We start from the raw sequence: 57,503 nt of genomic DNA, 5'->3' as shown, positions 1-57,503 counted from the left end.
CTTCGACCCGCTCGGCCTGGCGTACGGAATAGTCCGGCTGATAATCGATAAATACTTGCTCGCCGGCGTGGCGCACACTGAACTCACCGCCGTCGCCGATCACCGGGGCGTATTCAACCAACTCGTCCAGCGCCTCGCCAAGCGTGTCGGAGGTCACCAGCAGCATCCCGGCACTGTCCAGATGACCGATCTGCATTTCCAGCCCCAGACGCAAGCCGGCCAGAGGGTCGGCGCTGGCGGCGCAAAAGGCTTCCCACAGCGCGTCCTGCCGCGTCAGCGGTACGCGCTGATCCGGGCGCAGTTCTGCCAGCAATTCCGCCGGTAGCGCCAGGCCCTGACGTTCGGCCGCTTGCACTATCGCCTGACTGTATAGCGGCGTGACGCTGTGTTCGGAAATGTCGCCCATGGCCTGAATTGCCGGTCCTTTGTCCTGTTTGGTGCGATACGCCGTGCAGCGCATCCCTTAGACTGGCAAGCATAACAACAAAGACTTCCGAGGTAGCATCCATGTATGCCGTGATTGGCGCGGGTCCGATGGGCCTGGCCGCAGCCCGTAACCTTCAGAAACTCGGCATCTCCTTTACCGGATTCGACCTGCACAGCGATGTCGGCGGTTTGTGGGACATTGATAACCCGCACAGCACCATGTACGAGACCGCGCATCTCATCTCATCCAAGCGCATGACGGAGTTCAAGGAATTCCCGATGGCGGATGACGTCGCGCCCTATCCGCACCACAGCGCGCTGAAGGCTTATTTCCGGGATTTCGCCAGCCGTTTTGATCTGCGCCGCCACTATGAATTCAGTACCCGGGTGCTCAGCGTCGAACCCGCCGGCGCGCAATGGGAAGTGACCACCGAGCGTGACGGCCAGCAACAATCGCGCCTGTTCGATGGCGTACTGATCGCCAACGGCACTCTGCATAAGCCGAACATGCCGGCGCTGCCCGGCGATTTCAGCGGTGAGCTGATGCATTCCTGTGATTACCGCACGCCCGATGTGTTCAAGGGCAAGCGGGTGCTGATTGTCGGCTGCGGCAATTCCGGCGCCGACATCGCGGTGGATGCGGTTCACCACGCGCAGTCGGTGGATATCAGTTTGCGCCGCGGCTATTACTTCGTACCCAAGTTCATCAAGGGCCGCCCGGTCGACACCCTGGGCGGTAAGGTCAAGCTGCCGCGTGCACTCAAGCAACGCGTCGATGGCGCGATGATCCGCATGGTCATAGGCAAGCCCTCGGACTACGGCCTGCCCGATCCGGACTATCGACTGTATGAATCCCACCCGGTGATCAACTCGCTGATCCTGCATCACCTTGGCCACGGTGATATCCACGCGCGACGCGATATCAGCAAGGTCAGCGGCAAACAGGTCAGCTTCGCCGGCGGCGTGAGCAAGGAATACGGCCTGATCCTTATGTCCACCGGCTACCTGCTGGATTATCCCTTCATCGAGCGCCGGCATTTGAACTGGCCCGCCAGCCAGGACGCACCGCAGCTGTACATGAACGTGTTCCACCCCGAGCACGACAACCTGTTCATGATGGGCATGATCGAGGCCGCGGGACTGGGCTGGGAGGGTCGCAACCAGCAGGCGCGACTGGTGGCGCTGTATATCCGCCAGCGCCAGCAGAACGCGGAGCCTGCCAAGGCGTTCAACAAGATCAAGCGCGAGCGCGCCGGCGTGACGCTCGATGGCGGCTACGATTACATCAAGCTGCCGCGCATGGCCTATTACGTGAACAAGGATGAATACCTGAAGACGCTGGCCGAGCACATTACCGCTTTGCAGAGCGGGCTCAGCGTCGACGATGCCAAGCCGGTGCCCGCAGCGTGAGCGGCGCGCTGCCGATCCAGTTCGACCCGGCCAGTCTGATCCTGCTCAACATCATCATGGCGTGCATGATGTTCGGCGTATCGCTGAGCCTGCGCCTGGAAGACTTCAAGCGCATCGCTATGGCGCCCGTCGCGCCTCTGGCCGGGCTGTTCGCCCAGTTCCGGCTGCTGCCGCTGGCGACCTGTCTGTTCACCTGGGCACTGCAGATTGATGCCGAGTTGGCGCTGGGGATGATTCTGGTGGCCTCCTGTCCAGGCGGCAGCTTCTCCAACATCATGACCTGGCTGGCCCGCGGCAATGTTGCGGTGTCGGTCAGCATGACGGCGGTGTCCAGCCTGGCCGCCACAGTGCTGACACCGTTGAACTTCGCCTTTTATGGCTCGCTCAACCCGCACACCCGCGAATACCTGACGCAGATCACGCTGGAGCCGGGCGGCATTCTGTTGCTGGTGCTGCTGGTCCTGGCGCTCCCGCTGGTACTCGGGATGACGGTCGGACGTAGACTGCCAGGCCTGGTCGCCCGCAGCGAAAAACCCCTGCGCATCATCTCGCTGCTGGTATTTCTGGGCTTCGTCGCAATCGCCTTCACGAACAATTTCGGCCTGTTCCTCGAGCGCTTCCACAGTTTCTTCTGGCTGGTGGTCGCGCATAACCTGCTGGCCTTGTCGCTGGGCTACGGCATGGGGCTGCTGCTCAAGCTGCCTGTTGCCGACCGCCGGGCAGTCACCATGGAGGTCGGCATCCAGAACTCGGGGCTGGGCCTAGTCATTCTGTTCACCTTTTTCCCCGAGGCCGGCGGCATGATGTTGATTACTGCCTTCTGGGGAGTCTGGCATCTGGTGTCGGGCATCACTCTCTCTCAGATTTGGGCGCGGACCGCACATGACTAAACGCATATTGATTACCGGCGCGGCCGGCTATATCGGTCACCAACTGGGCAATCGTCTGGCGGAGCACTTTGCGGTGACCGGCACCGATTTGCGCGCGCGTGACGACCTGGATTTTCCGCTGGAGATCGTCGATGTGCGGGACCCGTCCCTGACCGATCTGCTACACCGCGAGAAGATTACCCACGTGGTGCATCTGGCGTCGGTGCTCCAGGCCTCCCCAGACCGCGCCCGTGACTATGACATCGATGTCAACGGCACCCGCAACGTGCTCGAGTGCTGCATCAAAGCCGGCGTGCAACACCTGACCGTCACCAGCTCCGGCGCCGCCTATGGTTACCATGCGGACAACCCCGCCTGGATAGACGAGCAGGACGCCCTGCGCGGCAACCCCGAGTTTGCCTACTCCGATCACAAGCGGCAGATTGAGGAGATGCTGGCCGATTACCGCGAGCGCCAGCCGCAACTGCGCCAGCTGATCTTCCGCCCCGGCACGGTGCTCGGCACCGAGACGCGCAACCAGATCACCAACCTGTTCATGGCGCCGCGCATTCTTGCGCTCAAGGGCAGCGATTCGCCCTTCGTGTTCATCTGGGATCAGGACGTGATAGGCGCCATGGCCATGGGCATCAGGCAAGACAAGACCGGCATATTCAATATGGCCGGTGATGGCGCGCTGACCATGCAGGACATTGCACACCGCCTGAACAAGCCGTTATTGACCCTGCCGGTGTGGCTGGTCAAAGCCGGGCTACAAATCGCAAAATGGCGCGGCAAGCCAACCGGGCCAGAGCAGGTCAATTTTCTGCGTTATCGCCCAGTACTCAGCAACCGTCGTCTGAAAGAGGAATTTGGTTATCCGTTGGCAAAGACATCGGCCGAAACCTTCGAGTATTTCGTCGAATGCAACCGGCTGCGCAAACCCTGACAAAGAGAGCCAGCCCATGTACGTAACCCTTATTACCGGCGCCGCCTCCGGCCTCGGCTGGGCCATGGCGCGTCACTGGTTTGCCGCGGGGCACAGCCTGGTGCTGGCCGACATTGATGCCGAAGGCCTGGCCGCCCGAGCTGAAGAACTGGGCGACGCGGAGCGGGTGCTGACTGTCACGGCGGATATTACCCAGGCCGCCGACATCTGCTATCTGATCGATGAGGTGCGTTATTGCTTCGGCCGGCTCGACTTGCTGGTCAATAATGCAGGCATCACCCACCGCTCCCCCGCCCATCAGACCCATCCGGATGTCTTCCGCAAGGTCATGGCGGTTGACTGGCAAGGCCCGGTGGAGCTGACCATGGCCGCGTTGCCTCTGCTACGCGAATCAGGGGGTTCGATCGTCTGTATCGGTTCGATGGCCGGCTGGATGCCCGTCCCCGGCCGCGCTGCCTATTGCGCTGCCAAGGGTGCGCTGACCCAGTTCTTCGAGGTACTGCGCCTGGAGCTGGAAGCCGACGGCATTCACATACTCATGGCCTACCCCAGCTTTCTCGATACACCGATCGAACACCACGCTCTGGGCCGCGACGGCAGCGTTGCCAAACATCCGCGTTCGATGGTCGGCGGCATGCGCAGCGCCGAATCGATGGCCAAACTGATTGATGACGGACTGCAACGGCGCAAGCGCTGGATACTGCCTGAACCGGTCTCACGTTTCGGCAGCCTGCTCTGGCGCATCGCGCCGTCACTGTACCTGCGCCAGGTACGTAAGCGCTTCGCTGGTGAGTTACGCTAACGCCATATCGCGATACCCTGTACTGGGAAGGTCGAGTTCCATCTCGACCAGCGGAGTCTCGGAAACCGCCTTTCATCGAGATGGAACTCGACGGTCCCAGGCCGCGCTCCCTAGGGACGGCCGAGCTCCACCTCGGCCAGCGCGGCCTGGCTTACCCCATTTTCAAATAAGGCATTAGAAATGCTGCTTGATCCCTGGCTATGGCTCGGTTTGTTCATATTGTTGGCCTACACCATTGAAGCCGTAACCGGCTTTGGCAGCCTGGTCATCGCACTATCGCTGGGCGCGCTGATACTGCCGATACCGGAAATGATGCCGGTGGTGGTACCGCTCAACGTGCTGATGACCGGCTATCTGGTCTGGCGCAACCACAGGCATATCTATTGGCCGGTACTGCTCAAGCTGATCCTGCCGCTGATGTTATTGGGCACGACGGCGGGTTACATATTGCGTCCCTGGCTCGGCGATGACCTGTTGAAACTGCTGTTCGGCATGCTGGTGCTGTGGTTCGCCAGCCGCGAACTCCTGCGCATGTACCGCGGCATCAAAATCACGCCGCACCCGCTGATGCTCAGTCGCGCCCTGACCTTCGGAGCTGGCATCACCCACGGCCTGTTTGCCTCCGGCGGCCCGCTGCTGGTCTACGCTATCGGCGGCATCCAGCTCGACAAAAGCCGCATGCGCGCCACTTTGCTGGTCGTTTGGCTCACCTTGAACAGTTGCCTGACTGCGCTATTTCTGTTCGACGGCACCCTGATCCCCAGCCTGCCCCGCCTGGTGCTCTATCTGCCACTGTTGGTGGTTGGTGTGCTGCTCGGCGAATACCTGCATCACCGCCTGGATGAACAGCGGTTCCGTCAGGTGGTGTATGGGTTACTGGTGCTTACGGGGGTATTGCTGATTTTCAAGGCGCTCGAGGGGTATTCCGGATCCATGCTGTCCTGAATCCGGTTAATTTTTTGTGGCTGTTCGCGCTATGAAACCGTCTCGTTGAATCCGACAAAGGTCGCCACTTCGTCGACAGCGCGACGCTTCGACACCACCGCATTGGCCGGAAAATCCTCATCCGGATAGCCCATCGCAACGCAGATCATGATCACCTGATCATCAGGAATGCGCGCATGCTCGCGCACTACCGGTGAGTGCATGATGCCCTGACTGTTCACCACACAGCCCAAACCGCGGGACCAGGCGGCGTTCACCAGGCCATTGACCAGCGCGCCACAATCGAACTGGGCGATGTCGCCGTCACGCAGTACGCGGTCGTAAGTCACCACCACAGAAACCGGCGCATCGAACTGACGGAAGCCGCGAAGTATCCAGTCCTGGCGCTTATCCTTGTCGTCACGGGCGATGCCCATGGCCTTGAACAGTTGTACCGCAATCTCTACCTGCCGGTCCCGGTGCTCACCTTCGTAGGCATCGATCCCGCGGCTTTCCTTGGATGGCGGTACACCGCCCAGCATACGTTCGGTGTTCTCGGCGCGAATCCGGTCCAGCGGCTCCCCGGTCAGCACATGCAGATGCCAGGGCTGCGTATTCATCGAGGACGGCGCCCGAATAGCCAGGGCAATAACTTCCTCAATCAGGTTACGCGGAACTGCTTGCTGCTTGAACGCGCGAATGCTGCGCCGTCCGAATACGACCTCTTCGTAATTCACCCGTCATCTCCTCATAGGCTATGGCAGCCAGCAATGCGCGCATACGAGCGCCCGCCTGCAATGTGGATCTGACACTAACATATTCGCAGCGGCGCCCAGGGTGACTATGCGTCGGCAGAGCGATACATCAGGATCGCTTATAAGCGGTGATTGATGGCGTGATAGGGAAAGAGAGTTATAGCGAATGACTCAACCGCCCACCCACCAGCGACAGCGTGCCCACGCGCTGCGAGTGCAGGTAAACATGCAGTTCATGCCTCATTTCGAATCTCCTCGCTCATCGGCATACCTGTCAGCGTCAGCTCGCCACCCACGGCCTGAATCACGGTCAACGTCAGGCCCAGATGTGCAGTTGGCTTGCCTGCTTCAAGGTCACCAATAAAGCGCACCCCCACGCCTGCAGCCAACGCCAATTGCGATTGCGTCAGCCCTAGTTGTTTACGGGCCTGCTTGATAGCTGCTCCCAGCTCAACGGGGGTTTTGATCACAGACATGGGCGCTCCAAAAGATTACCGATCGGTAAGATTAAGCGCTTTTAGAGGACGATTCGACCGAATATTACCGAACGGGAAGATTTGATCACAAACGACGACTTTCAAGTCGTTTATTCCCGTACGGGAGTTCGGCTAATCAAGAACTAAAAAATTAATACCCAGAATCCGCAGTTATGGTCTCGCGCGCAGCGGAAATCAGCCGCTATGCGGCCAATCGCTAAAGCCTCCCAAACCAGTACTGCGGACGTCGCCGGTGATGGGCTACAGCCAGAACCTGAAAACTATCCGGCGTTTCGCGATAGATAATGGACAAAGGGAATGTGCGAAGGGGAGCTCCGCGAATATCTGGCTGTAGCTAAACTTGCCAGGCTTTGGTGCCTCGCCAACTAGCGTGGCAATGGTGTCAAATTCCTCTAGAAACGCGGCACCAAGCCCTGGCACTTTCGATTCGTAATAACCTACTGATTCCAACAACTCGGCTTCCGCTGCCGGGTGGAAGAAATAGCTCATTTGATCAGTGCTCGAGCTTTCCTCATCACATCTTGGCTGGAAACAGCTTCGACTGAACCATTATCAAGCTCTTCAGCTCTGTTTTTGGCCTCAAGCAACCAGTCGGACCTAAGCTCATCTTCTGAAGGAGATTCCAGACTCAACACCAGTCGCTGGATCAGCTGGGCTCGCTCCGCCTTGGGGAGGTGGAGCGCCTCTTCTTCAATTTTCTGGAGATCCATAGAAGAAACCTCTCTTTCGCGTGTCAGCCAATCTTGCCATGGAGGACCCCGGGTGGCCATGACTTCGTTTTTCGTTACGCACCCGCCAGCTCCCCTCGAAAGATGAAGAAAACCGCACCCAGAATACACAGACCAGCCCAGAGATAATCCAGCCTGAGCGGCTCCTTCATGTAGTACACCGCGAAGGGCACGAACACCGAGAGCGTGATGACTTCCTGCATGATTTTGAGCTGCCCGAGGGACAGCACGCCGTAACCGATGCGGTTGGCCGGCACCTGCAGCATGTACTCGAAGAAGGCGATGCCCCAGCTGATCAGCGCGGCGATGATCCAGGGTTTGGAGCTCAATTCCTTGAGGTGGGCGTACCAGGCAAACGTCATGAACACGTTGCTCAGGGTAAGCAGCAGTACCGTTAAACCGATTTCGCGCATGTTGTAGTTCACCAGTGATCAGCGGCTTGAGCGCTGGGGATGACCGTAACGCCAATTGTACTACCGAGCGTCAGGCCTGGCTGGTCATTGACGCACGAGTCGCTGAACAGCTTCTGCCACTGGCGTATCGCCCTCGGTCAGCTCGATAATCTCCCTGCTCAGCGCCGATTGTTCGACCACTTCGAGCAAGGTCGCCGCGACATCCTCACGTGACACCTCTCCATAGGCAATGGCCGGGCCTGCATGGACCTTGCCGGTTCCGGGCGCATCCAGCAGCGTGCCGGGGCGTACTATGACCCAGTCCAGATCGGAGCCCGCCAGATACACATCAGCGCGTTTTTTCACTGCCATGTAGTTCTCAAAGGTATCGGAAACCACCCTGTTGCGCCCGGCCTCGGGGAAGGCCGATACCAGCAGGAAGCGCTTCACCTTCGCTTTTTGCGCCGCAGCAACAGCCAGCTCCAGCCCCTGACCATCGATAGCCTTGGTCATCTGTGGGCCACCCTTGCCGCCAGCACCGGCGGTGAACACGACCGTATCGCAGCCGCTCATCAACGCCGCCAAGTCGTCGGCGTTCAGCTCAAGCAGATCGCCGAGTACCGGGACTGCACCCAGGTCACGTAATCCATCCGTCTGCCGTTGGTCACGGTGCAGCGCATGAGGCTGATGGCCTCGCTGCGCCAGCTGTCGGGCCAGATGGCGGCCAATCTTGCCGGCACCGCCGATGATGAATATCTGTTTCATGGCACCCTCACATTCGAAAAAAACCAGCGGCCATGCTGTCACACCCGCTTCAGGGTGCGCCACCGCTGCGCTAGAGCGGTGCAAGCCTGCGCCAGAGTAGCTGATCGAAGCATAACGCTGAAAGCCATTTACGGTGGACAAGACAGGTCCGTTCGTTACAATGCGCCCGCTTACCCGGTCGCAGCCTACCCGGACAAAACAAGGACACCTATGAATGCTTTATTGATCTGCTCCGGCGGATTCGACTCCGTGACGCTGGCCTACCGGTTGGCGGCGGAGCAGTCCCTCGGCGCCCTGCTGACCTTCGACTACGGTCAGCGCCACCGCAAAGAAATCGATGCAGCCCGCCAGTGCGCTGAGCGGCTCGCAGTGCCCCACCTGGTGATGGACATCGGTCATATCGGCCGCCAACTATCTGGCTCGGCCCTGACCGATGACATCGCCGTGCCCCACGGTCACTACAGCGAAGAGAACATGAAGGTGACGGTGGTGCCCAACCGTAACGCCATCATGCTCACCATCGCCTTCGGCATCGCCGCTGCCCGCGATCTCGACACCGTGGCACTGGCCGTGCACGGCGGCGATCACTTCATCTATCCCGACTGCCGACCCGACTTCATCCGCTTGTTCGGCGAGATGCAGGCCAAAGCGCTAGAGGGCGTAGCCGAGGTGACGTTGCTGGCCCCCTACGTCAACCTGGACAAGACCGAGATCGCCCGTGACGCCGCGCGCTTTGCGGTGCCGGTGGCCGAGACCTGGTCCTGCTATGAGGGTGGCGACATTCACTGCGGCCGCTGCGGCACCTGCGTGGAGCGCATCGAGGCCATGGCTGTGGCCGGAGTGACCGATCCCACGGCCTATAAAGACCAGCAGTACTGGCGCAAAGCAGTAGCGAAGGTCAAGCCATGTACACCATAAGGAAAGAGTTTCACTTTTCCGCCTCCCACCAGCTCAAGCAGATGCCCGCGGGGCACCCATGTGCCCGCTTGCATGGCCACAACTACGTGGCAGTGATCGAATTGCGCAGTGAGACCCTCGACCAGTACGGCTTCGTCTGTGATTACCTGGAACTCAAGCCGCTCAAGGAGTACATCGACGCCGAATTGGATCACCGCCACCTCAACGAGGTGCTGGGGGACGACTGCACCACCGCGGAACGCCTTGCCCGGCACCTGTACGACTGGGCCCGGGCTCGCTGGCCTGAGGTGAGCGCGGCGATGGTGTCGGAGACGCCCAAGACCTCGGCGGAGTACCGACCGTGATCGCCATCAGTGAAATCTTTGGCCCCACCATCCAGGGCGAAGGAGCGTTGATCGGCATGCCCACCGTCTTCGTGCGCACCGGCGGCTGCGACTTTCGCTGTAGCTGGTGCGACACCCTTTATGCGGTGGAACCACGCTTTCGGGCAGACTGGCAAAGCATGACGTCCGAAGCGATCCTTGCCGAAGTGAACCGGCTGAGTGGCGGCGACCCGTTATTGGTCACGCTCTCCGGCGGTAACCCGGCGCTGCAGCCGCTCGCTGAACTATTACGGCTCGGTCACCAGCAGGGCCACCGCTTTGCCATGGAAACCCAGGGCAGCAAGGCGCAGGCCTGGTTCGATATGCTCGATCAGCTCACGCTCAGCCCTAAACCGCCCTCCTCGGGTATGCCCTTCCGCCAGGAGCGCTTCGAGGCCTGCCTGGCCGCTGCCGGCGCCGACACCCAGGTCAGTCTCAAGCTGGTGATAGCCGACGAGGCGGACTACCAATGGGCAAAAGCCCTGGCGGACCTATACCCACAATTGCCCCTGTATTTACAGCCCTGCAACCCCGCTCCGGCTACGCCCGAACAACCGGACCGCGAGGCCGACATAGAGGCATTGAACGCACAGTTGCGCTGGTTGGTGGAGCGGATAATTGCTGATCGCTGGTACCGGCCGCGGGTACTGCCGCAACTGCATGTGTTGATCTGGAATAACGAACGGGGGGTGTGATGCCAAACGACATTTGTATAGTTCGGGATTAATCCTCCGTTGGCGTGCGCTGGCGCAAGATCTGCCCCCGCGCTTTCACAAAAGAAAGGCCACACCTCCAGCAATGCCGGCAAACAGCACAGACAAACCGATCAGAACCTTCCAGGGGAACGATTTCGGGGGCGGCTCTACTTCCAGCTGCGTGTTCAGATAGTTCTGCAGCAATCGGGTGTTGCGCGTGTTGGCCTTGAAGACGGCATCGAAGGCATCCCCCACCACCGGTATCAGACCGCCGACAAAGTCGATGCCGATATTACGCAGCATGCGCCGCTTCACCTCGCCACTCGCACCAGCGCGCTGCGCCTCCAGCAATACATAGCCCGCCATCGCCAACCCGAGCAGGTCACCGATACCCGGGATCAGACCAACGATGGCCTCGACTCCGATCTTGAACCGGGTGAAAGGCAGACCGATGCTGCTGTCAGTGAAACGGCTGAACTTGTCCAGCCGCTGAAGTATCGCTCGTTGTTCGGCTTCAGTAGGTTGTCGTGGCATTGCATCTCCGGACTATAAACGCTCAAGCACGCGGTTTTATCGTGCAACCTGAAGAGTACGCGCGAACGTTAGAAGTTCACAAAACCATTCAGCCCAGCGTGGAAGGCCGCTGACGATGGTCTCAACCCTGCCAGAAAGTCTCACTGACGCGACTTATCAACCACCAGCATGATACGTAAACAACAGCTCTGATCCAGACGAAACTGACCTCGCGCGTTGGTATTCTCCCTGTTCACGGCGGAGCGCAGCATTGGGCAGCGCCCATCGCTCAGGAGCATAAGGTTATGAGTTCAGCGTTTTCGGGCAAGGTCGTATTGATTACGGGAGCCGCCGCCGGCATCGGCAAGGCCACCGCCGAAGCCTTTGCCGCGCAGGGTGCGCGCTTGATACTGGCAGATATCGATGCCATAGGCGGTGAGGCGGTCGTAGCAGACATTCGTGAGCGCGGCGGTGAAGCCGTATTCAGCCGCTGCAACGTAGCCGACGCCGAGCAAGTCAAAGCGCTGCTGGCAATGATCGAAAACGATTTCGGCCGTCTGGACTGCGCCTTCAATAACGCCGGCGTCGAGTTTGAACAGCACAAGCTGGCCGACGGCGACGAGGCGGTGTTCGACCGCATCATGGACGTCAACGTCAAAGGCGTCTGGCAGTGCATGCGCTTTGAAATCCCGCTGATGCTCAAGCACGGTGGCGGCGCCATCGTTAACACCGCCTCCATTGCCGCGCTCGGCGCAGCACCCAAAATGAGCATTTACTCCGCCAGCAAGCACGCCGTATTGGGCCTCACGCGCTCAGCAGCCGTCGAATACGCCAAGAGGGGCGTGCGCATCAACGCCGTCTGCCCAGCAGTAATCGATACCGAAATGTTCCGCCGCGCCGCCGAGATCGAGCCACGCAAAGCCGAGATCGCCGCCGCGATGCATCCCATCGGCCGCATCGGCAAAGCCGAAGAAATCGCCGCCGCCGTGCTGTATCTGTGCTCGGAAGGTGCAGGTTTTACCACCGGTATTGCGCTGCCGGTGGATGGGGGGAGCACCTGTATTTGAGTTGGACCTGACCACTTACCCTCTCAACGTCAAGAACAACCGCAGATCCAGTTCCAACTGGTGATAGTCCGGCTCCATATGCTGGCACAGCTGGTAGAAGGCCTTGTTGTGTTCTTTCTCGCGCAGGTGTGCCAGTTCATGCACGACGACCATGCGCAACAAGGGTTCGGGCAGGGTTTTGAAGATAGCGGAGACTTTAATCGCGTTTTTGCGCTTGAGCTTGCCGCCCTGTACGCGGCTGACAAACTGGTGCTGGCCGAGGGCGTTATCGATGACGTGCATGCGCGTATCGAAATACACCTTGCTCACCGGCACACTGCTGCGCATGTGCTGTTGTTTGAGGCGCTGGGTGTAGTCGTACAGCGCGGCGTCGCTCTGGATCAGGTGCTGGGCCGCTGGCGGGTAACGTTGCTCAAGCCAGGTGCCGAGCTTATTGGCATCAATCAGCTGCTGCACCTGGTTTCGCAGGTCCGGACCGTAACCGCTCAGGTATCTGAGTGCTGCCAATGCTGAGCTCCGCTTTGATGACTGAGTGTGCAGTTTACTGGGTTGCTGAGAGTAGCGCTCAAACCAGCGTTTCTGATCTGACAACATGCACGCCCGGCCGCGAAGCAATAGCCGCCTCGAGCAAGGCCCGGGCGATATTATCCGCCGGGTTAACGCGCACGCGGCGTGGCAAAACGGGACCAAGGCCTTTCAACACCCATTCCGCCGCGCGCTCCCCTGGCCGAAGCGCCTGGCGTGGGCCGCTGATCAAACCAGGCCTCACGAAGGTGAGCGAAGAGAATCCACAACCGGCGAGTTCCTGCTCCAGCTCCCCTTTGACCCGGTTATAAAACAATCGTGATGCCGCATCTGCCCCCACCGCGGAGTTGAGGACATAGGTTGGCGTGCCGTGCTCGCGCGCGAGTTTAGCTACCGCCAGGGGATAGTCGTGATCTACGTGCCTGAATGCTTCCCGGGATCCGGCCTGCTTCATGGTAGTGCCGAGGGCACATATCACTGCATCGGCCTGCCACCAGCCGGCGTCTGCGGGCAACGGCTCGAAATCAACCACGGGCGCGGAGAGCTTCGGATGCTCACTCAGCGGGCGACGGGAAGGTGCCACCACCGCGCCGATACGCTCATCGGCCAGCGCGCGTCGCAACACATGGCTGCCGACCAGCCCGCTTGCCCCCACCAACAATAACTTCATTCTGGGCTCTCCGTGCCGGGGCTTTCCCCCTTGAGCGAACCTACGGGCCCAATGTGTTTCTGAAACAGATGAATCACGCAGGCATGCTCACGCGTGTTTCACCGCGCAGTTTGATGACGTCTGCGCGCGGCGGCGCGCCGAACATGCGGCTGTATTCGCGGCTGAAGTGGGACGGACTTTCGTAGCCGACCCGATAGCTCGCAGTGGCGGCTTCCAGACCTTCGCTAAGCATCAATCGCCGCGCTTCGTGCAGGCGCAGCTTCTTCTGAAACTGTACCGGCGACATGCGCGTGACCTGCTTGAAGCTGTGATACAAGGCCGATTCGCTCATGTTCACATTATCCGCAAGCTCCCGCACCCGCAGGGGCTCGGCGAAGCGGCTCTTGAGCACCGCGATCACCCGCGAAATGCGGTGTGACTGGCTATCAGCCGAGACAAACTCGCGCATGCGCGCGCCCATCTCACCGACCAGCGCGCGGTAGATGATCTCGCGCTGGATCAAGGGCGCCAGCACCCGCGCATCGGCTGGCGAATCAAGGAGCTGCACCAGTCGGGTCATGGCATCGAGAATCCCCATATCAACCTGGGCGACGCACAGGCCGCAGGCGGAATACGGGCAGTCAGTCGGCTCTCCGCCCGCCTCGGCCTCGCCTAGCTGCAACACCAGATCGGCCACTTCCGCCGGATCAATGCTGATCTTTACCGCCAGGTAGGGATGTTCTGGAGAGGCGTCTACTACTCGCCCCTTGACCGGCAGATCGACGCTGGAAACCATGTAGCTGAGCGCGCCATAGACAATTTCCCGGTCGCCCAGCTCGACTATCTTGCGGCCCTGGGCAATAACACACAACGAGGGTTCATACACGGTGGACACGCAACCGGAAGGCGCATCGGTGCGAAACAGATCCAGGCCTGGAATGGTGGTTTTGTGGATGCCGTCGGTTGTGATTCTGGCTGAGACCAGATCGGCTAATTGCCGGGACATGGGTTCGGCGGGTGGCTGTATCGGGTCGAGCGCAGGGGTTGAATGGGCAACGTTGAGCATGGCGGACCTCCAGAGACTGCAGGCAGTATATACAGGATCGGACAAGGCATAAGACCGACGCCGATGCTTTGCAGGAATAGGCAACGATCCTGCAGGATCGCTCAAGCCTTTGCGATTAAAGCGCTCCGAAGGCGGTCTGGCACAGTTTAGACAAATCGGTCGAGCGGGAACCGCGCAGGGTGCGATGCCGCCAAAAATAGAATCAGGCAATCATGCGGCAGTAACCCGCTACCCGTCGCATCAGCACTGGCCTTATCGTTCGTCACTACCAAGGCGCCCTGCGCCAGACTCAGACCAGTGATCCCTGACGGGAAGCGAGAACAGACTATGCACGCAATCACCTTCAATAAGGCCAGAGTGGCGTTGCTCGGCGCTCTGTTATTGGTCGCCCTGGCCGGCTGCGATGCCCAGGGCCAAGCCCAGGATAATGCAACGCCCCCACCGCCTGAAGTCGAGGTAGCCGAGGTCAAGGCCGAGCAAGTCACTGTGTGGGGCGCTTTCAGTGGCCGGGTCGAGGCGCCACAGACTGTGGAGCTGCGGCCGCGGGTCAGCGGGTATATCGATCAGGTCAACTTTGAGGAAGGCGAGCTGGTCACTGAAGGCGACGTGCTTTTCGTCATAGATCCGCGCCCCTATGAAGCGCGTGAGCAACTGGCACAGGCAGAGCTGGCTCGCATGCGCAGTCAGCTGACGCTGGCGAGTAGCGAGGCGGCTCGTTCCGCACAGCTATGGGAGCGCCGGGCGATCTCTCGCGAGGAATTCGAACAGCGCAATGCGGCAAAGACCATGGCCCAGGCAACGGTCAATGCAGCCGCTGCGGCACTGGAAAGCGCGCAGCTGGATCTGGAATATACCCAGGTCAAGGCGCCGGTCAGTGGCCGTATCGGCCGCGCTGAGGTAACCCGCGGCAATTTAGCCAGCGCTGACAGCACCTTGCTTTCCACGCTGGTATCGGTCGATCCGCTCTATGTGTATTTCGAAAGTGATCAGCATACCGTCCAGGACAACCCCTTCGGCGAGTCGGTACCGGTGCGTGTCGGGCTGGCGGGAGGACAGGATTTTCCCTATACGGGACAGCTGGACTTCATCGACAACCACTACAACAGCCGTACCGGCACGCTGCAGTACCGCGCCCGGGTCGCCAATCCGAACGGAGCCCTGCGCCCCGGTCAGTTTGCCCGGGTGGAAATGCCAGTAGCCGCGGCCGATGCCGCGCTGCTGGTCGACCAGAAGGCGGTACTGACCGATCAGGATCGCCGTTACGTTTACCTGCTCGATGCGGACAACCGTACCGAGCGCCGGATCGTCGAGACCGGACGCCGGGTAGACGGCCTGCTAGTGATTACCGCTGGCCTGTCCGCCGGTGACCGCGTTGTGGTCAACGGCCTGCAGAAAATAGCCGCTCCCGGTACTCAAGTGGTGCCGCAGCTGGTGGATATGCGTCGTACCCCGGCACCGATAGTTGTCGCGACAGCGCCGTGAGGCTTTAGCGCTCCGTTTAGCTTTCTTTCTTTTATCTGACTGATACGGGCGCGTCTTCCAGACGCGTTCCGGGAGGCTGCTGCCGTGAATTTTTCGCGTTTCTTCGTAGACAGACCGATCTTCGCTTCGGTGTTGTCCATCATCATCTTCGTGGTCGGGCTGATCAGCATTCCGCTGTTGCCAGTCAGCGAGTACCCGGAGGTAGTGCCGCCCAGCGTGCTGGTCAGCGCAAGCTATCCAGGTGCCAACCCCAAGACCATTTCGGAGACCGTAGCCACGCCGCTGGAAGAAGCTATCAATGGCGTCGAGGACATGATCTACATGAAATCGGTCGCTGGCAGTGACGGCAGCCTGGCGTTGACCGTGACCTTCGCGCTGGGCACCGACCCGGATCAGGCCCAGGTGCAAGTGCAGAACCGGGTATCCCAGGCGCTGCCGCGGCTGCCAGAGGATGTACGTCAGCTCGGTGTGACAACGCAGAAGCAGTCGCCCAACCTGATGATGGCGGTGCACCTGACATCACCGGATGACAGCCTGGACGCCACCTATATACGCAACTACGCGGTCCTGCATATCCGTGACGAGCTGGCACGTATCCCCGGTGTAGGCCAGGCCGGTCTGTTTGGCTCTGGTGACTACGCGATGCGCCTGTGGATCGACCCGCAGCGCGCCGCCGCCCTGGGAATCACCGCGGGCGATATCAGCGCGGCGGTACGTGAACAGAACATTCAGGTATCGGCCGGTCAGATCGGCGCCCCGCCCATGCCAAATGGCTCGGACATGCTGATTTCGATCAACGCCCAGGGCCGTCTGGAATCAGTCGAAGAATTCGAGAATACCGTTCTGAAAATTGGTGCGCAGGGTGAGGTGACGTTGCTCAAGGACGTAGCCCGGGTCGAACTGGCTGCCTCGCAGGATGCCTTGCGCGCGCTGCTCAATAACCGTCAGGCAGTAGCGCTACCGATCTTTCAGGCGCCCGGCTCCAACTCTCTGGACGTGTCGGCTGCGGTGCGAGCAAAAATGGCCGAGCTGGAAGGCGATTTTCCAGAAGGCCTGAGCTGGGAGGTGGCTTACGATCCGACCGTGTTCGTCAGTACCTCCATCAAAGCCGTGATTATGACCCTGCTCGAAGCCGTCGCGCTGGTGGTGCTGGTAGTGATCCTGTTCCTGCAGACCTGGCGCGCGTCCTTGATCCCCCTGCTCGCGGTGCCTGTGTCTATCGTCGGTACCTTTGGGGTCTTGCTGCTGATGGGCTTTTCGATCAATACCCTGACCCTGTTCGCCATGGTGCTGGCGATTGGCATTGTGGTGGACGACGCCATTGTGGTGGTGGAGAACGTCGAACGAAATATCGAAGAAGGCCTGGCGCCCCTGGCGGCTGCGCATCAGGCGATGCGCGAAGTAAGCGGGCCGATCGTGGCCATCAGTCTGGTGCTGTGCGCGGTGTTCGTGCCGATGGCCTTTCTGGACGGCATCACCGGGCAGTTCTATCGCCAGTTCGCCATGACCATCGCCATCGCCACAGTCATTTCAGCGATCAACTCATTGACCCTGTCGCCCGCCCTAGCGGCAGCCTTGTTGAAACCGCACGGGGCACCGCCGGATCTACCCGCGCGCATTATCGATCGCCTGTTTGGCTGGGCCTTCCGTCCCTTCAACCGCTTTTTCCTGCGCAACGCGCAGCGCTACGAATCGCTGGTCGGCCGCAGCCTGAGTCGTCGCGGGTTGGTGTTCGGGGTGTATCTGTTGTTGCTGGGCGGCACCGCCTTCATGTTCACCCAGGTCCCCGGCGGTTTCATCCCAACGCAAGACAAGACCTACCTGATCGGCAGCATTCGTTTGCCCGAAGGCGCCTCGCTGGACCGTACCGAAGCCGTTGCGCGTCGGGTCAGTGAGCTGGCGCTGGACACCGAGGGCGTGTCCGACGCGCTGGCCTTTGTCGGCTTCAATGCGCTGCAGGGCACCAACACACCGAACGTGGGTACGGTGTTCATGGTATTCGACGACTTTGCTGACCGCGACCGCACCGCCCAGGAAATCTCCGACGAGATCAACGCCAAGCTGGGCGGCATCAACGAAGGCTTCGCCGTTACCTTCATGCCGCCACCCGTGTTTGGTCTGGGAGCAGGTTCGGGGTATTCGCTGTATATCCAGGATCGTCGGGGCGCCGGCTACGGCGAGTTGCAGGATGCCACTAACGGTCTGGCCCTGGCGCTGAGTGAAACGCCCGGCATGTTCTACCCGTTCAGCTCCTACCAGGCCAATGTGCCGCAGCTGGATGCAGACGTGGATCGTAGGCAGGCCAAGGCGCAGGGCGTACAGCTGGATGATCTGTTCGGCAGCCTGCAGTTGTATTTCGGTTCGCAGTACATCAATGACTTCAACCTATTCGGCCGCACCTACCGGGTCATGGCGCAGGCGGATGCACAGTTCCGTGATGACCCCAGCGACATCGACCATCTTTATACGCGCAACGCCAACAACGAGATGGTGCCGCTCAATACCATGGTCACGCTGCGCGAGAGTTTCGGGCCGGACCCGGTGATCCGCTACAACGGTTATCCCGCAGCGGACCTGATTGGCCAGTCCGACCCTAGCCTGCTGTCTTCGGCGCAAAGCCTGGCCGCGGTTGTGGGCGTTGCCGATGAGGTATTGCCAGCCGGCATGACGCTGGAATGGACTGACCTGAGCTTCCAGCAGATAACCCAGGGCAATGCCGCGATGGTGGTGTTCCCGCTCGCCTTGTTGCTGGTATTTCTGGTGCTCGCGGCACTGTATGAAAGTTGGGTGATGCCGCTGGCGGTGATCCTGATCGTGCCAATGTGTCTGCTCGCTGCGCTGTTCGGCGTGTGGATGGTGGGTGGCGACAACAATATCTTCGTGCAGGTCGGCCTGGTGGTGTTGATGGGCTTGGCGTGCAAGAACGCCATCCTCATCGTCGAGTTCGCCCGTGAACTGGAGCTTCAGGGCCGTGACACCGTCAGCGCTGCGCTGGAAGCCAGCCGCATGCGGCTGCGCCCGATCATCATGACCTCGGTGGCCTTTATCGCCGGTGTCGTGCCGCTGGTGTTGGCCACCGGCGCGGGTGCCGAGGTACGCAATGCCATGGGCATCACAGTGTTTACCGGGATGGTCGGCGTAACCCTGTTCGGCCTGCTGCTGACACCAGTGTTCTACGTCGCCCTGAGAACCCTGGCCAAGCGTTTCGAAGACAAGGCAGAGCAGTCTGAAGACGATTCGAGAGTAGAACTGGGAGCACAGGCACATGAGTAAGCTGGCAAGTATCTTTTCAATGGCAGCGCTGCTGAGTGCCTGCGCAGTAGGCCCGAATTACCAACCACCGGAGCCTGTGCCGCTGCAGCAGTTCGCCCATGATCAAACGCCCGCGCAGGGTTCAGGTTCGCCTGTCGCCAATAACGAGGAGCGGTTCTGGCAAGGCTTTGAAGATCCCCTGCTGGCGAGTCTGATCGAGCAGACCATGGCCGAGAACCAGAGTTTACAGGCGGCGCTGGCACGTTATCAGGCGGCTGAAGCGCTGCTGCGCGGCTCGCGTCGCGATGAGTTACCCAGCGTGACAGCGGGCGCCGGTGTTACCGGCCAACGCCTGGCGGAAGTCGAACGTACGCGCCCTGATCAGGAACGCGTGGAGTTATACCAGGCCAGTGTGGCGCTCAGCTGGGAGTTGGATCTGTTTGGGCGCTTACGCCGCGCCACCGAGGCCAGCGAAGCAGAACTGCAGGCCGCGGGTGCGGACCGGCAGACCCTTCAGGTCGCGCTGGCCGGCCAACTGGCCAGCAGCTATTTCCAGCTGCGCGGCCTGCAGCAGCAACTGCGGGTGGCCGAGCAGAACGTCAGCTTGCAACAGGCGTCGCTGGATATTGTTGGTGCGCGATTAGACGCCGGCCGCGGCACGCTGTTCGATCAGGTGCGGGCACGCGCCCAGCTGGATGCGACCCGGGCCATGATCCCACAATTGAAAGCCGACATAGGTGCAGCCATGCACCGCATCGGTGTGCTGACCGGTCAGCCGCCCACCGCGTTGGTCCCGCTGCTTCAGGTACCCGCGGATCTACCGGACAGCCGTCCAGCTATTGCGGCGGGCAGTCCTGGTGATGTGCTGCGTCGGCGTCCTGATATTCAAGCCGCTGAACGGCGCCTGGCAGCAGCCAGCGCCAGAATTGGCGTCGCCAGTGCCGATCTGTTCCCGCGCTTTACCTTGGGTGGTTTGCTGGGTTCACTCTCAGGAAATGGCTCGGATCTGTTTACCGCCGGCGCACGGACTGGGCGCGTAACCCTGGGCATCGACTGGACCTTCCTCGACCGAGCACTAGTGCAGGCACGCATTGATGCGGCGGATGCCCAGTCCGCCGAGTTGCTGGCGGACTATCGTCAGACGGTTCTACTGGCGCTGGAAGAAACAGAAACCTGGCTGCTGCGCTATCAGCAATCACACGAACGTGCGGCATTGCTGCAAAGCGCGACCGACGCCGCCACCCAGGCGGTAGAACAGGCGCGTGACCGTTATGACCAGGGCTTTATCGGCTACTTCGAACTGCTGGCTGCCGAGCAGGAACTCACCGCCATGCGTGACAACCTGGTACAGAGCCAGACAGCGATGGTGAATGTGTATCGGGCATTGGCTGGGGCGCCGGCTACGGGCTAGCAACGCGCGCCGCGCTATCCGGGCTATTTGAACAGCAGCCTGTTGCGCCAGCCACCCCAGCGGTAATAAGCCAGGGAGAACAGCGAACTGATCATGAAGCTGATCCCTATCCCCAATGCCACGCCGTTATCGCCGAACAGGGCTGTCGCGCCATAGGCCAGCGGTATCCGCAGGATCCACAGGGAGATGATGTTCAGCGCCAGCACCGCAAACATCGCGCCCGCCCCACGCACCACGCTGTTGAAGACGAAGTTCAGTCCGATAAAGGGGTAGAAGAAGGCTATGGTGCGCAGATAACGGGTGCCAAACTCCACGCTGGCCTCGTCCTGAATGAACAGCATGACCAGCGGTTGCGCCCAGATATAGAGCATCGTGGCCAACAGCAGCATGATGCTGGTGGTGTAAATGACGCCCGCTCGGGTGATCTGACTGATCCGCCGCCAATGGCCGGCACCGATATTCTGCCCGGCCATGGCGGTAATGGCTGTCCCCAGGGCCACCGCCGGCAGCAGGATGAGGTGATCCAGCCGCTGGGCAGCGCCAAAACCCGCCACCGCATGCGCCCCCAAACTGTTTACCAGCGACAATATGACCGTGGTGCCGGAATGGATCACTACCATCTGCAACCCGGAGGGTACGCCTAACCGCAGAATGGTCTGCACCTCTACCCAACGCGGCAGCTGCAAACGGAAACCATGGCCAGGAAATTTCCGCGACAGATGCACCAGGCTGTAGAGGAAGGCTCCGCCCTGGGCCCCTACAAATGCCAACGCCGCCCCGGTGATGCCCCACTCGAATACCCCAATGAACAGGGGTGACAGCACAGTGATCAGCGCTGTGGCCAGAAGCACAAAGTACAACGGGGTGCGGCTATCACCAAAGGCACGCAGAACGGTACTGATGAAGTTGTAGCCCACCAGCAATAAAGTGGCGCCGTAGGTGATCTGCAGGTACACCCGCGCCTGGTCGAAAATCGCCGGGGGCGTATTGAGCAGCCTCAGCAGTGCGTCGGCGAAGACGTAGCCAGCCATCCCAATAAACGCCGATAGCAACAACAGAATGATGACGAAAGTGCTCAGATAAGCACGGATCGCCCCCACGTCGCCCCGGCCACGGAGCTGAGCAAAGATGGTCAGGGTGGCCTGATTGACGCCCATGACAAACGCGAGCACGACCATCATCAGGATGGTACCGACCGTGACCGCACCAAAAGCCGCGCTGCCCAGCAGGTTACCCACCCACAGGCCATTGATCAGCTGGATGGATACCTGCAGCAGGCTGGTGACGACAATCGGCAGGGAGAAGCGTCTAAGGTGTCGGGCGATTGAGCCTTCAGTAAAGTTTTTCAGCGCGGTCAACCGTGGTGATTGGTATGGCTTTTCCCCATCAGGAACAGTGAAGCCGCCAAGGCCAATACCGAAAGGGCCAGATAGATGATATCCAGCGGCGTCAGGAAGCGAATATCCATAACTGCTCTGAAGAACTCGATGATCACAGCCAGGATAACCACACGGACAATCTTGTTCTTCAGCTCGTCAAACGACTGAACATTAAAAGGATGGTTCTTGCCACTCTCCTCTGACGCCTCAATGGGCGACACGAACAGCCGGTATATGCCTAGCCCGAAAATGAGCAGCACCACCGCGATCAAGTAGATATCGATTGCAATGATGATGTCAGTCACCAGGAACTCGTGGATGTCTGTCGTACCTGTGCCGAGGTAATAATTAACGGTAGCCATTACCAGCTGAAGAATATCCATGGTTCCCACAACGAATAACGTCAGAGAGCCCAGAAGACTGGAGAGCACGGCAATAAGCACCAGAAAACGGGAGTGCCACAGAAACTGCTCGAACTTTTTTTCTAGGGAATTCATTAATGATAAAACCTGTAAATGATAATTGTGCCGCTGCCCGTCAGCTCTTCTTGCGCGTATAGGCAGGCTGATCATATCGAGCGTAGTTGATCACCGAATCCTGCCACTGAGAGACACTTTCCGTGCGCCGGGCATCAATGGTCTTACCGAACGCGGCAAAATGCGCGCGCTCCATCAACTCAGCCATCTCCTTACCGGTAGCGAATCCTAAAAAATACGCGCCCTGCATGAAGCCTTCCAGGCGGTGACGGTCCTCCGCCGGCACTTTGTAGCCTTCACTCAGTGCCGAGAAGTATTTGCGTAACCGCCTTTCCACTTCGGACAAATAGCCGTCTTTGTTCATGGTCCAATCCCTCGTCTGTTGCTCCCTGTCAGTCCCTTATCTCTGCGTTAAGGACTTGGCGCTTAATCGAACACGTCGTACAGAATATCGGCGATCACGCCGGTCACCACAGACACCAATATCAATTCAGTGCCCGCCGTCTGCCATTCATAACCCGAATGCTGCGGTAGGCGGTCAAGAAAGGCGCCGGACTGCACTTTCTTGGCAATACCTGGCGGCAGCGGCTTACCCCGTCCCAGGTTCTTGCGAATACCGGGCGGCAATTCAGCGTACCCGTTAAAACCGGCCCTGTGCGCGTATTCCCGGGCGCGCGTTGCGGTAATGCCCGCATGCACCAGCGAACCAAGAATGTCGCGGTCTTGATCCTCGCTATCCCGACTGCCCTGCCCTCTGCCCGCGTTACCCTTACCGGACTGACCCTGATGCTCGGCAGAATGTTCATGATGCGGACCCTTGCCCTCCGGCGGAGCGGCCTGCGCGGCGATGGCGAACACGCTGCCAGCGATCAACAGCGTCATCACGCTTTTACGTCGTTGCATATTCCATTACTCACTTGGGTTAAATTCATCCGAAACCGATTCTTGCACCTTTCGTCTCTCGGCTATCGGTATTAATCGTTTTGTCGTTATCATCCGTGTTGAACAGGCAATAACCGCCGGCATCGGCCTTTTGTCGGGGACGTCTGTTGAGGAGGCCCGCATGAAACGTACCGATGCATTCAATTCCGGCTTGAGCGAGAACGATATCACCGACGAGTCGGTATTTCTCAATCGTCGCCAGCTACTACGCCAGCTGGGCTTTATCGGTGCTGGTGGCCTGCTGGCTAGCACGTCCGCGCATGCCAGCGCCGGCCTGCTCGACTTGCTGGGCATTACCGATACGCCCTCAGAATCAGGCTTTAGCACCGAGCCGCTCTCGTTTGCCGCCGCGGACCGCAGTCCCGGGCAAGTGCTAACCACCGAAGACAAGGTCACCGGCTACAACAATTTTTACGAATTTGGCACCGACAAGGCCGACCCGCGCCGCCACGCCCAGGATCTGCAGGTCAAACCCTGGAGCTTGACCGTGGGCGGCGAAGTCAACCAACCGCTAACGCTGGATTACGACGACCTGTTCCGCTTTGAGCTGGAAGAGCGCATTTACCGTCTGCGCTGCGTCGAGGCCTGGTCGATGGTCATTCCGTGGGTGGGCTTTCCGCTGGCGGCGTTATTGAAGCAGGCCGACCCCAACTCTGATGCCCGCTATGTGGCGTTTGAAACGCTGCACGATCCGGAAAATATGCCCGGCCAGCGCAACCGCTTTGCCGGCGGCGGTCTCGACTACCCCTACGTGGAGGGGCTGCGTATTGATGAAGCCATGAATCCGCTGACGCTGGTGGCGGTGGGTCTGTACGGCAAGACCCTGCCACCCCAGAACGGCGCGCCGGTACGGCTGCTCGTCCCCTGGAAATACGGATTCAAGAGCATCAAGTCGGTGGTCAACATCCGACTGGTGAAGGAGCAACCGCCCACCAGCTGGAATCTGGCAGCACCCAGCGAGTACGGCTTTTACGCCAATGTAAATCCGCAGGTGGACCACCCGCGCTGGAGCCAGGCCAGTGAGCGACGCATTACCCGCGGCGGACTGGGCAGCGACGAGCGCATCCCCACGCAACTGTTTAACGGTTACGCCGACCAGGTGGCACACCTGTATAAGGACATGGACCTCAAGCGTGCGTTTTAAAGCCCTGCAGCTGCTGGTTCACGGGCTGAGCCTGGCGTGGCTGGGGTGGGTGTATTACCTGGGTTTCTCGGACCAGCTGGGCGGCGATCCGGTGGAGGCCATCATCCATTACACCGGCAAGGGCGCACTGCATCTGTTGATGTTGACCTTACTGGTCGCGCCCCTCAGCCGCTGGCTGAAACAGCCACGGCTGATGCGGCTGCGACGTCCGTTGGGGCTCTACGCCGCGCTCTGGGCGGTCGCACATGTCAGCAACTATCTGACATTTGATCTGCAGTTTGATTGGGGCCTGATAGCCTCGGAACTGGTGAAGCGACCCTACATTGTCGTCGGGCTGACAGCCCTGGTGATACTGCTGGTACTAGCCGTCACGTCGCTACCAAAACTGGTGAGAAAACTGGGCCGCCGCTGGCGCACCCTGCACAGTGGGATTTATCTGGCGCTGGTGCTGGTGTGTGTGCATTTCTGGTGGTCGGTCAAAGGGTTCGAGCTGGAGCCGCTGATCTATGGCCTGGTAGCGCTCGCGCTGCTGTCTCTCAAGCGGCGGCCATTTTGGCGGCTGGCGGTGCGCGTACAGAAGGCCAGGCCCCCTATGGTAAAATAGCCGCTAAATCCAATCCGGAAAGTCCCAATGCTTATATACCTTCTAATCGCCTGCGACCGCCTTGAAGAAAAGCGAGAGAAAAAACTGAGGCAGAACCTGCCGGAGCTGCAAGCGGCTTTGCAGGCGTACGTCGATGCCAACGCAGCCAACGATGTCACGCTGATCAATGAGTGCGAGAGCGACGATTGCGAAGACTGGAAGTTGGGAATCAGCCAGCAGGTGACGAAGAACATTCACCTCAATTTCCCCGTAGACCTATTCAACCGGCTGGCCGAACAATACGGCATTGATTGCGAGGTAGGTTTTATAGAAGACGGTGCCCGCGAGCCGGTCAGTTATTTCGGTAAGCACGAGGGCAAGGGTGAGGCGTTTTTGATAGCAGAGTATTTGGGGTTATAGCAGCGCACCCGGCGTGGTGATGTTCCCCGAACCAATGCCAACCGACCATAGTGGCTTTAACTGCATCAATCGGGTCGGGGAAACCGAGGCGCACGCTTTGCCTTGAAGGCCGCTATACCTTCCGCTGCCTCCGCCCCGCCCAGAGCAATCGCCATCAGCTGCTTTTCGCGTTCAAGCTGGCGCTCGAAGACCTCCCTGACGGGTCCATCGAGCAGCTGCAAGATGGCAGTCTGCGACGCGCGGGCACCTTCTGCGAGCTGGGCTCCTAGCTCCAGCGCGGTTTCCAGCGCCTTACCTGGTGCCACGATATGGTTGACTACGCCTGCCTGAGCGAATCGCTCAACCGACAGCCGGCCACCGAACAACGCAATTTCAGCGGCCAGTTGATGGGGCAGACCTGTGGCGAGAAATACAGAACCACCGCCGTCCGGCACCAGACCGGCCTTCACATACGCCAGAGATATGTAACTGCCCTGCGCCGCGACAATCAAGTCCGCCGCAAAGGCCAGCGAAGCCCCGGCGCCCGCCGCCCCGCCTTCGATCGCGGCAATCACCGGCTTTGGACAGAACTTCAGCTTGAGCACCAGATCATGCAGACGCTGAATCAGCGCCTCGCGCTCCGCCAAAGACAACGACGCGCGGGTCTCCAACGAACGCAGATCACCGCCTGAACAAAAGAAATCGCCTGCGCCGCGTAGCACTATGTTTGCGATGTCCGGATTGTCCAGCGCCGCATCAATATGGCTTTCCATCTGTATATACATGGCCGTCTCCAGAGCATTGCGCTTATCCGGCCGGTTCAGGGTAAGCACGAGCGTAGGGCCATGGCGTTCAGCGAGTACGCTGTCGTTCGTTTGAGATGCGTTCATGAAGGGAGTCCGTGTCGTATGCGATGCGCATACAATACCGGAGGAGACTGAATCACGGGATGCGCTGATATCCGGGGTGCCGTTCTGTTTATGGTGATTAAAAAGGTAGTGCTCGATGTTCATCTGACCCCAATTTCTCCGCGACACCACCTTATCGCCGCTGATCCAGATCAAGCAGCTTCTCGCCAGAACGCCGTAGAATCAAACTACCATCATGCAAACACCAGTGTACGCTGCATGGGTATCCGGGAGCGCAGCCCATCTGCCTTGCTGCAATCTGCCAATCACCTTCCCCCTGTGGAGTCGCCATGCTGGTAACTGACAAGGCACAGCTCGCAAGCTATCTGAAGCGACACGGTTCGGAGCTGCCCGAGCAACGGCTCGGCGAGATCCTGCTGCAACATAAGTTGATCACCTCCAAGCAGCTGGATGCGGTCCTCACCCTGCAGCACGAGACACCCGAATCCGGTCGGCTCGGCACCATTCTGCTCTCGATGGGCATCATCCAGCCGGCACAGCTTCAACAAGCGATTGCCGAACAGTTGAACGTGGCTGAGGTAGACCTGGATACCTTCGACTTCGACCTCGACCAATTACGCAGCCTTCCCGAGCAGGTCGCCCGGGAGTGCAAGGTGATGCCGCTAATGGAGCACAACGACTTCCTCATCGTCGCCTGCGCCGACCCCACCCAGCACGAACTGCTGCACCTTCTCAGTTTCATTGCCGGCAAGCCGGTGGAGGCTGTGTACGCCGATGCCCGCTCGATCGAACGTGCCATCAACGAGCACTATGGTTCGGTTACAGTCGAAACCCTGCCAGAGGACGAAAAAGACGACCCTGCACTGTCCCTGGAACAGATCAAGGCACTGGCTGAGCATAAACCCACAGTGCGCTTTGTCGATAATCTGGTGGAAGACGCCATCAACCGTCGCGCCTCGGATATCCACCTGCGGCCCGGTGAGAAGGATGTAGTGGTACAGCTGCGTATCGACGGCCTGCTGCAGGATGTGCGGCACATCAAGCGCTCCACGCTGCCGGCCATCGTCAGTCGGATCAAGATCATTGGCGGCATGAACATAGCCGAACGGCGACTGCCACAGGATGGCCGCTACATGGTCAAAATCGCCGGACGCACCGTCGACCTGCGCCTGTCGATCATGCCTACGGTGCACGGCGAAAGCGTGGTGATGCGTATTCTGGATACCGGGCAGAGCCTCAGAAGCCTTGAGCAGCTGGGTTTCAGCGACACCGATGCCGCACGCTTTCTGGAAATGGTCAACCTCAACCAGGACTCGCGCTGGTCACCGGTCCCACCGGGTGCGGCAAGAGCACCACCCTGTACGCTGCGATCAACGATATCCGCAAGAGCGGCGTGAACATCATCACCGTGGAAGACCCCGTAGAATTCCAGATTGAAGGCATTCGCCAGATCCAGGTGAACGCTTCCATCGGCTACACCTTTGCCCGCGCCCTGCGTCACATATTGCGCCACGACCCGGACGTGATCATGGTCGGCGAGATCCGCGATCAGGAAACCGCCGTCATGGCCAGCGAAAGCGCGCTGACCGGACACCTGGTACTGAGCACCCTGCATACCAATAGCGCGGCCAGCTCGGTGACGCGACTGCTGGAAATCGGCATCCCTCCGTATCTGGTCAACGCCACCCTCACCGGCGTGCTCGCGCAACGCCTGGCGCGACGCAACTGCCCGCACTGTCTGGTCGATGAAGAGGTGCCTGACCACGTTCGTGAGAGCCTGGGCCTCAGCAGCGACGAGCGCTTCAGCGTCGGCAAGGGCTGCGACCGGTGCGACAATCGCGGCTTTGCCGGGCGTATCGCCGTATACGAACTACTGGAAGTCACCCTGGGAGTGCGCCGCCTGATCAAGGCTAATGTCGCCGCCCAGGACATTGAAGAGCAGGCCCGCCGGGACGGCATGCGCCCGCTGACCGAAGGTGCCCTGGAACTAGCGCGCAAGGGCACCATCTCCTTGGCCGAGGTCTACCGGATACGGCTCGAATAGCAGTCCATGGCTGATAGGGCCGGATTCAAACAGTCCGGCCTAGATGCGGCCAGGAATAAATCGGGACATATGACGGTTTCTGATTAATGTTCATCTGACCCCGATTCCTGCTAGATACTCATAACGCCCGCATTTGCGGCTGGTTTGGAGCGCAGCGGAAAACCAGTCCGGCAACATGCGTTTGTTATGCATTTTAATTACCCGCAGGAGCCTCAATGCTTTCCTCTATTTGTTCTCGCATCCAGGCCTTTATATCTGCCACATATTCTGTCCATTGATCTGACAACGCTACTAAATCAATTACTTTGGCCAGCCCCACGCCCTTATCCCAGTCAAGCCTTACAATTAAATCTTCAATATACTTGTGGTCGTCAGCTACAGCATGGATCTCGTTGGCACACTCAATGATCTCCGAATATTCAGCATTTTCTATGTCGCCCATCTCAATTATCAATGAGTGGAGATATCGTTCAGGATTAATACCCGCAGGGATCGAAAACTGACGAATCTTCTGGAGCGCTGTTGCTCTATAATCTACTGACCTCTGATCATCTCCTGTCAATATCTTATTTATACGATCCTGTTTTTCTTCATCCGTGCGGTATACGTCTCCATCTATTACAAATAAAGAACGGTCACACGTCTCTCCACCTAAAAGCAAACCACCAATCACTGTAAAACAGTTGATAGCAGCGCCATACCTTTGAATAGAAACATATTTCGTTCCACCTAACTCTCCTGCCAATTTTTTGATTATCGCTAAAGCAAGGTCATCTTCGACAAACACTTCAATTGGTCTTGGCTGGCTACCCGTAAGACGATTAATTGCGTCGGGTTTTGTTTCGTTAAAGCATAAAGATCTACCTGACTTAACTACAATATGCCTTACATTGACTAGATGCCCTTGGTCAATAATGCTTTCGCGATGCGTAGTGGTAATAACCTGAAGATTTTTATCTATCGCCCGAGCATGTATCACCTCAACCAATCTCTTCATGGCACCATCATGCAGGAGGAGGTCTATTTCATCGATTAATATCAACGAGTTTTTTTGTGCTCGAAAAACCTTTTGTAGGATATAGAAAATCTTCTGCTCACCCGCACTCATACTGAGTGCTGAATATCTTAATCCGCCTGATTCCACCCCAATAAACTGTTTTCCAGACGCCGTATGCATATTAAAAGCAGAGTATTGCTTATTAAGGATATATGATGCCTTCCGCAAAATTTCTAATACGAGGGCCTCGCTAATTGTTTCTGTCGAATAGTGAACTCGAGTAGCCTTATTTTCTGATTCAATGAGAGGAACACACTTTTCAATTCCGATGAAATACACGTCTCTGGATGGCCTTCTCGCATACTTAGGTGACCATCGATCTGAAACCTTTGAGTATTCTGTCGTTATATTTTCATATGTGCTCGCACCATCTCGATACGAGTGGATAATTTCAAGGTGGCTCCCCTGCCACAGGGCATCAGTATTAGGTAGGAAAAACGAGCTGAATTTATAGTTTTCTCCGTCAGATACAGGCTTAAATAAACAAGCCAATGCGTGCAATACCGTCGATTTACCATTCCCATTTGGTCCTAGCACTACGGTTACCGGCGAGCCATCAAATGAAATTGTCAGATCAACAATGTTTTTCAAACTGTGAATTTTTATTGAATGTATTTTCTGCTGTGTAATTGACATATTTTTAACTATCGCTCGTGCCGTAGAATCTCATCATGCATAACGCTTGCATAAACGGCGGCCTGACAAGGCCGTCCGGTGGAGGCCCGAAGGGCCGGAACGAATTCGATGCACTTGTTAGGCTTGGAACACACGCTCCAAACCCTCCCATGCCGATTGAACTGGCGTAACGCTCCGCGGATCAACCAAACCTAGCTCTTCTAATGTGTAGTTCCATTTCCCATAGTTGCAGGCTGCACAGGTAATTACGATGTTTTCGGTACCGCTTGTGCCCCCTGCCGAATGGGGGACCACATGATCATATTGCAGCCACATGCACTGGAAGGCCGCATGCTGCGATGCGTTGGTCCTACCCCACGAAACAGCATTGGGATAGTGTTTATGCAGATGCTTCCGGACCTCTGCACGGATTACGGGGATGCCACAGAACCGGCAATGGAAACCATCGCGATCACGCACCTCTTTCATCTGTGCGGCATTGGGCATTCTGTCTTTTTCTTTGCTCAGGGTATGAATCTGCGGTTTTTTCTTGACAACGACGTATGGGCTCGACTTACCCCAAATTGATTCGAGCCACTCTCGCACTCTTGAATCATTCGCGAGCTCAAACAGCTCTTCTGCGACTTTCGGATGACCATTTATGTGCGCCGTCACTGCAGCATCCAGGTACCGAGCGGCATCGAATATTTCTGCGATCGGCTCCCTAAAGCATCTCTTTTGCATAAAACCTTCCATGTTTGAAAGCCTAACGCTGCCATAATTTGCAGTTTTGGAGTGGAGACTTTTGTGCTAATTTTAAGCACAAAAGGCGTAACGGAAAAACTGTCAAATTGATGGCTTTGTTACATATTTTCACTTTTGCAGATCTAAATTAAGGGATGGATATACAGAGGTGACTGGATTTTCAATCGAGTCTGGGTCTTCTAATACTCTCCGTGCTTGAGCGGCAATTTCTGATTTATAAGTTTCAAGCTTTGGAACTAGTGTATAAATATCTGTGCAGTCTAAAATGATTGTTCTGAAATTGCCGATATCAAAAGGGATTTTGTCCCCTTTGCGAATAGTTTGTATGGTCGGCAATCGTGAAACATGACGTAACGCTAGCTCATAGAAGACATTTGGATTATTAAAGGAAAGATCAGCGACAACTAGCCTAGACCTAAGAATATATTCAATTATCTGATTTGTAATAAGGCCTGGTTGATCAATAGCATCAGCGCGAACAACTTTCAAGCCTAGCTGCTCGATTGCTGGCTCTATAATTGAGCCGATAAAAAGATCCGAGTGCTTACGATTTTCCGTACCATCCTCTCCAATAGGAGTAATATAAAAACATGTTGAATCGAAAGTAGAATTTCCGGATGTTACAAACCCTGTAATATCCTTTCGTTTTGCTTCTACTGGGGCGGTTCCATGCATTGCTGGCAATGCAGAGTGCGACTTAGATAAATTTTCCAGAGCATGATCAATTGTAACAATTCTTCCGGCGCCAGCTAGTGTTTGCAAGATCCCCACATGCTCAGCATTCACCACAAAAATATCAACTAGCGTATCAATAACATCCTCTTCAATTTCATTTTCCCTCAATGTATCTGAAAGTACGGTTTTAACTGGCATCTTATTACCAGAGAACTTCTCAAAAAGAATTTTTAGCGGGGAAATATCTAATATAGCCAATTGAATTTTTGCTTGCGCTTTTTCATACTCCGAGCTTGATTCACTAAACGCATTTAATCCTAACGGAGTTAATTCCAGCTGCTCAGCTTGATACCCACCTTTAACCAGGCCATATTTGTTTGAATTAGTGATAAGAGCTCTTGATGGCCCACTGTCGGGAGATTTGCCAATATGATCAAACAGAGTAACTCGTCGAACCCGATGACCGGAACCAAGCTCATATAGAGACTGCGCAAAATCCACCACCTCTTCAAACGGGCAAAGTGGGTATGGAACAACTCTTCTAGTTCTTTTTTTAGCTGGTTTCGGCTCTTTTTCTTCTTCGGACACCTAATTCTCCTTTATCGTGAAATGTAACAGTGATTATATGGAGTTCCCGATATGGAATATTCATTACTTCCCGATAACAACCCAACCAGGCCTATCCGTCAAAGCTTAAACTTTTTTCAAATCAACAAGTTAATGATGGCGCTGCAGACGACCACGTAATCGCGTGAATTCCGCATTTGTCGATTTCCAGACCCCTGTCTCCACCACCCCCCACCAACCACGCTACCGCCCGGCCCTCGATTGGCAGGCAAGCCGGTACGTTTTCAATTCGGGTATGGAAGGTAGGCTGTCCTTGCCCCTTGGGCGGGATCTGCTGCAATCCATTGCTGTGCCCGCAACATAGCGCAGAGGAGTGGCGCTTGGCTATAAACGGGATGTCGCAGCAAGTTAGAGGTGCCATGCGATGCGCGGTCAGTCTGAAGGCGCGCTGAAGACCAAGCGACTAATGATGCCTCCCCCGCCCCACCTCGTTATAATGGCCGTTTTGCGCCAACTGCCCATGGCATCCGCTGGTTTCTGCGCTTGCGCCCCTTCATTCACAGGGCGACCTGCAGGCTATGCGTGGCATGCTGTGGTACCGCGTTAAAGTCGCCAGCCATCACCGGACAGCCAAACACCCATGGAAAAAACCTACCAGCCGCACGCCATCGAATCTTCCTGGTACCAGACCTGGGAGCAGAACAATTACTTTGCTCCGCAGGGCTCCGGCGAGTCGTACACCATCGCGCTGCCGCCGCCAAACGTGACCGGCAGCCTGCACATGGGCCACGGGTTCAATAACGCGATCATGGATGCGTTGATCCGCTTCCGCCGGATGCAGGGCCGCAACACGCTGTGGCAGCCCGGCACCGATCACGCGGGTATCGCGACGCAGATGGTGGTTGAGCGCCAGCTCGCCGCTCAGGGTCAGTCACGTCATGATCTGGGCCGCGACACGTTTCTGGAAAAGGTCTGGGAGTGGAAGGAAGAGTCCGGCGGCAACATTACCCGTCAGATTCGCCGGCTCGGCAGTTCGGTGGATTGGAGCCGTGAGCGCTTCACTATGGATGAAGGCATGTCCGAGGCGGTTCAGGAAGCCTTTGTGCGTCTGCATGAAGATGGCCTGATCTACCGCGGCAAGCGTCTGGTGAACTGGGATCCCAAACTGCACACCGCAATTTCCGATCTTGAGGTGGAGAACCACGACGAGACCGGTTCGCTGTGGAATCTGCGTTACCCCCTGGCGGATGGCGCGACCACGGCCGAGGGCAAGAATTATCTGATCGTTGCAACCACGCGCCCGGAAACCATGCTGGGTGATACCGCAGTCGCGGTGAACCCGGAAGACGAGCGTTATCAGGCGCTGATCGGCAAGTTCGTGGAGTTGCCTTTAGTAGGCCGTCGCATTCCGATTGTGGCCGATGACTACTGCGACCCCGAGTTCGGTACCGGTTGCGTGAAGATCACCCCGGCACATGACTTCAATGACTATGAAGTCGGCAAGCGCCACAAGATGCCGCTGATCAACATTCTGGACAAGGACGCGGCGGTATTGGCCCGCGCCCAGGTGTTCAATATCGACGGCAGCGTCAATGACGAAGTGGATGCCACCCTGCCCGCCGCCTATGCCGGGCTGGATCGCTTCGAGGCGCGCAAGCGTATCGTTGAGGACTTCGACGCCGCTGGCCTGCTGGATAAGATCGAGCCCCACGCACTGAAGGTGCCCAAGGGCGACCGCTCCGGTGTGGTGATTGAGCCCTGGCTCACCGATCAGTGGTACGTGTCCACCAAGCCACTGGCGGAGCCGGCTATTGCGGCGGTCGAGGACGGTCGCATCCAGTTCGTGCCCAAGCAGTACGAGAACATGTACTTCAGCTGGATGCGCGACATTCAGGATTGGTGTATCTCCCGCCAGCTGTGGTGGGGCCACCGCATTCCGGCCTGGTATGACGAAGCCGGCAAGGTGTACGTCGGCCGCGATGAGGCGGAAGTGCGCGCCAAGTACAACCTGGGCGACGCCACGCTGCGCCAGGATGAAGACGTACTGGATACCTGGTTCAGTTCCGGCCTGTGGACCTTCTCTACCCTCGGCTGGCCCGAGCAGACCCAGGCGCTGAAGACCTTCCACCCCACCGATGTGCTGGTCACCGGCTTTGACATCATCTTCTTCTGGGTCGCGCGGATGATCATGATGACCATGCATCTGATGAAGCATGACGACGGCCGCGCGCAGATCCCGTTCAAGACGGTGTATGTGCATGGCCTGGTGCGTGACAGCCAGGGCCAGAAGATGTCCAAGTCCAAGGGCAACGTGCTGGACCCGCTGGATATCATCGACGGCATCGACCTTGAGTCACTGGTGACCAAGCGTACCAGCGGCATGATGCAGCCCAAGCTGGCGGCCAAGATCGAGAAGCAGACCCGCGCCGAATTCCCCGAGGGCATCGCGCCCTACGGTACCGACGCGTTGCGCTTCACCAACCTGTCGCTGGCCTCCACCGGCCGTGACGTGAAGTTCGACATGGGCCGGGTCGAGGGCTATCGCAACTTCTGCAACAAGATCTGGAACGCTGCGCGTTACGTGATGATGCAGTGCGAAGAGAACGACACCGGCGTGAACGGTGAGCCGGTTGAGCTGACGCTGGCTGACCGCTGGATTATCTCCCAGCTGCAGCGCACCGAAGCCGAAGTGACCCGTCATCTGGATCAGTTCCGTTTCGATATGGCCGCCCAGGCGCTTTATGAGTTTATCTGGAACCAGTACTGCGACTGGTATCTGGAGCTGTCCAAGCCGGTATTGTGGGACGAGAACGCGCCGGCCGAGCGCCAGCGTGGCACGCGCCGCACCCTGGTGCGCGTACTGGAAACCGCACTGCGCCTGGCGCACCCCTTCATGCCCTTTATCACCGAAGAAATCTGGCAGCGCATTGCGCCGCTGGCAGGCAAAGCCGGCCCGACCATCATGCTGCAGCCCTGGCCGCAGAGTGATGACAGCCGCGTCGATACCATCGCCGAAAGCGATATCGAATGGCTCAAGGGTCTGATCATTGGCGTGCGTAACATCCGCGCGGAAATGAACATCGGCCCGGGCAAGCCGCTTGAGCTGCTGCTGCGCAAGGCCAACAGTGAAGACCAGCGCCGCCTGAACGAAAACGAGGCCTTCCTGAAGAAGCTGGCGAAGCTGTCTTCTATCACCGTGCTTGGCGAGGCCGACGAAGCGCCATTGTCGGCCACCGCACTGGTCGGCGAGCTGGAAGTGCTGGTGCCCATGGCCGGACTGATCGACAAGACCGCCGAACTGGCGCGTCTGGACAAGGAAATCGGCCGGCTCGAAGGCGAGATCAAGCGTGTTGCCGGCAAGCTGGGCAATGCCGGTTTTGTCGACAAGGCGCCGGCTGCGGTGATCGACAAGGAGCGCGCCAAGCTGGCCGAGGCCGAACAGGCCCTGACCCAGCTCAGCGAACAGCGCTCGCACATCGCCAGCCTGTAATTGCCCGAGCACCCACCTGGCCACAACAGGTGGGTCTGCTGCGCGTGTGAGCCAGCAGCATTCGGTTGGCTGGCATTCATCTAGCGCAACGGCCTGGACGGACAATGACGAGCCTGAACAGTGATCTGATACTGGTCGTATCGCTACTGCTGATCAGCATGGTGTTGTTCGTACGCAACAAGCCGCGCATGGATGTCGTGGCTCTGCTGGTAATCGTTGCCCTGCCGTTGAGCGGCATTCTCACTATCAACGAAGCCATCGCCGGGTTCAGCGACCCCAGCGTGTTGTTGATTGCGGCGCTGTTCGTGATTGGCGATGGGCTGGTGCGCACCGGTATTGCCTACCAGTTGGGTGACTGGCTGGTGCGGCAGGCCGGCAAGAGCGAAACGCGCCTGGTAGTTCTGCTGATGCTGACCGTTGCCGGGCTCGGTTCGGTGATGAGCTCCACCGGCGTGGTCGCCATCTTCATTCCTGTGGTGCTCAGCGTCGCGGTGCGTATGGGCATTCCTGCGTCCCGCTTGATGATGCCGCTCAGTTTTGCCGGCCTCATGAGCGGCATGCTGACCCTGGTCGCCACGCCGCCGAACATGGTGGTCAACAGCGAACTGGTGCGTACCGGTCTGCCGGGTTTTTCCTTCTTCAGCTTCACGCCAATTGGTCTGGTGATACTCGCCTCCGGCGTGCTCTTTATGCTGGTGGCACGGCGCTGGCTGGGCGGCCGGGCAGCGGCGCTGGATGAGCGTGAGCCCCGCCGTAGCCTGGCCGATCTGGCTAAATCCTACCGTCTGACCGAGCGCGAGCGTCGTCTGCGTGTGCGCCCCGGCTCACCGCTGGCGAACAAGCAACTGATCGAGATGGAGTTGCGCCAGGACTACGGCATCAACGTGATCGCCATCGAGCGCCAGCGCCGGTTCCGTACGCTTCTCGAGCTGGCCAACGGCAAGACCTTATTGCAGCCCGGCGACGTATTGCTGGTCGACCTGGCCAGCCCGGCTATTGCGCTACTTGGTGCCTATGACGAACTCGGGCTGGAGCCCTTGCCGCTGGAAACCTCCTACTACAGCCTGTATTCCCATCAGATGGGCCTGGCTGAGGTGGCATTGCCGCCGGACTCGCGCCTGCCCGGCCAGACCATTCAGGAACTGGCGTTTCGCAGCCGCTTCAGGCTCAACGTGGTCGGCCTGCGCCGGCGTGGTGAAGCCTTGCCGGGTTTGCTGGTGGATGAAAAGCTCAAGGCCGCCGATACCTTGCTGGTGGCCGGCGACTGGAAAGACATCAACCGCCTGCACGGCCTGAGCCGGGATTTTCTGCTGCTGAGCGTGCCCACAGAAATCGACGAGATTGCCCCGGCAGCGCGCAAGGCGCCTTATGCCCTGTTCAGCCTGGCGGTAATGATCGCGCTGATGGTCAGCGGACTGGTGCCCAATCTGCTCGCCGCTCTGATCGGTTGCCTGCTGATGGGCGTCTTTCATTGCATCACCATGGATTCTGCCTACAAGGCGATTCACTGGCCGAGCCTGATATTGATCGTCGGCATGCTGCCCTTTGCCCTGGCATTGCAAAAAACCGGCGGTATCGATCTGGCGGTGAGTACCTTGCTACATCTGTTCGGCGGTGCCGGGCCGCGCGCCCTGCTGGCCACGCTGTTTATCTGTACGGCTGTCACCGGCTTGTTCATATCGAACACAGCCACGGCGGTGCTCATGGCGCCGGTTGCGATTGCCACGGCGCAGGCGATGGATGCCTCGCCCTATCCCTTTGCCATGATCGTTGCGCTGGCGGCCTCGGCGGCGTTCATGACGCCCGTGTCTTCGCCAGTGAATACGTTGGTGCTGGACCCGGGCCGCTACCGTTTTACCGACTTCGTGCGCATCGGCGTACCCTTTACGCTGCTGGTTCTGGTGATCAGTGTGACCATGGTGCCCTGGCTGTTTCCGTTGTAACGGGCGCGCAGCGCATCCGGTTTACGCCGCGCGACAACTGGGTTACCTTGCCGGCCTGCGCCACCTTCCCTTGAGTTTGCGGATACCACCATGCCTATCGACAACAGCATTGTTCATCAGATACACAAAAAGCCCGACGGACAGCCGGCCAGCCTCACGCTGCGTGATGCCGAACTGGCCAGCTCCGAGGCGCTGGAACAACTGCTGGCCGGTCTGATCGAGGCCTATAACAGCAAGCCGAACAAGGCCTGGGGTTACTTCCAGCCAGAGAGTGGCGCCTATCCGTTCAGCGGCTGGCTGCAGCAATTGCTGGATGAAGAGCAGGATTTCCTGCGCTTCTCGACCCAGGCCACCGAGCATCTGAAGACGCTGATGGAGGGCTCCAACCTGGCCCTCGGCGGGCATGTGCTGTTTATCCGCTATCGCCAGGGCATGACCGCCTTTCTGGTCATCGCCTTGCTGCACCATACCGAGGGCGTGACCGTAACCGACGACCTGAACGTAGCGGCGGCGCGGCATCTGGATCTGTCCAGCCTGAATATGGCGGCGCGGATCAACCTGACCGAGTGGAAACAGAACGCCAGTTCCAAGCAGTACATCTCCTTCATTCGCGGGCGCAGTGGCAAGCGCGTGTCCGATTACTTCCGCGACTTTATCGGCTGCGTCGAAGGGGCCGATCCCGAGCAGGAAACCACCACCCTGCTGCAGGCGTTTCAGGATTATGTAGGCGAAGCGGACATGCCCGCCGATGAGCTCAAGGGCAAGACCAAGGCCATGAGCGGCTACGTCAGCGGCCAGGCACGTCAGGGTGAGCAGGTCGCGCTGGAAGAACTCTCCGGTGTAATCGATGAAGAACAGCCACGGGCCTTCTACGATTACATCCGCAACAAGGATTATGGCCTGAACGCCGAGATCCCGCCGGACAAGCGCACCCTGTCCAACTTCATGCGTTATTACGGCAAGGCCGACGGCATGTCGATCAGCTTCGAGGCCCACCTGCTGGGTGAGCGCGTCGAGTATGACGAGACCGGCGATTCCCTGGTGATCAAGCATCCGCCCAAGGGTCTGATCGAGCAGCTGAAAAAGAAGAAGCGCTAGCGCCCACCGCAGCGGCCTGACATCCGGGCAACACCGTGACATCAATGCGCGGTGTGCAGACCAACCGTTATCGGAACTTCAAGCAAAACCCGGGGGTCGCTAGCTTAAGTCGACCATGAGCGGTAACTAGCCGCGCCCCCTGGAGTGCCAATGCCACACCCAATCGAAGACTATGCCTTGATTGGCGATCTGTGCACCGCCGCGTTAGTCAGCCGTAACGGCAGCATCGACTGGTTCTGCCCTCCCCGTTTCGATTCACCTGCGTGTTTTGCTGCGCTGCTTGGCGATGACGAGCACGGCCACTGGCGACTGTCACCCAGCGCCGAACCCACCGAAATCAAGCGTCACTATCAGCCGGACACGCTGGTGCTCTGCACCGAGATGAGCTGCGCTCAGGGCCGCATCCGCATTACCGACTGCATGCCCTTCGATGACAACGTCACCATTTTGCGCCATGTCGAGGGGCTCGAAGGCTGCGTTGAAATGGACATGAGCCTGTTGCCCCGCTTCGACTACGGCAAGGAGCCGGCGCGCTTTGAGCAGAGCGAGAACGGCATATGCATCACAGGCGGCGAACAACCCTTATGGCTGTTCACCGACCTGTCATGTGAATGGCAGGACGACCGTGTCAGCGCGCGGTTTAGCCTGAATTCTGGTGAGCACCGGCTGATGCAGCTCACTCACCTGAGCGGCGATAGCCAGGCCGAGCGCGCACGCTGCAGCGAAGGCGCTATCGAGGACTGCGCCGGTTGGTGGCGTGACTGGGTGCGCCAGTGCAGTTACCAGGGGCGCTGGCGGGATGCCGTGGTGCGCTCGCTCATTACACTCAAAGCGCTGACCTACGCGCCGAGCGGCGGCATGGTCGCAGCGCCGACGTCCTCACTGCCGGAAAAGATCGGCGGTGCCGCCAACTGGGATTACCGATTCTGCTGGCTGCGCGACGCGGTGCTGGCGGTCGATGTGTTCCTCGACTCGAATTTCTTCTCGGCGGCGCATGAGTGGCACAGCTGGCTGCTGCGCGCCATCGGCCAGGACAACGGGACAGTCGATGTTGACGTGCTCTACAGCATCACCGGCGTCAAACCCATGCCCGAGCGGGAACTTGACTGGTTGCCCGGCTGGAAGGATTCCCAGCCAGTGCGTGTCGGTAATGCAGCCTCGGAACAGCATCAGCTGGATGTCTACGGTCTGTTGATGGATGTGCTGCATATTGGCCGGCGCAGCGGCATGGAAACCACTGAGCAAACCTGGGATTACCAGTGCAAGATCATGGACTTTCTGGTCGAGCATTGGCGCGAGCCGGACGACGGCATCTGGGAACTGCGCGGCGCACCGCGGCACTACACGCACTCCAAAGTGTACGCTTGGGTCGCCTTTGACCGTTCTGTCCGTGATGCCGAAGAGTTCGGGCTGAAGGCACCCCTTGACCTCTGGCGCAGCACCCGCGACGAGATCCACGCCGACGTCTGTCGCAACGGGATCGACCCGTCGCGTAACGCCTTTCAGCAGACCTATGATGAAGCGCGCCCGGATGCCAGCCTGCTGATGATCCCGCTGCTGGGCTTTCTGCCCGCTGATGATGACCGCGTTCAGGCCACGCTGGCCTGGATCGAGAACACACTGTGCGAAGACGGTCTGGTCTATCGGTTTCTGGCAGATGATGCCTACGACGGAAGCGAAGGCGCGTTCCTGACCTGCAGCTTCTGGCTCGCCGATGTGCTGACCATGAGCGGGCGCACTGATGAGGCCGACGCGCTGTTCGAAAAGCTGCTCGGCTTGCGCAACGATGTCGGGCTGCTGGCCGAGGAATACGATCCGCAGCAGGGGTTGCTTGGCAACTTCCCGCAGGCGCTGTCGCACCTGGCGCTGGTGAAAAGTGCGTACCTGATTGATTCCGACAAGGACGCTCATCGAGGCGGCCAGCCCGAACGTCACGCCTACCGCCCGGTGCCCTGATTGGGTCAATGTGTATCCATTGGCAGACAAGCGCGGCGTAAATCGCCACCATGTCGCAATGATCAGACAAACCCTGCTCGACACCTTCGGTTACGACCGCTTCCGCCCCGGCCAGGAGCCGGCCATCAACGCTGTGCTGGAAGGCCGTTCGGCGGCCGCCATATTCCCGACCGGCTCGGGCAAATCGCTGTGTTATCAGCTGCCCGCCATGCATCTGCCGCATCTGACGCTGGTGGTCTCGCCGCTGTTGGCGCTGATGCAGGATCAGCTGGCGTTCCTCGACCGGCACGGCATCAGCGCCGCAAGCATTGATTCGTCGCAAAGCCGGGAAGAAGCCAGCGATGTCATGGCGCGGGCCAAAAGCGGCGAGCTGAAAATACTGATGATCTCGGTGGAACGGCTGAAGAACGAGCGTTTCCGCAACTTTATCCAGCAGGTGCCGATATCTCTGTTGGTGGTGGACGAGGCGCACTGCATATCCGAATGGGGTCACAATTTCCGCCCGGATTACCTGAAGCTGCCCGCGTACCAGAAAGACTTTGGCATCCCGCAAACACTGCTATTGACCGCCACTGCGACGCCGCCGGTCATCGCTGATATGCAGCGCAAGTTCGGCATCGCTGACGCCGATGTCATCACCACCGGCTTCTACCGGCCCAATCTGAATCTGCTGGTCGAGCCGGTTGCCGGCGCTGACAAACGCCAGCGTCTGGTCGAATGGCTCGGGACCCGCACAGCCGAGCCGGGCATCGTCTACGTGACCCAGCAACAAACCGCCGAAGACGTCGCCGGGCATCTGAGCCAGCATGGCATCCGCGCCGCGGCCTACCACGCCGGCATGGACCATGAGCGACGCGAGAGCATTCAGCGCGACTTCATGGGCGGCGATATCAACTGCATCGTCGCGACCATTGCCTTTGGCATGGGCATCGACAAGAGCGATATCCGCTTCGTGGTGCATTTTGATCTACCCAAATCCATCGAGAACTACAGCCAGGAAATCGGCCGTGCAGGCCGCGATGGCAACCCGTCGGATTGCCTGGTACTGGCCAACCGCGACAGCCTGAACGTGCTGGAAAACTTTGTGTATGGCGACACCCCCGAGCGCGCCGGCATCCGTTGCGTGCTCGATGAACTACAGCGCGACGCCCCCGGCGGGCAGTGGGAGCTGATGCTCAATGCGCTCTCCACGCGCAGCAATATTCGCCAACTGCCGCTGAAGACGCTGCTGGTACAGCTGGAATTACGCGGCATCATCGCGCCCCGCTATGCCTACTTCGCGGAATACCGTTTCAAGTTTCTGCTCGAACCCGAGCAGCTGGCGCAGCAGTTCAAGGGCGAGCGCAAGGAGTTTGTCGAAGCGATCATCAATACCTCGCGGCGCGCGCGGACCTGGTGCACGGTGGACTTCGACGCGCTGTGGCAGCAGCACCGGGCCGAGCGGGGACGGGTAATCAAGGCGCTGGATTACTTTCAGGAAAAGAACTGGGTCGAGCTGGAAAGCAAGCAGATGACCGAGGTCTACGAATTGCTACAGCCGGATTTCGACGCCGCCAGCCTGAGCGAAGAACTGCTTGACTATTTCCATCGGCAGGAAGCCAGCGAGATCAACCGGATCCACGCCATGCTCGATCTGTTTGCCACCGAAGATTGCCTGAGCCGACGCCTGGCGCGCTACTTTGGCGATGAACAGGTGCCCGAGCGCTGCGGACATTGCTCGGTATGCCATGGCCATCCGGCACAATTGCCAGAGCCTCCTGCGTTGGCGCCGCTATCTGTCGAGCGTATTGGCCAGCTCAGCGCGGCCTTTGTCGAACGCTATCAGAGCGATCAGCAGCATGCGCCCACGGCAGATTGTCTCGCGCGTTTTCTGTGCGGAATCAGCGTGCCCTTGTTCACACGGCTCAAGGCCCGGAGCCTGCCCGGCTTTGCTGCGCTGGAAGCCTATCCCTATGCCAGCGTCAGAGAGCTCGCGCGAGATAGCCTGGTTCCATCCATCGCTCGCTGACGACAAACGCCAAAGGGTCGGGCGCGCTGCGCACGCCGTCGCGGCGAGGTCGCCACTCCTACAAAGTGCCGCCAGAGAACGAATTTGGTAGGAGGGTCGCCGGATCGCCGGACCGCCTCGGCCCGACGGCGCGCGCAGCACGCCTCTGGTTTACTATCGTTTAGCTCCGGACCCGCTGATTATAGGAAGACCCCCCGGCCCAACGCTGTCCGCAGTAAGCCACGTTGGTTACCCCGCCCGTCAGAAACCACTTGGATAGGTTTCGTCCGGTTCGGCATGCGCGGTTAGCGGCTCCTTCGCCAAAGCCTGCAGCGCATGGGTTTCGTCAAAGTGCAGCACGAAATCATACTGTTCAGGCAACCGGCTGAAAAAGTAATGGCTCTGCCGCTCGGTTTCCGGACGGTAGATCACGCCGATAGCGCGGTGCAGGCGGGATTCGCTCAAGGCGTCGGTCAGTGCATTGCTTTCACGCAGGTCCAGCAGGAAGTCGGTCGGGCTGGCCTCCTGAAATAGCTGCTCGTAACTGCCTGCCAGCGGCGGGCGAACCCTTTTGCGCTCCGCCGGTGCATCCCAGTTAGAGGCTGCAGTGACCTCGCCGGTCGCTGTAGTAAAGCCCACCAGCAAGGCATCGCTGCCGTATTTCTCCCGCGCCAGCTGCCCGATATTGAATTCGCCGTGCCGGCCCATATCCGTCGCCGCCGCGTTGCCAATATGGGAATTGTGCGCCCACACCACGACGCCCGCCTCACCACCCAGCTGGTAGCTCAGATGTTCACGCAGGGCTTCCAGCGTCTCGAACATGTGGCCATCGCGCAGATTCCAGGAGCTGGCTTCGCCCCGGAACATGGAGCGGTAATATTCCTCGGCGTTGAGCACCAGTCGCGCGTTCTGCTCGGCGCAGAATCGCTGTTCATCCGCGACCAGACCCAGCCCGGTCAGACGTTGCAGCGCCTTGCCCTGCATATCCATCAGCTGTTCGGTAATTTCCTTTTCACAGGAGTCGCTCATGCCGAACGCAACGGAATGGCCGTAGCGCTGGGGCTCACCCAGAAACTGCTCCAGACAGGCATAACGCTCGCGGGCGCGGCGCGCCGCCGGCGGATCGTGCTTGTCCAGATAGGCAATGACCGCCTGCGCGGAGCTGGACATGCTGTACAGATCCAGACCGTAAAACCCCACCGGGCGATTGCCGGCTTCGGCCCGCTCGGGGGCCTGGTTGAACGCCGCCAGCCATTTCACAAAATCGAGCACCTCGGTGTTGGCCCACATCCACAGGGGAAAACGCTCGAACACATCCAGGGCCTGTTCGGCGGTCTTGTCGGCCCCCTGGTTCCATACAAAACGGTTGATTGCGTAGGCATCCGGCCAGTCGGCTTCCACCGCAACCGCGGCAAAGCCCAGCTCGTCGATCAGCCGGCGCGTAATTTCTGCACGCACCTGATAGAACTCCTGGGTGCCATGGGATGCTTCCCCGATCAATACATAGGGCTTGCCACGCGCCGCCTCGATAATCGCATCGTAATCGGCGTCGCTGCCTGTCAGAGGAACAGCGTGCTGCTCGATGGCGTCGATGGCCCGCTGGTCATTCGCTTTGCTCACTTGTGCCTCCCGGTCTGTACTGCTGCAGAATCTGAATGACCTGTTCATCGGTGGTCTGGGCAAAATCGTCATACCAGTAGCCGACCCCACCCAGATCGCTCTGCGGATAAGGGCATTCAAGGCGGTCTACCAGCGTGGCGAGTTCGCTGCAGGTATCCGATGCCCCGACGGGCACCGCCACGGTGACGCTGCGCGCGCCAGCCTGATGCGCTGCCCGTATCGCCACGCGCATGGTCGCGCCTGTGGCCAGGCCGTCATCGATGAGAACCACGTTGTGGTCGTTAAGTTCGGGAGCGGGGTGTTGACCACGGTAGCGCTGCTCGCGGCGATGCAGTTCGGCGCGCTCGCGTTCGACCACCGCGTCGATCTGCTGCTGCTCAAGCTTGAGCTGCCGGAGCACCTGTTGATTGAGGAAGATCAGATCGCCGCCGGCAAGAGCGCCCATGGCGTACTCCTCATGCCCGGGCACGCCCAGCTTGCGCACCAGCAGGATATCCAGCGGCAGTCCGAGCGTCCTGGCCACCTCGGCCGCAACCGGCACGCCGCCGCGCGGCAGCGCCAGCAAGATCAGGTCAGGTTGGCCGGCCAGATCGGACAGCGCTTTAGCCAACTGCTTGCCGGCGTGGGCACGGTCGGTGAATAGCATATGACCTCCGGTCATTCATCTCTAAGGAGAATGACCCGTGAAGTCGCAGGCTGTTCAATCCGCCGGCCAGACGGGTTGCTGGTCGGATAAAGGATCAGGGCTTGAGTTTGTATCCGGTGCGGAAGATGACCCAGACAATCGCCAGACAGATCGTAAGGAACACCAGCGTCATGCCCAGGCTCACGCCGATATGCACGTCAGCCACACCGTAGAAGCTCCAGCGGAACCCGCTGATCAGATACACCACCGGATTGAACAGCGTGATGGTCTGCCACATCGGCGGCAGCATGCTGATCGAATAGAAACTGCCGCCAAGAAAGGCCAGCGGGGTAACAATCATCATGGGCACGATCTGCAGCTTCTCGAAGCCATCCGCCCACACGCCGATAATGAAGCCGAACAGACTGAAGGTGACAGCGGTCAACACCAGGAAACCAAACATCCACACCGGATGCAGGATCTCGTAGTCCACAAACAGCCGGGCGGTGAGCAGAATCAGAATTCCCAGCAGCACCGATTTGGTGGCCGCCGCACCGACGTAGCCCACGACGATCTCCACTGGCGATAACGGCGCCGAGAGCACCTCATAGATGGTGCCGGTGAATTTCGGCATGTAGATGCCAAAGGAGGCATTGGAAATACTCTCGTTGAGCAACATCAGCATGATCAGACCGGGAATGATGAACGCCCCGTAACTGACGCCATCGATCTCCTGCATGCGCGAACCAATGGCCGCGCCAAAGACGATGAAGTACAACGAGGTGGAAATCACCGGCGAGGCAATGCTCTGGAACAGGGTGCGCCACATACGGCTGAGTTCCGAGAGATAGAGGGCGCGGATACCGTAGAGATTCATGCCCGGCCTCCGCTCTGTATATCCAGTTGCGCACCGGCGCTTGTCTCAGGCCGGACCTCGTCATGCACCAGCCCGACGAAGATATCCTCCAGCGAGCTCTGACTGGAATGCAGATCCTTCACTTCCAGGCCTTCCTCGCCAAGCGCCCGCAGCAGGTCGGCCAGACCGGTATGCTCGCACTGGGCATCGAAGGTATACACCACCGCATGGCCATCCTGAACCAGTTGCACGCCGTATTTCGCAAGGCTGGCGGGTAGCTGCGTCAGAGGCTCCTGCAGCTGGATGCTCAGCTGTTTGGTGCCCAGTTTGCGCATCAGGGCAGCCTTGTCTTCGACCAGAACGATTTCGCCGCGGTTGATCACCCCGATACGGTCGGCCATCTCTTCGGCCTCTTCGATGTAATGTGTGGTGAGGATGATGGTCACGCCCTGCTCACGCAACCGACGCACCATGTTCCACATATCCCGCCGCAGCTCGACATCCACGCCGGCGGTGGGCTCATCGAGAAACAGCACGTCGGGCTCGTGCGCGAGCGCCTTGGCGATGAGCACGCGGCGCTTCATACCGCCGGACAGATTCATGATCTTGTCGTTACGCTTGTTCCACAGCGACAGCTCACGCAGCACTCGCTCGATGTGCGCCTTGTCCGGCGCCTTGCCAAACAGACCGCGGCTCAGGTGGACCGTGGCCAGTACGGTATCGAACATATTGCTGGTCAGTTCCTGCGGCACCAGACCGATGGTTGAACGCGCCTTGCGGTAGTCCCTGACAATGTCGTAGCCCGCCACCGTGACTTCACCCTGGGAGGCATTGACGATGCCGCAGATAATGCTGATCAGCGTGGTCTTGCCGGCGCCGTTCGGGCCAAGCAGGGCAAAGATCTCGCCACGGTGAATGGTCAGGTCGATATGTTTGAGCGCCTGAAAACCCGATGAGTAGGTCTTGTTCAGGCCTTTGACGCTGATAACAGGTTCCACAGCCCCTCCGGGTGATTTGGAATGCTTCCCGAGACCTGACCCGCGATATCGCTGGCCAGGCGCAGGTGCTTCGGGTTGTCCCCCACTTTGAAAAAAGGGGTCAGGGGGATTCGCTTTTCAGGGTTTGATCTCAGGCCGCTTCGATACGGAAACCGTAGCGCGGAAAGTGCACGTGCAGCAGACCGGCACGCTCGTCCTCGCGGGCTACCACAATCTCTTCGTTGCTTTCATGAACCAGCGAGCCGCTGACCGGATCGGTGCCGTAATCCACCGCACTGACGCTCACCGCCTGGCCAAGCTCGAACCCACCCGGGCTGACGAACTCGATTTCCGGTAACGCCGCTGGAGACGCTTCCCGCGCCACGGTGATAGCCTCGGATGCCTCCATTGGTGTACTGGATCCGTGACCGAAATCCGCAATGCGGCCCATCCAGGCAGCAATGGCCGGATAGCCATCCAGCGCGTCGGCCACGGCCTTGTTCGAGGCGACGAACCACAGCGGATGGTAGTGCGCCAGATCGGCGATACAGGGCGTGTCCCCCAGCAGGAATTCGCCGTCGCGCTCCAGCTGCAATTCCAGCCGGCTCATCAACGCTGGCCATTGCGACAGCCCGACCCTGGTGTCCAGCGGGTTGGCGGTGCCACTGGCAAACAGCGCCTGGCGATCCGCCACAAAGCCCTTGATCACCTCTTCGGGCATATTGGCGAAACGGGAGGCGAGCCCCTTTTTCTGGAAATTGATCGCCACGCCATGCTGAAACAGCACCTGGTCGCCGAACTGGGCGAGTCCTGCAGCCGCCGCTTCACGCCCTTCAGGAAACAGCGCCGGGGTGACCTTCTCCTGTTCCAGACGGCGGGCAATCAGTGCGGTATCGCAATAGATATCCGCGCCGACCTGAAGTACCGGGGTGCGTCTATAGCCGCCTGTCAAAGCGGTGAGGTCCGGCTTGGGCATCACCGCCGGGATCATGACTGAATGCCAGGACAGGCCCTTGAAGCCGAGCATCAGGCGCGCCTTTTCGGCGAAGGGGGACTGCGGGTAATGATGCAGAATCAGGTCGGTCATTGTTCGGCTCCGTGAAAAGGTATGTGACGTTTCAGGTTCCACCAACCCTCGGTTGGCCCGGAATCAATCCAGCTTAGCCGGTGCCGGGTCGGCTGCACAGTCTCGATTGGACTCGGTCCCTGTCTCGGCAAACAACCGGATCAGCTGCTCCTTGGCGGGCTTGGCCAGCGCCTTGATGGCCAATTCGCGGCGTAGCGCATCGGAATGATCAATACAGATTTCTTGCCACACCAACGCCTTCGCCGGACTACGATTAAAGAACCGCGCTCCCTTGCCGTTGGCGTGCTGACGAAAGCGCCGTTGAGGGTCGGTGGTTATGCCTGTATACAGATGGCCGCTCTCGGCCCGCACCATATAGACCCACCAGGTTCTCGGGGCAGGTTCGGGCGTGTGTTGAGTACTTTCAGAAGGCATACTGGCGCTTACGACTGCAGGAGTTAGCCATGTTTATACAGATTTTCAGCACCGGCGGCACCATCGACAAGGTGTACTTCGATGCGCTCAGCGAATATCAGATCGGCGAACCCATGGCTGGTGAACTGCTCGACCAGGCTCGTATCGGCTTCAATTATTCCATCGAATCGCTGCTGAAGAAGGACAGTCTGGACCTGAACGACACCGACCGCGACCTGATCCGCAGCAAGATCGCCGCCTGCCCGCACGAGCACATTCTGATCACCCATGGTACCGACACCATGACCGTCACCGGCGCGGCGTTGGCCGATATCGACGACAAGGTGATTGTCCTCACCGGTGCCATGCAGCCCGCGCGCTTCCGCGACTCCGACGCGCTGTTCAACCTCGGCCTGGCAATCGGCGCATTGAATACCCTCGGGCACGGCGTGTATGTCGCCATGAGCGGACGGGTATTCCCCGTCGACCAGGTCCGCAAGAACCGCCTGGCCGGCCGCTTCGAAGGGCTTTGACAGGGCACTATTCAGCCGATGGCCGCGGATCATGGAATGTCGAGTTCCACCTCGACAAAGGAGTGCTGCCGAACCTGCGCTGGCCGGGATGGAACCCGGCCCTCCATCGTCTTGAGTGTTTGGGAGACCCAAGGCTCTAAACCAACACCCTGCCGCCTCCCTGGGAATGTCGAGCTCCACCTCGACAAAGGAGTGCTGCCGAACCTGCGCTGGCCGGGATGGAACCCGGCCCTCCATCGTCTTGAGTGTCTGCGAGACCCAAGGCTCTAAACCAACGCCCTGCCGCCTCCCTGGGAATGTCGAGTTCCATCTCGACAAAAGCGTCTGCCGAACCTCCGCCGGCCGGGATGGAACCCGGCCCTCCATAACCCCCGCGCAGCTACTGCCTCAGGCGCCCGTGCCGCCCACGGTGATCTGGTCGATTTTGAGGGTCGGCTGCCCGACGCCGACCGGCAGTGACTGACCGTCCTTGCCGCAGGTACCCACGCCGCTGTCCAGCTGCAGATCGTGACCCACCATCGATACGCGGTTCATGACTTCGGGACCGTTACCGACCAGGGTTGCGCCCTTGACCGGTGCGGTGATTTTGCCATCCTCGATCAGGTACGCCTCGCTGGTGGAGAAGACGAACTTGCCGCTGGTGATATCCACCTGACCGCCGCCCAGGTTGGCGCAGTAGATGCCTTTTTTCACCGAGCGAATAATGTCCTGCGGATCGCTTTCGCCAGCCAGCATGTAGGTGTTGGTCATACGTGGCATGGGCAGGTGTGCATAGGACTCGCGACGGCCATTGCCGGTCGCGGGCACGCCCATCAGCCGGGCGTTCAGCTTGTCCTGAATGTAGCCCTTGAGAATGCCGTTTTCGATCAATGTGGTGCACTGGGTCTGGTTGCCCTCGTCGTCCACACTCAAGGAGCCGCGACGGCCGGCAAGGGTGCCATCATCGACGATGGTGCACAGGCTGGAGGCGACTTTCTCGCCGACCCGGCCGCTATAGGCCGAGGTGCCCTTGCGGTTGAAGTTGCCCTCAAGGCCATGACCAACCGCTTCATGCAGCAGTACGCCGGACCAGCCCGGTCCCATCACCACCGGCATGCTGCCGGCAGGCGCGGGAATAGCCTCGAGATTGACGGTGGCCTGACGAACCGCTTCGCGGGCGTACGCCATGGCACGTTCTTCCGTTTCGAAGTACAGATAATCCGTGCGTCCGCCACCGCCGAAGCTGCCGCGCTCACGACGTCCGTTGTGCTCGATGATGACGCTGATGTTCAACCGTACGAGCGGACGGATATCGCCGGCCCAGGTGCCATCGCTGGAGGCCACCATGACGGTGTCATGGGTGCCGCCGAGGCCTACCGTGACCTGGGTGATACGTGAATCAAGGCTGCGTGTGTACGCGTCCAGCCGTTGCAGGAAGGATACCTTGTCGCCCTGCGCCATGACCTCCAGCGGGTTGGCGGAGGGATACAGCGCCTGGCTGGTGTCGCGCTTCCACGCCTGCACGCCACCCGCCTGCCCGGCCCGCGCAATTGAACGGGCGGCCGAAACCGCCTGGCTCAGCGCCGGGAGACGAATATCGTTACTGTAGGCAAACCCGGTTTTTTCCCCAGACTGGGCGCGCACGCCTACGCCCTGGTCGACATTGAAACTGCCGTCCTTGACGATGCCATCCTCAAGGACCCAGGACTCGCTCACCTGATGCTGGAAATACAGATCAGCCGCGTCCACCCCGGGTGCCGAGACCAGCTGACCGAGTACACCTGCGATCAGGTCGGGGCTCAGCTCTGCGGGTACCAGCAGACGGTTTTCAACATTGGCTATCAGATCACTCATTCTTTTCGGACTCCTTGGCCGATAACTCGGCCGGGGCAAATCGGCGATGCCCGGAAACGGGCATCCGCTGGCGAATAGCTTGCATATGGGCGTGGTCGATTTGCTGACAGACCACACCTTCCCCCTGCTCAAGCGAAGCAACTACTTCACCCCAGGGATCAACCAGGCAACTGTGGCCAAAGGTCTCACGCCCCCCGGGGTGCAGCCCACCCTGGTTGGCGGCGAGTATGTAACACTGGGTTTCGATGGCCCGGGCTCGCAGCAGCACCTCCCAGTGGGCCGCCCCGGTCACGGCGGTAAAGGCCGAGGGCACCACAATCAGATCCGCATTGGCGCGGGACAGTGCAAGATACAGCTCTGCAAAACGTAGATCGTAACAGATCGACAGGCCGACACGCCCGACTGGCGTATCCACATGCACCACCTGATCGCCGTAGCCATAGTCCCTGGATTCGCGGTAGCTGCGGGTGTTGTCCGCTACTTCTACATCAAACAGATGCAGCTTGTCATAACGCGCGACCTCACTGCCTTGATCATCGACCACCAGACAGGTCGCCATCGGCTTGCCGGTGGGGGTGAGCGGTAGCGGAATACTGCCGCCGATCAGCCAGACGCCGTTTTGCCGTGCTTGTTGTGCGAGGAATGGGCGAATGGGACCGGTGCCTTGAAACTCGGCGACGCCGATGTCTGCCAGCGAGCGGTTGCCGAAGGCGGCGAAGCATTCAGGGAGCAATATCAGCTGCGCGCCGTCGGCGGCCGCTTCGGCAATAAGCCCGGCGGCGCTTTCGAGGTTGGCCGCTACGTCCGGCCTGCTGATCATCTGGATGGCAGCAACTTTCATTCAGTCCTCCAGTGCGGCTTCGTTATCAAAGGCGCGATCAAATTCAACGTTGGGTTTCTGCCAGTCTCCGCTGATCTTGTATTTGACTGATGCGAAACGGGCAATCCGGTCGCCGAGGATCTTGTCGGCAATAAACAACGCGCCGCCGATATAGGGGGCACCGGCAATGATCGCGGCCAGGGGCAGGTTGTTGGTCACGGGCAAGGTCACCAGCATACCCATATCGATTTCGTTCTGTGGCAGATCAATCCGGCCGTCCAGCTGCAGCTTGACGCTCGGGCCGTCCATCACCAGCGGCGTGCGGTTATGCATCACTCCGTCAGTGAACAGCAGATCGCCATCGAGGGTATCGTAGGCCGTACCCTTGCCGAACAGGTCAGAAAAGTCCAGGCGTAGCCGGCGTGTCAGCGCGTTGAAATTGAGCAGACCGAACACCTTGAGAGCATCAGCCGAACTCTCGCCACTCTGCAGCACGCCATCGCGGGCGCGCAACTGCAACTGGCCGGTGCTGCGCTTGAGCGCGAAGTACGCCGGCGAGCCAGGCCATTCCAGCTCAGTGGTCGCGGCAAATTCATTGCTGGTCAGCGTCGGCGCGTAATTCCAGGCGCGCAACACGTTGCCGATGTTATCTGCACTAAGGCTGCCTTCAAAGCGGGTCCGCCGATCGGTATCGCGCCAATCCAGGTTTCCGCGCAGCTGCAACCCGCCCCGCAGAGCAATGTTCGCATCGTCCACGCGAAGGCCCTGGGCAGTCGGACGCATCCGGAACGAAACCGGCCCGACCAGATCATCCCCCCAGAACAGCTGCGCGACGCTGAGATTGACCGCAGGCAATGACGACGGCAGCACGCCATCGAGGGGATCTTCGGCCACCAACGGCTCGACCAGTGCCTCGGACTCCTCGGCTACATTCTGGTCATCGGCAAAGCGCAAGCGCTGCAGATCGATCTGCAAGGGTTCGTTGGCGCCAGCCGGCAGGCGGATCCGGCCTGCAACATCCGCCTGCTGTACATCGAAATCCCACCCCGTCGGAGCATTCTTTCCATAGACCTGAAGGTCGTCGAGTTCCAGACCCAGACCTTCGAAGCGGGCCGCGTTCAGGTTGATTTCGCGGATAAGCGCCAGCGGCGAGTCGCTGACTGCAGGTGGCTGAGCGGCGCTTTCAGTGCCGGCCCTGAAGTCATTGATCCATTGCTGCCACTCAGTCCATTTCAGCGCAGCAACATTGGCCCTGATGCTGAGGCCATCTTCAGACAGTATGGCCGGACTGCCACTGCGATAGCGGACATCGCCACGCAGGGAATCGCCGGAGCGGACGATCGAACCGCGTAGATCGCCGCCTGAACGAAACGACCAGCGCTGGCCCTGATCACTGAGCCGCAGGGTCACCTCGGTGGGCAACGCCTGTTCCGATTCTTTGGCAAAGGGTGGCGGCAGATCGAGTGCAACGCCATGCAGATCGGACGCGACCTGCACACTTTGGCTGCCAGAACGAATCGCCACCTGAGCGTCCCAATCCACACGACCGGTGGCCAACTGCAGCGGTGCCTTGCCGAGCATCGACCAGCTCTTCAACGCCTGCACCGGATGGCTGCCCTTCATGCGGATGAGTTGTTCACGGTCGATCACTCCGATAGTGCCGGTCACCGGCTCACCAAGAAATTGCAGGCGGACGTTATCGGCGGTCAGCCCTTTGCTGTGGTCATACGCGAAGTTGCCGCTGACCTCGTGCAACGGCGCGTCAAGCTGGGGGATGAATAGCTGCTCGGCCTGGGCCTGTGCGCTCAGGCGAATATCCGGTTGGCTCCCCTGCTGCAGGGGAATAACCAATGAACCCGTGCCGACCAGCGTGCCATTGCCGGTCCAGCCAGCGAGCGGGTCATTGGTGATCTCGCTGAGCGGCGTGTCCTGCATCAGACGCAGGGCGTCCTGTAGCGGCCCTGTCACTTCGCCGTTAACCGACAGCAGCAGGGGCGCGTCAGGACTTTCACGATCGATAGCCAGCTGCAGGTCGTTGAGGTCGGTATTCCATAGCCGCGCTTGCCCCTGATGCACGGTCACTGCAGTGTTACGCAGGTGTACAGTGCCGGATACATTCTCCAGCGCTGGCCAGCCTGGCTGGAAAAACAGACTGCCCTGATCAAGGCTGCCGTAGAGTTCCATCACGCGGTCTTCCGGATCAGCATCCTTTGCCAGTACCCCGCGATAGCTGAAAATGGCCAACGGCACATTGCCTGACAGCTCTGTCGAGAGCAGCCACTCGTGCAATTGCGGGCTCGTCGCCGCAACCCGTGATGGCAGATACCGGCGATAGAAATCCGCCTGGCTGTCGCGCAGCGCGACGCGCAGATCCATACTCGGCGTGCCACCCGGACGCGGCAGATGCAGGTTGAGTCGTGCTGTCGCTTCGCCCTCCTCGCCGCTGACCGCAAGGCTCGGCGCCTTCAGCTGCATACCCGTCTCGTCGGACCATTCCCAGCCCAGGCTGCCGGTCAGGCGGTCGTACTGCCAGGCTTCGGAAAACAGTTGCGGCAGTGACATACGCCAGTTATAGCTGTCGAGCCTGACCTCACCCAGCGCACGACTCCCGGCCAGCGTCCCGCTGATACCCGTAAATCCCGGTACGGCCCGCCAGGGTTCGGTGCTTATATTGTCCAGCCGGGCTTCGATATTCAGCTCATCGAGTGCCAGAGAGGTGCTGCTACCCCGCAGGCCGACATTCAGCAGCTCACCCTGCGGATCGAGGGCAGCCAGAATGTCAGCAAAACGGTCTTCCGGAATAGAGCCATAGAGCCCGGCGGCCAGCGGCGCCAATGGCAAGCGGTCCAGCGCGAGCTGCCAGCTTCCATCCTCGACTTCGCGGGTCGCGGTCAGGCGGGTCTCGCGCCACAGGATGTCGTTCACCTGCAGCCCCAGCTGTTCGACACGCAGCAGCTGTTGCTCGTCACCAAGCTGCAGGTCGAATTGCGCCTGCAGCTCAGTCAATGCCGCACCTGGGCGCAGCGTCCGTAGTTTCACCTCGGGCGCAGTCACCACGCCTTGCAGCCGATGTAGCCGACGCTCCTGCCAGCTGCCCCAGAAGTTTCCCCCGGCGACCAGCTGTTCAAGCCGGACCTTTCCCAGCCAGGCGCGGGGTATCCAGTCGCTCCATTGCATGGCAGGCAGATCCGCGAAAAACGCGACCGACATATCGCGCCAGTCGTCTCCCTCGCTCTGCCCTTCAAGCCGCAGACGCAACTGGCGACCATCGGGTAGCGCCAGCCGTGCATCAAACCGGTGATCGCCCCACCGGTTCACCAGAGTCAGATCACCGTCGGTGAAATTCCACTCAGGCAAGCTATGCGGATTAATGCGGATACGGCTGCCGAGCAGGGTGATACGGCGCTGGTTGAGCAGCTTGCCAAGCATCTCGTCGAGCCCGCCTTCAACTCTGTCCCGCGAGCCCAGGCCGCGCAAACGCCAGCTACCGTCGGCTTCCTCGAGCAATTCCAGCGCCAGGCCTTCAACCTGCAGCGCGTCGAGCACCAGCTCCCGGCGCCACAAACTGGCGAACACATCAAGGCGCGCGGTAACGTTATCCAGGGCGAACAGTACCGAGCTGTCGGTGTCGGCTTCGGCGTGAACCTGCAAGCCGCGGAGCATGAACACTGGCTGACTGCCCTGCATCTCGCCGCTCAGATCATCCAGGCGGATTGCCCGGCCGGTAAGCTCCTCGGCACGCTGCACCAGCTCGGCCTGATAATCCGCCACCGCCGGAACAAACTGACGGCCGAGACTCACATAGGCAGCCGTGGCCAGCAGCCATACGACAAGGCACAGAATCAGTCCATCCAGACCCCGACGAATCCAGGTTTGCCAGCTCATGCGCTCAGACGCTCATCACATCAGCACCACATCGTACTGTTCCTGGGTGTACACCGGCTCGACCTGAAACTTGATCGGCCGCTCGATGAACAATTCCAGGTCCGCGACGTTGCCTGACTCTTCGTCCAGCAGCCGGTCGATAACCGCCTGTGACGCCAGCACCATATAGGCGCCCGCCTGATAGGCGCGGGCTTCACGCAGGATCTCCCGGAAGATTTCGTAGCAGACGCTTTCGGCGGTTTTCTGGATACCGCGGCCTGAGCAGCAGGGACAGGGCTCGCAGAGAATCTGCTCAAGACTTTCGCGGGTGCGCTTGCGGGTCATCTGCACCAGGCCCAGCTCGGTGATGCCGATGATGTTGGTTTTGGCGTGATCACGTTCCAGCTGTTTTTCCAGCGTGCGCAACACCTGGCGCTGATGCTCCTCGGCTTCCATGTCGATGAAGTCGATAATCACGATGCCGCCCAGATTACGCAGGCGCAGCTGGCGCGCAATGGACGTTGCCGCCTCCAGGTTGGTCTTGAAGATGGTTTCTTCGAGATTGCGATGTCCGACGAAGGCGCCGGTGTTCACATCGATGGTGGTCATCGCCTCGGTCTGGTCGATGACCAGATGCCCGCCCGACTTGAGCATCACCTTGCGCTCCATGGCCTTCTGGATTTCATCCTCAACGCCATACAGCTCGAATACCGGACGCTCACCCGGGTAATGCTCGAGTTTGTCATCGATGCCGGGCATCAGCTCCTGCACGAATTGCTCGACCTTCTGGAAGGTTTCCCGCGAGTCGATACGGATTTTTTCAATGCGCACGTTCGCCAGGTCCCGCAGCGTACGCAGCGCCAGCGGCAGATCTTCGTAGATCACCGAAGGTGCGGAACATGCGCCCATTTGCTGGGAGATCTGCTGCCATAACCGTCTGACATAGCGGATGTCGGCGAGGATATCTTCCTCCCGCGCGGCTTCGGCGGCGGTACGCAGAATGAACCCGCCGGGCTCGTCAACAGCTTCATTGGCGACGCACTGGGCAACGATCTGCTTGAGGCGTTCGCGCTCGGCTTCTTCCTCGATCTTCAGCGATATGCCCACGTGCGGCGTACGCGGCATATACACGAGATAGCGCGACGGTACCGAGAGGTGCGTGGTGAGGCGGGCGCCCTTGGTGCCGATTGGGTCCTTGGTGACCTGGACCACCAGCGCCTGGCCTTCATGCACCAGCGCATTGATCGGCTCGACCGCAGAGCCTTCACGCTCGGAAATCTCCGAGGCGTGGATAAACGCAGCCCGCTCCAGGCCAATATCAACGAAAGCAGCCTGCATGCCCGGTAACACACGGACGATCTTGCCCTTGTAAATATTGCCGACAATGCCGCGACGCAGGGTGCGTTCGATGTGCACTTCCTGCAGTACGCCGTTTTCCACCAGAGCGACCCGTGTTTCCATCGGGGTTATATTGATCAGGATTTCTTCGCTCATGGGCTCTCCAGTTTTATCGGACCGTTAGGGCCTTTTGAGTGTTCTTCCGAGCCGCCTGCCTGTGTCAGCGCGCTTGCCAACAGGCAATCCCGAATGCCTGCAGCAGTGCTGCGGTTTCCATCAGAGGCAGCCCTACCACCGCACTGTAGCTGCCCTCAATGCGCTCGATGAATATTGCGCCCAACCCTTGAATGGCATAACCGCCAGCCTTGTCGGCCGGCTCGCCGGTATCCCAGTATGCGCTCTTTTCGGCCTCGGACAGCTGGCGAAACCACACCTGGGTCTCGACGCTTGCCAAACGTAAGTCATCGCCCCGGCATACCGCTACGCTGGTAATCACACTGTGGGCCCGACCTGACAGATCGTCCAGCATCGCCAGGCCCTGCGCACGGTCGGCCGGCTTGCCCAATATGCTGTTCCCCAGCACTACGGCGGTGTCTGCCGCCAGCACGACCGCCCCGTCGGGTGCCTTTGCAACACCCGCACGCACCTTGTCATGCGTGACGCGTTCGACATACGTCAGGGGCAATTCGCCAGGCAAGGCCGTTTCGTCAATCTCCGACGGTATCACGCAGACTGGCACACCGATCTGTGAGAGTAATTCGCGACGGCGTGGCGAGGCCGAAGCCAAATAAAGCAGGCCGCAGCCATTATCGGACGCCAGCACAGAAGCCGTATCAGACGACATGGAAGCGGCGCCGGAAAATATCCAGGAAGGCACAAGCCCACGGCCACAGCAAAGCGCTGACCAGAGCCGGTAACAGCAGCAGGAGAATCGGCGGTCGACTGCCGGCCAGGCTGTTCAGCCACAACAGCAGCAACTGGGCGACGCCGAACACGGGCAGCATTACCAGGCTCTGTTGCCACAATGGAAAACGCCGGATGCGCTGATAAAGCAACAGCACCATGGTCGCGACCAGCGTCATGACCAGGGCATGCTGGCCGAACAGTTCGCCGT

General features: G+C 59.4%; 53 protein-coding genes (2 of these 53 only partly in view). 23 read left to right on the top strand and 30 right to left on the bottom strand.

What is annotated here, in order from left to right; translation table 11 throughout:
• On the bottom strand, positions 1-406 hold the start of the coding sequence (locus G3M63_RS07785; protein WP_163982465.1) for an AraC family transcriptional regulator. It extends 587 nt beyond the left edge of the window; 406 of the gene's 993 nt are visible here — the first part of the coding sequence; the start codon lies at positions 404-406; the stop codon falls past the left edge of the window.
• 101 nt (positions 407-507) lie between these two features.
• Here G3M63_RS07785 and G3M63_RS07780 point away from each other — a divergent pair, with 101 nt between their 5' ends.
• The 5 genes from G3M63_RS07780 (at position 508) to G3M63_RS07760 (ending at position 5,398) form a co-directional block, all read left to right on the top strand.
• Positions 508-1,836 carry an NAD(P)/FAD-dependent oxidoreductase gene (locus tag G3M63_RS07780; protein ID WP_163982463.1) on the top strand — a complete coding sequence of 443 codons (1,329 nt, stop codon included), beginning with the start codon at positions 508-510 and terminating at the stop codon, positions 1,834-1,836.
• 56 nt (positions 1,837-1,892) lie between these two features.
• Complete coding sequence (locus G3M63_RS07775; RefSeq protein ID WP_163984214.1) at positions 1,893-2,726, top strand: bile acid:sodium symporter family protein; 834 nt, start codon at positions 1,893-1,895, stop codon at positions 2,724-2,726.
• Positions 2,719-3,651 carry an SDR family oxidoreductase gene (locus G3M63_RS07770; RefSeq protein ID WP_163982461.1) on the top strand — a complete coding sequence of 311 codons (933 nt, stop codon included), beginning with the start codon at positions 2,719-2,721 and terminating at the stop codon, positions 3,649-3,651. The genes G3M63_RS07775 and G3M63_RS07770 overlap by 8 nt, the downstream gene beginning before the upstream one ends.
• Before the next feature lie 16 nt (positions 3,652-3,667).
• Entirely contained in the window at positions 3,668-4,453 is a 786-nt protein-coding gene (locus G3M63_RS07765) for an SDR family oxidoreductase (RefSeq protein WP_163982459.1), read from the top strand.
• Between the two features lie 180 nt (positions 4,454-4,633).
• Complete coding sequence (locus G3M63_RS07760) at positions 4,634-5,398, top strand: sulfite exporter TauE/SafE family protein (protein WP_178100954.1); 765 nt, start codon at positions 4,634-4,636, stop codon at positions 5,396-5,398.
• Positions 5,399-5,427: 29 nt separating this feature from the next.
• Here the strand turns inward: G3M63_RS07760 and G3M63_RS07755 are convergent, their stop codons facing one another.
• From G3M63_RS07755 to G3M63_RS07735, 5 genes are all read right to left on the bottom strand, one after another.
• Positions 5,428-6,114, bottom strand: a complete 687-nt coding sequence (locus G3M63_RS07755) for a nitroreductase (RefSeq protein WP_163982457.1) — start codon at positions 6,112-6,114, stop codon at positions 5,428-5,430.
• Positions 6,115-6,365: 251 nt separating this feature from the next.
• Complete coding sequence (locus G3M63_RS07750) at positions 6,366-6,608, bottom strand: helix-turn-helix transcriptional regulator (protein WP_163982455.1); 243 nt, start codon at positions 6,606-6,608, stop codon at positions 6,366-6,368.
• A 506-nt stretch (positions 6,609-7,114) separates the two neighbouring features.
• Entirely contained in the window at positions 7,115-7,339 is a 225-nt protein-coding gene (locus tag G3M63_RS07745; RefSeq protein ID WP_163982453.1) for an addiction module protein, read from the bottom strand.
• Between the two features lie 74 nt (positions 7,340-7,413).
• Positions 7,414-7,770 carry a DMT family protein gene (locus G3M63_RS07740; RefSeq protein WP_150301391.1) on the bottom strand — a complete coding sequence of 119 codons (357 nt, stop codon included), beginning with the start codon at positions 7,768-7,770 and terminating at the stop codon, positions 7,414-7,416.
• Positions 7,771-7,854: 84 nt separating this feature from the next.
• Positions 7,855-8,514 (bottom strand): SDR family oxidoreductase, encoded by a 660-nt coding sequence (locus tag G3M63_RS07735; RefSeq protein ID WP_163984212.1) that lies wholly within the window; start codon positions 8,512-8,514, stop codon positions 7,855-7,857.
• Between the two features lie 210 nt (positions 8,515-8,724).
• Between G3M63_RS07735 and queC the strand changes: the two genes are divergently transcribed.
• From queC to queE, 3 genes are read left to right on the top strand one after another with little or no spacing between them, the layout of a single operon-like run.
• The gene (gene queC / locus G3M63_RS07730) at positions 8,725-9,432 is read left to right on the top strand and encodes a 7-cyano-7-deazaguanine synthase QueC (protein WP_163982451.1); all 708 of its coding nucleotides are present in this window, start codon (positions 8,725-8,727) and stop codon (positions 9,430-9,432) included.
• Positions 9,420-9,776: a 6-carboxytetrahydropterin synthase gene (locus G3M63_RS07725; RefSeq protein WP_163982449.1), complete on the top strand. Its 357-nt coding sequence runs from the start codon at positions 9,420-9,422 to the stop codon at positions 9,774-9,776. Before queC ends, G3M63_RS07725 begins: the two co-directional genes overlap by 13 nt.
• Positions 9,773-10,489 (top strand): 7-carboxy-7-deazaguanine synthase QueE, encoded by a 717-nt coding sequence (gene queE, locus G3M63_RS07720; RefSeq protein ID WP_163982447.1) that lies wholly within the window; start codon positions 9,773-9,775, stop codon positions 10,487-10,489. The genes G3M63_RS07725 and queE overlap by 4 nt, the downstream gene beginning before the upstream one ends.
• Positions 10,490-10,564: 75 nt before the next feature.
• Here queE and G3M63_RS07715 read toward each other — a convergent pair whose 3' ends face one another.
• Complete coding sequence (locus G3M63_RS07715) at positions 10,565-11,023, bottom strand: DUF4112 domain-containing protein (protein ID WP_163982445.1); 459 nt, start codon at positions 11,021-11,023, stop codon at positions 10,565-10,567.
• A gap of 284 nt (positions 11,024-11,307) precedes the next feature.
• On the opposite strand from G3M63_RS07715, the gene G3M63_RS07710 reads away from it, so the two are divergent.
• Complete coding sequence (locus tag G3M63_RS07710) at positions 11,308-12,069, top strand: SDR family oxidoreductase (RefSeq protein ID WP_163982443.1); 762 nt, start codon at positions 11,308-11,310, stop codon at positions 12,067-12,069.
• A 15-nt stretch (positions 12,070-12,084) separates the two neighbouring features.
• Here the strand turns inward: G3M63_RS07710 and G3M63_RS07705 are convergent, their stop codons facing one another.
• From G3M63_RS07705 to G3M63_RS07695, 3 genes are all read right to left on the bottom strand, one after another.
• The gene (locus tag G3M63_RS07705; RefSeq protein ID WP_256669978.1) at positions 12,085-12,576 is read right to left on the bottom strand and encodes a M48 family metallopeptidase; all 492 of its coding nucleotides are present in this window, start codon (positions 12,574-12,576) and stop codon (positions 12,085-12,087) included.
• Between the two features lie 58 nt (positions 12,577-12,634).
• Positions 12,635-13,264, bottom strand: a complete 630-nt coding sequence (locus G3M63_RS07700; protein ID WP_163982439.1) for an NAD(P)H-binding protein — start codon at positions 13,262-13,264, stop codon at positions 12,635-12,637.
• A 73-nt stretch (positions 13,265-13,337) separates the two neighbouring features.
• Positions 13,338-14,309 carry an AraC family transcriptional regulator gene (locus G3M63_RS07695; protein ID WP_163982437.1) on the bottom strand — a complete coding sequence of 324 codons (972 nt, stop codon included), beginning with the start codon at positions 14,307-14,309 and terminating at the stop codon, positions 13,338-13,340.
• Positions 14,310-14,636: 327 nt separating this feature from the next.
• On the opposite strand from G3M63_RS07695, the gene G3M63_RS07690 reads away from it, so the two are divergent.
• From G3M63_RS07690 to G3M63_RS07680, 3 genes are all read left to right on the top strand, one after another.
• Positions 14,637-15,791 (top strand): efflux RND transporter periplasmic adaptor subunit, encoded by a 1,155-nt coding sequence (locus G3M63_RS07690; protein WP_163982435.1) that lies wholly within the window; start codon positions 14,637-14,639, stop codon positions 15,789-15,791.
• Positions 15,792-15,875: 84 nt separating this feature from the next.
• Positions 15,876-19,064: an efflux RND transporter permease subunit gene (locus tag G3M63_RS07685; RefSeq protein WP_163982433.1), complete on the top strand. Its 3,189-nt coding sequence runs from the start codon at positions 15,876-15,878 to the stop codon at positions 19,062-19,064.
• A complete protein-coding gene (locus G3M63_RS07680) occupies positions 19,057-20,454 on the top strand; it encodes an efflux transporter outer membrane subunit (protein ID WP_163982431.1) in 1,398 nt (465 codons plus the stop codon). Before G3M63_RS07685 ends, G3M63_RS07680 begins: the two co-directional genes overlap by 8 nt.
• A 23-nt stretch (positions 20,455-20,477) precedes the next feature.
• On the opposite strand, the gene G3M63_RS07675 is transcribed toward G3M63_RS07680, so the two are convergent.
• The 4 genes from G3M63_RS07675 to G3M63_RS07660 form a co-directional block, all read right to left on the bottom strand.
• Positions 20,478-21,812 carry an MATE family efflux transporter gene (locus G3M63_RS07675; protein ID WP_218573667.1) on the bottom strand — a complete coding sequence of 445 codons (1,335 nt, stop codon included), beginning with the start codon at positions 21,810-21,812 and terminating at the stop codon, positions 20,478-20,480.
• Positions 21,809-22,330: a YqhA family protein gene (locus G3M63_RS07670; protein ID WP_163982429.1), complete on the bottom strand. Its 522-nt coding sequence runs from the start codon at positions 22,328-22,330 to the stop codon at positions 21,809-21,811. The genes G3M63_RS07675 and G3M63_RS07670 overlap by 4 nt, the downstream gene beginning before the upstream one ends.
• Before the next feature lie 40 nt (positions 22,331-22,370).
• Positions 22,371-22,673 carry a hypothetical protein gene (locus tag G3M63_RS07665; protein WP_163982427.1) on the bottom strand — a complete coding sequence of 101 codons (303 nt, stop codon included), beginning with the start codon at positions 22,671-22,673 and terminating at the stop codon, positions 22,371-22,373.
• Between the two features lie 62 nt (positions 22,674-22,735).
• Positions 22,736-23,212, bottom strand: a complete 477-nt coding sequence (locus tag G3M63_RS07660) for an anti-virulence regulator CigR family protein (RefSeq protein ID WP_163982425.1) — start codon at positions 23,210-23,212, stop codon at positions 22,736-22,738.
• A gap of 160 nt (positions 23,213-23,372) precedes the next feature.
• Here G3M63_RS07660 and msrP point away from each other — a divergent pair, with 160 nt between their 5' ends.
• The 3 genes from msrP to G3M63_RS07645 are packed head-to-tail and all read left to right on the top strand — an operon-like array spanning position 23,373 to position 25,398.
• A complete protein-coding gene (gene msrP, locus G3M63_RS07655) occupies positions 23,373-24,395 on the top strand; it encodes a protein-methionine-sulfoxide reductase catalytic subunit MsrP (RefSeq protein ID WP_163982423.1) in 1,023 nt (340 codons plus the stop codon).
• A complete protein-coding gene (locus G3M63_RS07650) occupies positions 24,385-24,999 on the top strand; it encodes a sulfite oxidase heme-binding subunit YedZ (protein ID WP_218573666.1) in 615 nt (204 codons plus the stop codon). The genes msrP and G3M63_RS07650 overlap by 11 nt, the downstream gene beginning before the upstream one ends.
• 27 nt (positions 25,000-25,026) lie before the next feature.
• A complete protein-coding gene (locus G3M63_RS07645) occupies positions 25,027-25,398 on the top strand; it encodes a hypothetical protein (protein ID WP_163982421.1) in 372 nt (123 codons plus the stop codon).
• Between the two features lie 65 nt (positions 25,399-25,463).
• Here G3M63_RS07645 and G3M63_RS07640 read toward each other — a convergent pair whose 3' ends face one another.
• Positions 25,464-26,267 (bottom strand): enoyl-CoA hydratase-related protein, encoded by an 804-nt coding sequence (locus G3M63_RS07640; protein ID WP_163982419.1) that lies wholly within the window; start codon positions 26,265-26,267, stop codon positions 25,464-25,466.
• A gap of 308 nt (positions 26,268-26,575) precedes the next feature.
• On the opposite strand from G3M63_RS07640, the gene G3M63_RS07635 reads away from it, so the two are divergent.
• Both G3M63_RS07635 and G3M63_RS07630 read left to right on the top strand, forming a co-directional pair.
• Positions 26,576-27,643, top strand: coding sequence for a GspE/PulE family protein (locus G3M63_RS07635; RefSeq protein WP_163982417.1), 1,068 nt, complete (start codon positions 26,576-26,578; stop codon positions 27,641-27,643).
• Positions 27,565-28,290, top strand: coding sequence for a GspE/PulE family protein (locus tag G3M63_RS07630; protein WP_163984209.1), 726 nt, complete (start codon positions 27,565-27,567; stop codon positions 28,288-28,290). The genes G3M63_RS07635 and G3M63_RS07630 overlap by 79 nt, the downstream gene beginning before the upstream one ends.
• A gap of 193 nt (positions 28,291-28,483) precedes the next feature.
• Here G3M63_RS07630 and G3M63_RS07625 read toward each other — a convergent pair whose 3' ends face one another.
• The 3 genes from G3M63_RS07625 to G3M63_RS07615 form a co-directional block, all read right to left on the bottom strand.
• Complete coding sequence (locus tag G3M63_RS07625) at positions 28,484-29,983, bottom strand: ATP/GTP-binding protein (RefSeq protein WP_163982415.1); 1,500 nt, start codon at positions 29,981-29,983, stop codon at positions 28,484-28,486.
• Positions 29,984-30,100: 117 nt separating this feature from the next.
• Positions 30,101-30,718 carry an HNH endonuclease gene (locus G3M63_RS07620; RefSeq protein WP_163982413.1) on the bottom strand — a complete coding sequence of 206 codons (618 nt, stop codon included), beginning with the start codon at positions 30,716-30,718 and terminating at the stop codon, positions 30,101-30,103.
• A gap of 117 nt (positions 30,719-30,835) precedes the next feature.
• Positions 30,836-31,990: a hypothetical protein gene (locus tag G3M63_RS07615; protein ID WP_163982411.1), complete on the bottom strand. Its 1,155-nt coding sequence runs from the start codon at positions 31,988-31,990 to the stop codon at positions 30,836-30,838.
• 619 nt (positions 31,991-32,609) lie between these two features.
• Here G3M63_RS07615 and G3M63_RS07610 point away from each other — a divergent pair.
• From G3M63_RS07610 to G3M63_RS07590, 5 genes are all read left to right on the top strand, one after another.
• Positions 32,610-35,459 (top strand): valine--tRNA ligase, encoded by a 2,850-nt coding sequence (locus G3M63_RS07610; protein ID WP_163982408.1) that lies wholly within the window; start codon positions 32,610-32,612, stop codon positions 35,457-35,459.
• 113 nt (positions 35,460-35,572) lie between these two features.
• Positions 35,573-37,402, top strand: coding sequence for an SLC13 family permease (locus G3M63_RS07605; RefSeq protein WP_163984208.1), 1,830 nt, complete (start codon positions 35,573-35,575; stop codon positions 37,400-37,402).
• A gap of 90 nt (positions 37,403-37,492) precedes the next feature.
• Complete coding sequence (gene yejK, locus G3M63_RS07600; RefSeq protein WP_150301328.1) at positions 37,493-38,500, top strand: nucleoid-associated protein YejK; 1,008 nt, start codon at positions 37,493-37,495, stop codon at positions 38,498-38,500.
• Between the two features lie 150 nt (positions 38,501-38,650).
• A complete protein-coding gene (locus G3M63_RS07595; protein ID WP_163982406.1) occupies positions 38,651-40,456 on the top strand; it encodes a glycoside hydrolase family 15 protein in 1,806 nt (601 codons plus the stop codon).
• 58 nt (positions 40,457-40,514) lie between these two features.
• A complete protein-coding gene (locus tag G3M63_RS07590; protein ID WP_163984207.1) occupies positions 40,515-42,464 on the top strand; it encodes an ATP-dependent DNA helicase RecQ in 1,950 nt (649 codons plus the stop codon).
• Between the two features lie 240 nt (positions 42,465-42,704).
• Here G3M63_RS07590 and G3M63_RS07585 read toward each other — a convergent pair whose 3' ends face one another.
• The 6 genes from G3M63_RS07585 to G3M63_RS07560 form a co-directional block, all read right to left on the bottom strand.
• Positions 42,705-44,063, bottom strand: coding sequence for an erythromycin esterase family protein (locus tag G3M63_RS07585; RefSeq protein ID WP_218573665.1), 1,359 nt, complete (start codon positions 44,061-44,063; stop codon positions 42,705-42,707).
• Positions 44,047-44,709, bottom strand: a complete 663-nt coding sequence (locus tag G3M63_RS07580) for a phosphoribosyltransferase (protein WP_163982403.1) — start codon at positions 44,707-44,709, stop codon at positions 44,047-44,049. Before G3M63_RS07580 ends, G3M63_RS07585 begins: the two co-directional genes overlap by 17 nt.
• 94 nt (positions 44,710-44,803) lie before the next feature.
• Positions 44,804-45,565: an ABC transporter permease gene (locus G3M63_RS07575; protein WP_150301333.1), complete on the bottom strand. Its 762-nt coding sequence runs from the start codon at positions 45,563-45,565 to the stop codon at positions 44,804-44,806.
• On the bottom strand, positions 45,562-46,542 hold the full coding sequence (locus G3M63_RS07570; protein WP_150301334.1) for an ABC transporter ATP-binding protein: 981 nt from the start codon (positions 46,540-46,542) through the stop codon (positions 45,562-45,564). Before G3M63_RS07570 ends, G3M63_RS07575 begins: the two co-directional genes overlap by 4 nt.
• A 130-nt stretch (positions 46,543-46,672) precedes the next feature.
• The gene (locus G3M63_RS07565) at positions 46,673-47,608 is read right to left on the bottom strand and encodes a glutathione S-transferase family protein (RefSeq protein WP_163982401.1); all 936 of its coding nucleotides are present in this window, start codon (positions 47,606-47,608) and stop codon (positions 46,673-46,675) included.
• Between the two features lie 63 nt (positions 47,609-47,671).
• The gene (locus tag G3M63_RS07560) at positions 47,672-48,022 is read right to left on the bottom strand and encodes a GIY-YIG nuclease family protein (protein WP_163982399.1); all 351 of its coding nucleotides are present in this window, start codon (positions 48,020-48,022) and stop codon (positions 47,672-47,674) included.
• A 29-nt stretch (positions 48,023-48,051) separates the two neighbouring features.
• Between G3M63_RS07560 and G3M63_RS07555 the strand changes: the two genes are divergently transcribed.
• Complete coding sequence (locus G3M63_RS07555; protein WP_150301337.1) at positions 48,052-48,534, top strand: asparaginase domain-containing protein; 483 nt, start codon at positions 48,052-48,054, stop codon at positions 48,532-48,534.
• A 387-nt stretch (positions 48,535-48,921) separates the two neighbouring features.
• Here the strand turns inward: G3M63_RS07555 and tldD are convergent, their stop codons facing one another.
• The 6 genes from tldD to mreD all read right to left on the bottom strand — a co-directional run.
• Positions 48,922-50,367, bottom strand: coding sequence for a metalloprotease TldD (tldD, locus tag G3M63_RS07550; RefSeq protein ID WP_163982397.1), 1,446 nt, complete (start codon positions 50,365-50,367; stop codon positions 48,922-48,924).
• Positions 50,360-51,208: a carbon-nitrogen hydrolase family protein gene (locus G3M63_RS07545; RefSeq protein WP_163982395.1), complete on the bottom strand. Its 849-nt coding sequence runs from the start codon at positions 51,206-51,208 to the stop codon at positions 50,360-50,362. The genes tldD and G3M63_RS07545 overlap by 8 nt, the downstream gene beginning before the upstream one ends.
• Positions 51,209-55,072 carry a YhdP family protein gene (locus tag G3M63_RS07540; protein WP_163982392.1) on the bottom strand — a complete coding sequence of 1,288 codons (3,864 nt, stop codon included), beginning with the start codon at positions 55,070-55,072 and terminating at the stop codon, positions 51,209-51,211.
• A 15-nt stretch (positions 55,073-55,087) separates the two neighbouring features.
• A complete protein-coding gene (gene rng / locus G3M63_RS07535; RefSeq protein WP_150301341.1) occupies positions 55,088-56,545 on the bottom strand; it encodes a ribonuclease G in 1,458 nt (485 codons plus the stop codon).
• Positions 56,546-56,609: 64 nt separating this feature from the next.
• A complete protein-coding gene (locus tag G3M63_RS07530) occupies positions 56,610-57,233 on the bottom strand; it encodes a nucleoside triphosphate pyrophosphatase (RefSeq protein WP_163982390.1) in 624 nt (207 codons plus the stop codon).
• Positions 57,223-57,503, bottom strand: partial view of a rod shape-determining protein MreD gene (gene mreD / locus G3M63_RS07525; protein WP_150301343.1) — the 3' portion only. The gene runs 193 nt beyond the window's last position; only the last 281 of its 474 coding nucleotides appear in the window; its start codon lies beyond the right edge, outside the window; its stop codon occupies positions 57,223-57,225. Before mreD ends, G3M63_RS07530 begins: the two co-directional genes overlap by 11 nt.

Origin of the sequence: Pseudomonas sp. OIL-1, assembly GCF_010669185.1 — a bacterium.
Lineage (GTDB): Bacteria > Pseudomonadota > Gammaproteobacteria > Pseudomonadales > Pseudomonadaceae > Halopseudomonas > Halopseudomonas profundi.
The sequence above is the reverse complement of the archived record's forward strand: the minus strand, read 5'-3'. Positions and strand labels throughout refer to the sequence as shown.

What these genes read in the sequence shown, in the direction of transcription:
- G3M63_RS07690 (WP_163982435.1), top strand. Translation starts at nt 14,637, where the DNA reads ATGCACGCAATCACCTTCAATAAGGCCAGAGTGGCGTTGCTCGGCGCT.
- G3M63_RS07595 (WP_163982406.1), top strand. Translation starts at nt 38,651, where the DNA reads ATGCCACACCCAATCGAAGACTATGCCTTGATTGGCGATCTGTGCACC.
- G3M63_RS07775 (WP_163984214.1), top strand. Translation starts at nt 1,893, where the DNA reads ATGGCGTGCATGATGTTCGGCGTATCGCTGAGCCTGCGCCTGGAAGAC.
- G3M63_RS07715 (WP_163982445.1), bottom strand. Translation starts at nt 11,023, where the DNA reads ATGCCACGACAACCTACTGAAGCCGAACAACGAGCGATACTTCAGCGG.
- queC (WP_163982451.1), top strand. Translation starts at nt 8,725, where the DNA reads ATGAATGCTTTATTGATCTGCTCCGGCGGATTCGACTCCGTGACGCTG.
- G3M63_RS07725 (WP_163982449.1), top strand. Translation starts at nt 9,420, where the DNA reads ATGTACACCATAAGGAAAGAGTTTCACTTTTCCGCCTCCCACCAGCTC.
- G3M63_RS07565 (WP_163982401.1), bottom strand. Translation starts at nt 47,608, where the DNA reads ATGACCGACCTGATTCTGCATCATTACCCGCAGTCCCCCTTCGCCGAA.
- G3M63_RS07640 (WP_163982419.1), bottom strand. Translation starts at nt 26,267, where the DNA reads ATGAACGCATCTCAAACGAACGACAGCGTACTCGCTGAACGCCATGGC.
- G3M63_RS07740 (WP_150301391.1), bottom strand. Translation starts at nt 7,770, where the DNA reads ATGCGCGAAATCGGTTTAACGGTACTGCTGCTTACCCTGAGCAACGTG.
- G3M63_RS07695 (WP_163982437.1), bottom strand. Translation starts at nt 14,309, where the DNA reads ATGCTCAACGTTGCCCATTCAACCCCTGCGCTCGACCCGATACAGCCA.
- G3M63_RS07770 (WP_163982461.1), top strand. Translation starts at nt 2,719, where the DNA reads ATGACTAAACGCATATTGATTACCGGCGCGGCCGGCTATATCGGTCAC.
- G3M63_RS07555 (WP_150301337.1), top strand. Translation starts at nt 48,052, where the DNA reads ATGTTTATACAGATTTTCAGCACCGGCGGCACCATCGACAAGGTGTAC.
- msrP (WP_163982423.1), top strand. Translation starts at nt 23,373, where the DNA reads ATGAAACGTACCGATGCATTCAATTCCGGCTTGAGCGAGAACGATATC.
- G3M63_RS07750 (WP_163982455.1), bottom strand. Translation starts at nt 6,608, where the DNA reads ATGTCTGTGATCAAAACCCCCGTTGAGCTGGGAGCAGCTATCAAGCAG.
- G3M63_RS07575 (WP_150301333.1), bottom strand. Translation starts at nt 45,565, where the DNA reads ATGAATCTCTACGGTATCCGCGCCCTCTATCTCTCGGAACTCAGCCGT.
- G3M63_RS07710 (WP_163982443.1), top strand. Translation starts at nt 11,308, where the DNA reads ATGAGTTCAGCGTTTTCGGGCAAGGTCGTATTGATTACGGGAGCCGCC.
- G3M63_RS07670 (WP_163982429.1), bottom strand. Translation starts at nt 22,330, where the DNA reads ATGAATTCCCTAGAAAAAAAGTTCGAGCAGTTTCTGTGGCACTCCCGT.
- yejK (WP_150301328.1), top strand. Translation starts at nt 37,493, where the DNA reads ATGCCTATCGACAACAGCATTGTTCATCAGATACACAAAAAGCCCGAC.
- G3M63_RS07635 (WP_163982417.1), top strand. Translation starts at nt 26,576, where the DNA reads ATGCTGGTAACTGACAAGGCACAGCTCGCAAGCTATCTGAAGCGACAC.
- G3M63_RS07610 (WP_163982408.1), top strand. Translation starts at nt 32,610, where the DNA reads ATGGAAAAAACCTACCAGCCGCACGCCATCGAATCTTCCTGGTACCAG.
- G3M63_RS07780 (WP_163982463.1), top strand. Translation starts at nt 508, where the DNA reads ATGTATGCCGTGATTGGCGCGGGTCCGATGGGCCTGGCCGCAGCCCGT.
- G3M63_RS07645 (WP_163982421.1), top strand. Translation starts at nt 25,027, where the DNA reads ATGCTTATATACCTTCTAATCGCCTGCGACCGCCTTGAAGAAAAGCGA.
- G3M63_RS07560 (WP_163982399.1), bottom strand. Translation starts at nt 48,022, where the DNA reads ATGCCTTCTGAAAGTACTCAACACACGCCCGAACCTGCCCCGAGAACC.
- rng (WP_150301341.1), bottom strand. Translation starts at nt 56,545, where the DNA reads ATGAGCGAAGAAATCCTGATCAATATAACCCCGATGGAAACACGGGTC.
- G3M63_RS07580 (WP_163982403.1), bottom strand. Translation starts at nt 44,709, where the DNA reads ATGCTATTCACCGACCGTGCCCACGCCGGCAAGCAGTTGGCTAAAGCG.
- G3M63_RS07530 (WP_163982390.1), bottom strand. Translation starts at nt 57,233, where the DNA reads ATGTCGTCTGATACGGCTTCTGTGCTGGCGTCCGATAATGGCTGCGGC.
- G3M63_RS07590 (WP_163984207.1), top strand. Translation starts at nt 40,515, where the DNA reads ATGATCAGACAAACCCTGCTCGACACCTTCGGTTACGACCGCTTCCGC.
- tldD (WP_163982397.1), bottom strand. Translation starts at nt 50,367, where the DNA reads ATGAGTGATCTGATAGCCAATGTTGAAAACCGTCTGCTGGTACCCGCA.
- G3M63_RS07765 (WP_163982459.1), top strand. Translation starts at nt 3,668, where the DNA reads ATGTACGTAACCCTTATTACCGGCGCCGCCTCCGGCCTCGGCTGGGCC.
- G3M63_RS07665 (WP_163982427.1), bottom strand. Translation starts at nt 22,673, where the DNA reads ATGAACAAAGACGGCTATTTGTCCGAAGTGGAAAGGCGGTTACGCAAA.
- G3M63_RS07660 (WP_163982425.1), bottom strand. Translation starts at nt 23,212, where the DNA reads ATGCAACGACGTAAAAGCGTGATGACGCTGTTGATCGCTGGCAGCGTG.
- G3M63_RS07680 (WP_163982431.1), top strand. Translation starts at nt 19,057, where the DNA reads ATGAGTAAGCTGGCAAGTATCTTTTCAATGGCAGCGCTGCTGAGTGCC.
- G3M63_RS07540 (WP_163982392.1), bottom strand. Translation starts at nt 55,072, where the DNA reads ATGAGCTGGCAAACCTGGATTCGTCGGGGTCTGGATGGACTGATTCTG.
- G3M63_RS07620 (WP_163982413.1), bottom strand. Translation starts at nt 30,718, where the DNA reads ATGGAAGGTTTTATGCAAAAGAGATGCTTTAGGGAGCCGATCGCAGAA.
- G3M63_RS07700 (WP_163982439.1), bottom strand. Translation starts at nt 13,264, where the DNA reads ATGAAGTTATTGTTGGTGGGGGCAAGCGGGCTGGTCGGCAGCCATGTG.
- G3M63_RS07760 (WP_178100954.1), top strand. Translation starts at nt 4,634, where the DNA reads ATGCTGCTTGATCCCTGGCTATGGCTCGGTTTGTTCATATTGTTGGCC.
- G3M63_RS07625 (WP_163982415.1), bottom strand. Translation starts at nt 29,983, where the DNA reads ATGTCAATTACACAGCAGAAAATACATTCAATAAAAATTCACAGTTTG.
- G3M63_RS07735 (WP_163984212.1), bottom strand. Translation starts at nt 8,514, where the DNA reads ATGAAACAGATATTCATCATCGGCGGTGCCGGCAAGATTGGCCGCCAT.
- G3M63_RS07745 (WP_163982453.1), bottom strand. Translation starts at nt 7,339, where the DNA reads ATGGATCTCCAGAAAATTGAAGAAGAGGCGCTCCACCTCCCCAAGGCG.
- G3M63_RS07545 (WP_163982395.1), bottom strand. Translation starts at nt 51,208, where the DNA reads ATGAAAGTTGCTGCCATCCAGATGATCAGCAGGCCGGACGTAGCGGCC.